The 50,429-nt window shown below is 63.5% G+C and carries 50 protein-coding genes and 1 pseudogene (1 of these 51 only partly in view); 23 read left to right on the top strand and 28 right to left on the bottom strand.

What is annotated here, in order from left to right:
- Positions 1 to 853: 853 nt before the first annotated feature.
- The 3 genes from rpsT to mutM all read right to left on the bottom strand — a co-directional run bounded on the left by rpsT (position 854) and on the right by mutM (position 3,047).
- Positions 854 to 1,132, bottom strand: coding sequence for a 30S ribosomal protein S20 (gene rpsT / locus ACVTFQ_RS19815; RefSeq protein WP_111563244.1), 279 nt, complete (start codon positions 1,130 to 1,132; stop codon positions 854 to 856).
- Positions 1,133 to 1,323: 191 nt separating this feature from the next.
- Positions 1,324 to 2,097, bottom strand: coding sequence for an enoyl-CoA hydratase (locus ACVTFQ_RS19810; protein WP_112437180.1), 774 nt, complete (start codon positions 2,095 to 2,097; stop codon positions 1,324 to 1,326).
- A gap of 44 nt (positions 2,098 to 2,141) precedes the next feature.
- On the bottom strand, positions 2,142 to 3,047 hold the full coding sequence (mutM, locus tag ACVTFQ_RS19805; RefSeq protein WP_111563242.1) for a bifunctional DNA-formamidopyrimidine glycosylase/DNA-(apurinic or apyrimidinic site) lyase: 906 nt from the start codon (positions 3,045 to 3,047) through the stop codon (positions 2,142 to 2,144).
- A gap of 149 nt (positions 3,048 to 3,196) precedes the next feature.
- Here mutM and ubiE point away from each other — a divergent pair, with 149 nt between their 5' ends.
- Positions 3,197 to 3,973, top strand: coding sequence for a bifunctional demethylmenaquinone methyltransferase/2-methoxy-6-polyprenyl-1,4-benzoquinol methylase UbiE (gene ubiE, locus ACVTFQ_RS19800; RefSeq protein WP_111563241.1), 777 nt, complete (start codon positions 3,197 to 3,199; stop codon positions 3,971 to 3,973).
- A 6-nt stretch (positions 3,974 to 3,979) separates the two neighbouring features.
- Positions 3,980 to 5,554 (top strand): 2-polyprenylphenol 6-hydroxylase, encoded by a 1,575-nt coding sequence (ubiB, locus tag ACVTFQ_RS19795; RefSeq protein WP_470423967.1) that lies wholly within the window; start codon positions 3,980 to 3,982, stop codon positions 5,552 to 5,554.
- 65 nt (positions 5,555 to 5,619) lie between these two features.
- Here ubiB and ACVTFQ_RS19790 read toward each other — a convergent pair whose 3' ends face one another.
- Positions 5,620 to 6,918, bottom strand: a complete 1,299-nt coding sequence (locus ACVTFQ_RS19790; RefSeq protein ID WP_111563239.1) for an MFS transporter — start codon at positions 6,916 to 6,918, stop codon at positions 5,620 to 5,622.
- A 95-nt stretch (positions 6,919 to 7,013) separates the two neighbouring features.
- On the opposite strand from ACVTFQ_RS19790, the gene ACVTFQ_RS19785 reads away from it, so the two are divergent.
- Positions 7,014 to 7,886 (top strand): LysR family transcriptional regulator, encoded by an 873-nt coding sequence (locus ACVTFQ_RS19785; protein WP_111563238.1) that lies wholly within the window; start codon positions 7,014 to 7,016, stop codon positions 7,884 to 7,886.
- A gap of 12 nt (positions 7,887 to 7,898) precedes the next feature.
- On the opposite strand, the gene ACVTFQ_RS19780 is transcribed toward ACVTFQ_RS19785, so the two are convergent.
- Complete coding sequence (locus ACVTFQ_RS19780; RefSeq protein ID WP_112436375.1) at positions 7,899 to 8,804, bottom strand: LysR family transcriptional regulator; 906 nt, start codon at positions 8,802 to 8,804, stop codon at positions 7,899 to 7,901.
- 124 nt (positions 8,805 to 8,928) lie between these two features.
- Here ACVTFQ_RS19780 and ACVTFQ_RS19775 point away from each other — a divergent pair, with 124 nt between their 5' ends.
- Together ACVTFQ_RS19775 and ACVTFQ_RS19770 are read left to right on the top strand one after the other, a co-directional pair.
- Complete coding sequence (locus ACVTFQ_RS19775; protein ID WP_111563236.1) at positions 8,929 to 9,693, top strand: SDR family oxidoreductase; 765 nt, start codon at positions 8,929 to 8,931, stop codon at positions 9,691 to 9,693.
- Positions 9,694 to 9,821: 128 nt separating this feature from the next.
- Positions 9,822 to 10,571 carry an SDR family oxidoreductase gene (locus ACVTFQ_RS19770; protein WP_111563235.1) on the top strand — a complete coding sequence of 250 codons (750 nt, stop codon included), beginning with the start codon at positions 9,822 to 9,824 and terminating at the stop codon, positions 10,569 to 10,571.
- A 62-nt stretch (positions 10,572 to 10,633) separates the two neighbouring features.
- Here the strand turns inward: ACVTFQ_RS19770 and ACVTFQ_RS19765 are convergent, their stop codons facing one another.
- Entirely contained in the window at positions 10,634 to 11,488 is an 855-nt protein-coding gene (locus ACVTFQ_RS19765) for an NmrA family NAD(P)-binding protein (protein ID WP_111563234.1), read from the bottom strand.
- A gap of 112 nt (positions 11,489 to 11,600) precedes the next feature.
- Between ACVTFQ_RS19765 and ACVTFQ_RS19760 the strand changes: the two genes are divergently transcribed.
- The gene (locus ACVTFQ_RS19760) at positions 11,601 to 12,500 is read left to right on the top strand and encodes a LysR family transcriptional regulator (protein ID WP_111563233.1); all 900 of its coding nucleotides are present in this window, start codon (positions 11,601 to 11,603) and stop codon (positions 12,498 to 12,500) included.
- Positions 12,501 to 12,537: 37 nt separating this feature from the next.
- Here ACVTFQ_RS19760 and ACVTFQ_RS19755 read toward each other — a convergent pair whose 3' ends face one another.
- Together ACVTFQ_RS19755 and ACVTFQ_RS19750 are read right to left on the bottom strand one after the other, a co-directional pair.
- Complete coding sequence (locus ACVTFQ_RS19755) at positions 12,538 to 13,905, bottom strand: PepSY-associated TM helix domain-containing protein (RefSeq protein WP_112436376.1); 1,368 nt, start codon at positions 13,903 to 13,905, stop codon at positions 12,538 to 12,540.
- Between the two features lie 58 nt (positions 13,906 to 13,963).
- Positions 13,964 to 14,392, bottom strand: a complete 429-nt coding sequence (locus tag ACVTFQ_RS19750; RefSeq protein ID WP_313760000.1) for a DUF2946 family protein — start codon at positions 14,390 to 14,392, stop codon at positions 13,964 to 13,966.
- A 306-nt stretch (positions 14,393 to 14,698) separates the two neighbouring features.
- On the opposite strand from ACVTFQ_RS19750, the gene ACVTFQ_RS19745 reads away from it, so the two are divergent.
- Together ACVTFQ_RS19745 and coaBC are read left to right on the top strand one after the other, a co-directional pair.
- On the top strand, positions 14,699 to 15,622 hold the full coding sequence (locus ACVTFQ_RS19745; protein WP_111563230.1) for a DMT family transporter: 924 nt from the start codon (positions 14,699 to 14,701) through the stop codon (positions 15,620 to 15,622).
- A gap of 87 nt (positions 15,623 to 15,709) precedes the next feature.
- Complete coding sequence (gene coaBC / locus ACVTFQ_RS19740) at positions 15,710 to 16,921, top strand: bifunctional phosphopantothenoylcysteine decarboxylase/phosphopantothenate--cysteine ligase CoaBC (RefSeq protein ID WP_111563229.1); 1,212 nt, start codon at positions 15,710 to 15,712, stop codon at positions 16,919 to 16,921.
- Here coaBC and ACVTFQ_RS19735 read toward each other — a convergent pair.
- Positions 16,908 to 17,717 (bottom strand): class II glutamine amidotransferase, encoded by an 810-nt coding sequence (locus ACVTFQ_RS19735; RefSeq protein WP_111563228.1) that lies wholly within the window; start codon positions 17,715 to 17,717, stop codon positions 16,908 to 16,910. The genes coaBC and ACVTFQ_RS19735 overlap by 14 nt on opposite strands.
- A gap of 848 nt (positions 17,718 to 18,565) precedes the next feature.
- On the opposite strand from ACVTFQ_RS19735, the gene ACVTFQ_RS19730 reads away from it, so the two are divergent.
- The 5 genes from ACVTFQ_RS19730 to otsA all read left to right on the top strand — a co-directional run bounded on the left by ACVTFQ_RS19730 (position 18,566) and on the right by otsA (position 24,470).
- Positions 18,566 to 19,243 (top strand): FadR/GntR family transcriptional regulator, encoded by a 678-nt coding sequence (locus ACVTFQ_RS19730; protein ID WP_111563227.1) that lies wholly within the window; start codon positions 18,566 to 18,568, stop codon positions 19,241 to 19,243.
- The gene (locus ACVTFQ_RS19725) at positions 19,240 to 20,535 is read left to right on the top strand and encodes a CynX/NimT family MFS transporter (protein WP_111563226.1); all 1,296 of its coding nucleotides are present in this window, start codon (positions 19,240 to 19,242) and stop codon (positions 20,533 to 20,535) included. The genes ACVTFQ_RS19730 and ACVTFQ_RS19725 overlap by 4 nt, the downstream gene beginning before the upstream one ends.
- A gap of 82 nt (positions 20,536 to 20,617) precedes the next feature.
- Complete coding sequence (locus tag ACVTFQ_RS19720; RefSeq protein ID WP_111563225.1) at positions 20,618 to 22,147, top strand: S10 family peptidase; 1,530 nt, start codon at positions 20,618 to 20,620, stop codon at positions 22,145 to 22,147.
- A 90-nt stretch (positions 22,148 to 22,237) separates the two neighbouring features.
- A complete protein-coding gene (otsB, locus tag ACVTFQ_RS19715) occupies positions 22,238 to 23,035 on the top strand; it encodes a trehalose-phosphatase (RefSeq protein ID WP_111563224.1) in 798 nt (265 codons plus the stop codon).
- A gap of 58 nt (positions 23,036 to 23,093) precedes the next feature.
- Complete coding sequence (gene otsA / locus ACVTFQ_RS19710; RefSeq protein WP_111563223.1) at positions 23,094 to 24,470, top strand: alpha,alpha-trehalose-phosphate synthase (UDP-forming); 1,377 nt, start codon at positions 23,094 to 23,096, stop codon at positions 24,468 to 24,470.
- Between the two features lie 26 nt (positions 24,471 to 24,496).
- On the opposite strand, the gene ACVTFQ_RS19705 is transcribed toward otsA, so the two are convergent.
- The gene (locus ACVTFQ_RS19705; protein WP_111563222.1) at positions 24,497 to 25,396 is read right to left on the bottom strand and encodes a choline sulfate utilization transcriptional regulator; all 900 of its coding nucleotides are present in this window, start codon (positions 25,394 to 25,396) and stop codon (positions 24,497 to 24,499) included.
- Between the two features lie 99 nt (positions 25,397 to 25,495).
- On the opposite strand from ACVTFQ_RS19705, the gene ACVTFQ_RS19700 reads away from it, so the two are divergent.
- From ACVTFQ_RS19700 to ACVTFQ_RS19690, 3 genes are read left to right on the top strand one after another with little or no spacing between them, the layout of a single operon-like run.
- Positions 25,496 to 26,446: a choline ABC transporter substrate-binding protein gene (locus tag ACVTFQ_RS19700; RefSeq protein WP_111563221.1), complete on the top strand. Its 951-nt coding sequence runs from the start codon at positions 25,496 to 25,498 to the stop codon at positions 26,444 to 26,446.
- A 25-nt stretch (positions 26,447 to 26,471) separates the two neighbouring features.
- On the top strand, positions 26,472 to 27,986 hold the full coding sequence (gene betC / locus ACVTFQ_RS19695; protein WP_111563220.1) for a choline-sulfatase: 1,515 nt from the start codon (positions 26,472 to 26,474) through the stop codon (positions 27,984 to 27,986).
- A gap of 57 nt (positions 27,987 to 28,043) precedes the next feature.
- Positions 28,044 to 28,253, top strand: a complete 210-nt coding sequence (locus tag ACVTFQ_RS19690; protein ID WP_018898137.1) for a TOBE domain-containing protein — start codon at positions 28,044 to 28,046, stop codon at positions 28,251 to 28,253.
- 27 nt (positions 28,254 to 28,280) lie between these two features.
- Here the strand turns inward: ACVTFQ_RS19690 and ACVTFQ_RS19685 are convergent, their stop codons facing one another.
- The 6 genes from ACVTFQ_RS19685 to ACVTFQ_RS19660 all read right to left on the bottom strand — a co-directional run bounded on the left by ACVTFQ_RS19685 (position 28,281) and on the right by ACVTFQ_RS19660 (position 33,995).
- Positions 28,281 to 28,568, bottom strand: a complete 288-nt coding sequence (locus ACVTFQ_RS19685) for a putative quinol monooxygenase (protein WP_047506953.1) — start codon at positions 28,566 to 28,568, stop codon at positions 28,281 to 28,283.
- 344 nt (positions 28,569 to 28,912) lie between these two features.
- Positions 28,913 to 29,437 carry a tRNA (N6-threonylcarbamoyladenosine(37)-N6)-methyltransferase TrmO gene (gene tsaA / locus ACVTFQ_RS19680; RefSeq protein ID WP_111563218.1) on the bottom strand — a complete coding sequence of 175 codons (525 nt, stop codon included), beginning with the start codon at positions 29,435 to 29,437 and terminating at the stop codon, positions 28,913 to 28,915.
- Complete coding sequence (locus ACVTFQ_RS19675; RefSeq protein WP_112436378.1) at positions 29,437 to 30,222, bottom strand: ABC transporter ATP-binding protein; 786 nt, start codon at positions 30,220 to 30,222, stop codon at positions 29,437 to 29,439. The genes tsaA and ACVTFQ_RS19675 overlap by 1 nt, the downstream gene beginning before the upstream one ends.
- Positions 30,223 to 30,232: 10 nt before the next feature.
- Positions 30,233 to 31,264: a FecCD family ABC transporter permease gene (locus ACVTFQ_RS19670; RefSeq protein WP_111563216.1), complete on the bottom strand. Its 1,032-nt coding sequence runs from the start codon at positions 31,262 to 31,264 to the stop codon at positions 30,233 to 30,235.
- Entirely contained in the window at positions 31,261 to 32,298 is a 1,038-nt protein-coding gene (locus ACVTFQ_RS19665; RefSeq protein WP_111563215.1) for an iron ABC transporter substrate-binding protein, read from the bottom strand. The genes ACVTFQ_RS19670 and ACVTFQ_RS19665 overlap by 4 nt, the downstream gene beginning before the upstream one ends.
- A 113-nt stretch (positions 32,299 to 32,411) precedes the next feature.
- A complete protein-coding gene (locus tag ACVTFQ_RS19660) occupies positions 32,412 to 33,995 on the bottom strand; it encodes a peptide chain release factor 3 (RefSeq protein WP_111563214.1) in 1,584 nt (527 codons plus the stop codon).
- Between the two features lie 90 nt (positions 33,996 to 34,085).
- Here ACVTFQ_RS19660 and dut point away from each other — a divergent pair, with 90 nt between their 5' ends.
- Both dut and ACVTFQ_RS19650 read left to right on the top strand, forming a co-directional pair.
- Complete coding sequence (dut, locus tag ACVTFQ_RS19655; protein WP_112436379.1) at positions 34,086 to 34,556, top strand: dUTP diphosphatase; 471 nt, start codon at positions 34,086 to 34,088, stop codon at positions 34,554 to 34,556.
- Entirely contained in the window at positions 34,556 to 35,455 is a 900-nt protein-coding gene (locus ACVTFQ_RS19650; RefSeq protein WP_111563212.1) for a GNAT family N-acetyltransferase, read from the top strand. Before dut ends, ACVTFQ_RS19650 begins: the two co-directional genes overlap by 1 nt.
- Before the next feature lie 4 nt (positions 35,456 to 35,459).
- Here ACVTFQ_RS19650 and ACVTFQ_RS19645 read toward each other — a convergent pair whose 3' ends face one another.
- Positions 35,460 to 35,918 carry an Lrp/AsnC family transcriptional regulator gene (locus ACVTFQ_RS19645; protein ID WP_111563211.1) on the bottom strand — a complete coding sequence of 153 codons (459 nt, stop codon included), beginning with the start codon at positions 35,916 to 35,918 and terminating at the stop codon, positions 35,460 to 35,462.
- Positions 35,919 to 36,020: 102 nt separating this feature from the next.
- Between ACVTFQ_RS19645 and ACVTFQ_RS19640 the strand changes: the two genes are divergently transcribed.
- Positions 36,021 to 36,926 (top strand): DMT family transporter, encoded by a 906-nt coding sequence (locus ACVTFQ_RS19640; protein WP_111563210.1) that lies wholly within the window; start codon positions 36,021 to 36,023, stop codon positions 36,924 to 36,926.
- A gap of 9 nt (positions 36,927 to 36,935) precedes the next feature.
- Here ACVTFQ_RS19640 and ACVTFQ_RS19635 read toward each other — a convergent pair whose 3' ends face one another.
- Positions 36,936 to 37,451 (bottom strand): Dps family protein, encoded by a 516-nt coding sequence (locus ACVTFQ_RS19635; protein ID WP_047506926.1) that lies wholly within the window; start codon positions 37,449 to 37,451, stop codon positions 36,936 to 36,938.
- 279 nt (positions 37,452 to 37,730) lie between these two features.
- On the opposite strand from ACVTFQ_RS19635, the gene ACVTFQ_RS19630 reads away from it, so the two are divergent.
- From ACVTFQ_RS19630 to ACVTFQ_RS19620, 3 genes are all read left to right on the top strand, one after another.
- Positions 37,731 to 38,348 (top strand): LysE family translocator, encoded by a 618-nt coding sequence (locus ACVTFQ_RS19630; RefSeq protein WP_047506924.1) that lies wholly within the window; start codon positions 37,731 to 37,733, stop codon positions 38,346 to 38,348.
- A 133-nt stretch (positions 38,349 to 38,481) separates the two neighbouring features.
- On the top strand, positions 38,482 to 39,444 hold the full coding sequence (gene cysK / locus ACVTFQ_RS19625; RefSeq protein WP_111563209.1) for a cysteine synthase A: 963 nt from the start codon (positions 38,482 to 38,484) through the stop codon (positions 39,442 to 39,444).
- A 93-nt stretch (positions 39,445 to 39,537) separates the two neighbouring features.
- A complete protein-coding gene (locus tag ACVTFQ_RS19620) occupies positions 39,538 to 39,837 on the top strand; it encodes a putative quinol monooxygenase (protein WP_111563208.1) in 300 nt (99 codons plus the stop codon).
- Between the two features lie 76 nt (positions 39,838 to 39,913).
- Here the strand turns inward: ACVTFQ_RS19620 and ACVTFQ_RS19615 are convergent.
- From ACVTFQ_RS19615 to ACVTFQ_RS19570, 10 genes and pseudogenes are all read right to left on the bottom strand, one after another.
- Positions 39,914 to 41,445: pseudogene (locus ACVTFQ_RS19615) on the bottom strand (YifB family Mg chelatase-like AAA ATPase).
- Between the two features lie 626 nt (positions 41,446 to 42,071).
- Positions 42,072 to 43,019, bottom strand: coding sequence for a glutathione synthase (gshB, locus tag ACVTFQ_RS19610; protein ID WP_111563206.1), 948 nt, complete (start codon positions 43,017 to 43,019; stop codon positions 42,072 to 42,074).
- 133 nt (positions 43,020 to 43,152) lie between these two features.
- A complete protein-coding gene (locus ACVTFQ_RS19605) occupies positions 43,153 to 43,641 on the bottom strand; it encodes a cupin domain-containing protein (RefSeq protein ID WP_111563205.1) in 489 nt (162 codons plus the stop codon).
- Between the two features lie 148 nt (positions 43,642 to 43,789).
- Positions 43,790 to 44,893: a sn-glycerol-3-phosphate import ATP-binding protein UgpC gene (locus ACVTFQ_RS19600; RefSeq protein WP_111563204.1), complete on the bottom strand. Its 1,104-nt coding sequence runs from the start codon at positions 44,891 to 44,893 to the stop codon at positions 43,790 to 43,792.
- A 2-nt stretch (positions 44,894 to 44,895) separates the two neighbouring features.
- Positions 44,896 to 45,744 carry a sn-glycerol-3-phosphate ABC transporter permease UgpE gene (gene ugpE / locus ACVTFQ_RS19595; RefSeq protein WP_111563203.1) on the bottom strand — a complete coding sequence of 283 codons (849 nt, stop codon included), beginning with the start codon at positions 45,742 to 45,744 and terminating at the stop codon, positions 44,896 to 44,898.
- Positions 45,745 to 45,758: 14 nt separating this feature from the next.
- Positions 45,759 to 46,643 (bottom strand): sn-glycerol-3-phosphate ABC transporter permease UgpA, encoded by an 885-nt coding sequence (ugpA, locus tag ACVTFQ_RS19590; protein WP_047506911.1) that lies wholly within the window; start codon positions 46,641 to 46,643, stop codon positions 45,759 to 45,761.
- A gap of 66 nt (positions 46,644 to 46,709) precedes the next feature.
- Positions 46,710 to 48,038, bottom strand: a complete 1,329-nt coding sequence (gene ugpB / locus ACVTFQ_RS19585; protein ID WP_111563202.1) for a sn-glycerol-3-phosphate ABC transporter substrate-binding protein UgpB — start codon at positions 48,036 to 48,038, stop codon at positions 46,710 to 46,712.
- Between the two features lie 123 nt (positions 48,039 to 48,161).
- On the bottom strand, positions 48,162 to 48,545 hold the full coding sequence (locus ACVTFQ_RS19580) for a YraN family protein (RefSeq protein ID WP_111563201.1): 384 nt from the start codon (positions 48,543 to 48,545) through the stop codon (positions 48,162 to 48,164).
- Positions 48,535 to 49,395, bottom strand: a complete 861-nt coding sequence (gene rsmI, locus ACVTFQ_RS19575) for a 16S rRNA (cytidine(1402)-2'-O)-methyltransferase (RefSeq protein WP_051110797.1) — start codon at positions 49,393 to 49,395, stop codon at positions 48,535 to 48,537. Before rsmI ends, ACVTFQ_RS19580 begins: the two co-directional genes overlap by 11 nt.
- A 56-nt stretch (positions 49,396 to 49,451) precedes the next feature.
- Entirely contained in the window at positions 49,452 to 49,625 is a 174-nt protein-coding gene (locus ACVTFQ_RS19570; protein WP_162718243.1) for a hypothetical protein, read from the bottom strand.
- 99 nt (positions 49,626 to 49,724) lie between these two features.
- Here ACVTFQ_RS19570 and dnaN point away from each other — a divergent pair, with 99 nt between their 5' ends.
- A protein-coding gene (dnaN, locus tag ACVTFQ_RS19565; RefSeq protein ID WP_026283155.1) for a DNA polymerase III subunit beta crosses the window boundary here: on the top strand, positions 49,725 to 50,429 show its 5' portion. The gene runs 414 nt beyond the window's last position; 705 of the gene's 1,119 nt are visible here — the first part of the coding sequence; the start codon lies at positions 49,725 to 49,727; the stop codon falls past the right edge of the window.

Genomic DNA, 50,429 nt, shown 5'->3' with positions numbered 1-50,429 from the left:
CTTGCCGCCTTATAGTTCCATCGGCCGACCTAATCCTGATCGCCCGATCATTTCCCCGCTTATGACCAGACAGCATCACCCTCATGCTCTGCTGTCGGCCGGTTCACTCAAACGCGTGCCTCTTAACGAGAGGCGACTGTTGGAGGTGAAGCCAACCGCTTCATGCGGTCTTATTGCTTCTTGTCTCCTAGGTGCCCGCTCCTCGTCCAACGAACACCAGCCTGCCTGCGTATGCTTTTTCCATTTCCCGAGATCGCACGCGCTGCGTGCAGCCCTCAAAAATGGCGCACAGATGATCCCGTTCCGCGGCAGCCACAGCCGCAGTCCAATCTGCATCAGTGCGTGAAAATCCGGAGGTCGAAACTTCCGCAACAAAAGACACTAAAGCATCGTCCTGCCGACGTGGCAGTTTCAGACCAAGCCTTAAAACAGGTGATGTCCGAGCCCCTTGTTGGGAGGCATTTAGGCAGGATCGGGGGTGGAGATCAACGGGCATATTTCCGCAAAATTAAGCGTAGCCGGTTGACTCCTGCGGCAGATTTAGGGCGCTGCATTAGCGCAAAAAAAGAATCGCTTTTGAATCAAGGAGATTCCGGAAACCGGCAATTTTGACACGCATAAAAAGAAAAAAAGAAAAAAGCTTCTTGACTCGTTTTAGACGCCGCAAGGGAAGGTCTGAGTCTCTTCGTTCAGGAACAACCTGACACAAGCCTTTGTAATTACTCATTTTTTTGTGTCATTTGCCGGACACGAAATCGTCGCCAAATTAACCATAGTCGAGGCAGTTGGCGGAATCGAAAAAGCCCGACAAAGTTGCCGGGCTAATCATATAGCTGTCTTTATTAACGGAAGCTTAAGCGGTCGCGCCGACCGACAGAGCCTTCACACGAGCTGCGAGGCGCGAGACCTTGCGGGATGCCGTGTTGGCGTGCAGGACGCCCTTGCTTGCTGCGCGGGCCAGTTCCGGCTGCGCGGCCTGGAAAGCTTCCTTGGCCTTGGCAGCATCGCCAGCTGCGAGTGCTTCTTCGACCTGACGAACGAACGTGCGAACGCGCGAGCGACGAGCCTTGTTGACGTCGGTACGGCGGGCGATCTTGCGGGTCGCTTTTTTCGCCGAAGTTGTATTGGCCATGGATGCCTCTCTCAAGAATTCGAACAAATTCCGCTACCGCCGCGGGCCTTGCAGCCACTTCCTACACAGCAATGCGGGAGTATTATCGGAAAACCGGACTGGCTTCCCGAACCTTGGGCGGGCATATAACCCTAAAGCCGACCGGCGTCAACGCGCATTTTCAAGGAACCGTCGCCTTTTCTCTTCAGGGCTCAGCGGTTCTTGAAGGCGGGTTTACGCTTTTCGATGAAGGCTGTCATCCCTTCCTTCTGATCTTCCGTCGCGAAGAGACTGTGGAACAGGCGGCGCTCGAAGCGCAGGCCTTCCTCCAGCGTGGTCTCCAGAGCACGGTTGACCGCCTCCTTAGCCATCAGCACCGAGGGGCGCGACAGCGAGGCGATCTTGGCCGCGGCCTCCAGCGCTTCATCGAGCAGACGATCGGGCGCAACTACACGCGATACGAGTCCTGCCCGTTCTGCTTCCGCCGCATCCATCATGCGGCCTGTGAGCACCATATCCATCGCCTTGGCCTTGCCGACGGCGAGCGTCAGGCGCTGGGATCCGCCCATGCCGGGAATGACGCCAAGGGTGATCTCGGGCTGGCCGAACCTGGCGGTCTCGGACGCAATGATGAAGTCGCAGATCATGGCGAGCTCGCAGCCGCCGCCGAGCGCGAAGCCGCTGACGGCGGCGATGACGGGTTTGCGCACCTTTGCGACATCGTCCCAGCCGCCGAGGAAATTGCGGGCGTAGACATCGGCGAAGTCGAGCGGCTGCATTTCCTTGATATCGGCGCCGGCGGCAAAGGCGCGCTCGGAGCCGGTCAGGACGATGGCGCCGATGGCGTCGTCGTCCTCGAATGCCGCGTAAGCCTGCAGCAATTCCTTCAGCACCGTCGAGTTCAAGGCGTTCAGCGCCTGCGGGCGGTTCAGCGTGATGAGACCCACGGCACCGCGGGTTTCGACGATCAGCGTTTCATAAGACATGCGTTCCTCCCGGTCGGGCCAATGCCCAGGCTTCTGGCAGACAGTTATTTCTGGCAAGTGGGGCAATAGAAGGTCGATCGCCCGGCCTGAACGATGCGGGCGATGGTACCGCCGCAATCGGGCGTCCGGCAAGGCTGCCCTTCGCGATCATAGACGGAGAAGGAGTGCTGGAAATAGCCGAGCGAGCCATCCGTCTGGATATGATCGCGCAGCGACGAGCCGCCCGCCTTGATGGCGTCGGCGATGACGTCGCGGATCGAGGAGACCAGCAGGTCGAGCTGCTTTGTAGGCTTGCCGGTCGGTGTCACCAAGGTAGCGGCGGGCCGCGTCGGCTTCAGGTGCGAGCGCCATAGCGCCTCGCACACATATATATTGCCGAGGCCGGCAATGTTCTTTTGATCGAGCAGTGCGCTCTTCAGCGGCTGCGCCTTGCCCTTGAAGCGCTCGGCCAGATAGGCGGCGCTCAGCGCATTGCCCGTCGGCTCCGGGCCGAGCCCATAGAGAAAGGGATTAATGTCGAGCGCCGTTCGATCGGCCATGTCCATGAAACCGAAGCGGCGCGGGTCATTATAGATGACGCGGCTAACGCCGGACGGCCCTTCGAGATGGAAGATCACGTGATCGTGCTTTTCATCCTTGGAGCGCGGGTGATGGAATTCGCCCGGTGTTTCGGAGATGGGGGCATCGGTGATCGGACCGGCCTCGATGCGGAAGGAGCCGGACATGCCGAGATGGGCGATGATGGTGGCACCGCTATCGAGATCGATCAGCAGATACTTGGCGCGGCGGCCGAGCGAGACGATGGTGCGGCCGGATGCCTTTTCGCCGAAAGCCTCGGGAAACGGGAAGCGCAGGTCCCCTCGCCTAAGCTCCAATTTGACGATGCGCGCGCCCTCCATGGTGGGCGCGAGGCCGCGTTTGACGGTTTCGACTTCTGGCAATTCCGGCATCTTAACCCATCTATATCGAACATGTTTCAACCGCCCGCGATGTGCGCTATAGCGCCATGGTGTCGCGGACCGGACCGTTGCCCACAGATAGCGTCGCCTGCCTGATTTCGCTATGGTCGCCGCGTTGATTTAAGAGATTGGAGTATTCGATGTCAGACAGCCGCACCTCCGCCGACGGCGGCATGGAAACATCATACGGCTTCCGCGAAGTTTCAGGCGGCGAAAAGCAGGGCCTCGTCAACGAAGTCTTCCATAAGGTCGCCAAGCGCTACGACATCATGAACGACGTCATGTCCGTTGGCATGCACCGCGTCTGGAAGGACGCGATGATCGCGGCGCTGAACCCGCGCAAGGAGCCGGGCTACAAGACGCTCGACGTGGCCGGCGGCACGGGCGACATCGCATTCCGCATCATCGAAGCCTCGAACCGGATGGCGCACTCCACAGTGCTCGACATCAACGGCTCGATGCTGGCAGTCGGCGCCGAGCGCGCGGCAAAGAAGAAGCTCTCCGACAACCTGACCTTCGTCGAGGCGAACGCCGAGGAGCTGCCCTTCGAGGCCAACAGCTTCGACGCCTATACGATCGCCTTCGGCATCCGCAACGTGCCGCGCATCGACGTGGCGCTCAGCGAAGCCCACCGCGTGCTGAAGCGTGGCGGCCGGCTCTTGGTGCTCGAGTTCTCCGAAGTCGACATGCCGCTGCTCGACCGCGTCTATGAGAGCTGGTCGTTCAACGCCATTCCGAAGTTCGGCAAGGCGATCACCGGCGATGCCGAGCCCTACCAGTATCTGGTCGAATCCATCCGCAAGTTCCCCAACCAGGAGAACTTCGCGGCGATGATCCGCAATGCCGGCTTCTCGCGTGTCAGCTACACCAATTATACCGGCGGTATCGCCGCCCTTCACTCCGGCTGGAAGCTTTAAGCCGGAATGAGCACTGTTTCGGCATATTTCCAGCTCTGGCGGGTTGGTTGGATTCTCGTGCGCGAGGGCGTCGTCTCGGCGTTGCCTTCGGACGAACTTCCGCCATCGGTCGCGGCTGCCAAATCCTTCGTCGGTATGTTTGCGCGCAAGCGCGCCAAGACCCAGAAGCGCAGCGACCGGCTCTCCAAGGCCGTCGAGCGGCTGGGGCCTTCCTATGTGAAGATCGGCCAGTTCCTGGCGACGCGTCCCGATGTCGTCGGCGTCGAGTTCGCCGACGACCTGTCGCAGCTGCAGGACCGGATGGCTTTCTTCCCCGAGGCCGCCGCCAAGGCCAATATCGAGGGATCACTCGGCCGGCCGGTGGATGAGCTTTACGTCAGCTTCGGCGAGCCGATCGCGGCAGCCTCAATCGCGCAGGTGCATCCGGCCGAGGTGATGACGCCTCAGGGACGCAAGAAGGTTGCCGTCAAGGTGGTGCGCCCCGGCGTGCGCCAGCGCTTCACCCACGATCTCGAGGCGATGTATCTCGTCGCCCACTTACAGGAGCGCTTCATGCCCTCCAGCCGGCGCCTGAAGCCGGTGGAGGTGACGAAGACGCTGGAACAGACGACCAAGGTCGAGATGGACCTGAGGCTCGAGGCAGCGGCCCTTTCGGAGATCGCCGAGAATACGCAGAACGATCCGGGCTTCCGTGTTCCGACCGTCGATTGGGAACGCACCGGACGCGACGTCATCACCATGGAGTGGATCGACGGCGTCAAGATGTCCGACGTCGAGGGCCTGAAGGCCGCCGGCCACGATCTCAATGCGCTGGCCGATACGCTGATCCAGTCCTTCCTGCGCCACACGCTGCGCGACGGCTTCTTCCACGCCGACATGCATCCGGGCAATCTCTTCGTCGACCCCAAGGGCATGATCGTCGCCGTCGACATGGGCATTGTCGGGCGTCTCGGAAAGAAGGAACGCCGCTTCCTCGCCGAAATCCTCTACGGCTTCATCACCCGCGACTATATCCGCGTCGCCGAGGTGCATTTCGAGGCGGGCTACGTGCCCGGCGACCACAATGTCGAGAGCTTCGCGCAGGCGATCCGGGCGATCGGCGAACCGATCCACGGGCAGCCGGCCGAGACGATCTCGATGGGCAAGCTGCTGACGCTGCTGTTCGAAGTGACCGAGCTGTTCGACATGGCCGCACGGCCGGAACTGGTGATGCTGCAGAAGACCATGGTCGTGGTCGAGGGCGTGGCGCGCATCCTCAACCCGCGCTTCAACATGTGGAAGGCATCCGAACCCGTCGTCGGCGAATGGATCCGCAACAATCTCGGACCGAAGCGGATCGCGACCGATATCAAGGACGGGCTGAAGGCCGCCGTGAAGCTCGCCGAGGCGGCACCCGAGATCGCCGCCAAGACCGAGAAGTTCCACCACGAGCTGCTCAGGATGAGCGAGAACGGCCTGCGCTTCGACGCCGAGACGGCAGAGGCGATCGGCAAGTCGGAAGCCCGCCACAGCCGCTCCGGGCGCTTCGCGCTCTGGCTGATCGCGCTGACGCTTGTTTATATCGCCTGGGTGGTTAGCTGAGCGCTCCAAAGAGCCTGCTCCACTCATAAAAAAGCCCGCCTTGCTGCGGGCTTTTTCTATTTTTGCTATCGACGCGACAGCCGTGCCGCAGCAAGTGCGGCGGCCATGCCGATCGCAAGCAGCGTCAGCGTGAAGATGACGACCGCATTCCAGCCATCGGCGCCCCAGAAATAGCCGCCGAGCGAGCCGGCGACGCTGGAGCCGATATAATAGGACAGGAGATAGAGCGACGAGGCGTGGCCCTTGGTGCCTCGGGCAAGCCGTCCGACCAGCGCGCTTGCGACCGAGTGGGCGACGAAGAAGCCGGAGGTCAGGAGCACGATGCCCAGGATGATCAGCGGCAGCGAGGCGGAGAGCGTCAGCGCCACGCCGATCGCCGAGAGCGCTATGCCTGAAGGCAGCACGACGAAGTGGCCGAAGCGGTCTCCGAGCAGGCCGGCGATCCAGGAGGCGGCGATGCCGAAGATGTAGACCGTGAAGATCAGGCCGAGCTCGGTCTGGTTCAGATTGTAGGGCGCCTCGACGAGGCGGAAGCCGATGTAGTTATAGACCGTGACGAATGTGCCCATGGCGAGGAAGCCGATGGCAAACAGGAAGGGCAGCGCCGGGCTTCTGATATGGCCGGCCCAGGCGCCGAGGTGGAAGCGGGCGTTGAAGCCCTTGCGCGGCGTGAAATTGCGCGAGGCGGGCAGGAGCAGGAAGAAGCCGATGGCCGCCGCAAGGCCGATGGCGCCTAGCGTGCCGAGCGCGATGCGCCAGGAGAAGAACTCGGCCAGCGTGCCGGTGACGACGCGGCCGGCCATGCCGCCGAAGGCGTTGCCGGCGATATAGAGGCCCATGGATGCGCCGAGGCCGCGCGGATCGATCTCTTCCGAGAGATAGGCCATGGCGACGGCGGGGACGCCGCCGAGGAGCAGGCCTTCAAGGGCGCGGATGACCAGCAGCGCATGCCAGCTCGGAACCAGCGCGCAGGCGATGGTGCAGAGGGCGGCACCGAGCAGCGATGCGAACATCAGGCTGCGGCGGCGGAAGCTTTCGGAGACGGCGGCGGCGCAGAAGATGGCGAAGGCGAGCAGACCCGTCGATAGCGACAGAGAGAGCGAGCTTGCCGCCGGGCTGATGCCGAAGTCGCTGGCGAAGATCGGCATCAGTGGCTGGACGCAATAGAGCAGCGAGAAGGTGGCGAAGCCCGAGAGGAACAGCGCGATGCTGGCGCGCCTATAGGCCGGGGTGCCGCGCAGCAGGAACTGCTTTTCCTGCGGCTCGCTTCCCTGCTGTTGGGAGGCGGCATTCTCGATGACGGTGAGATGAGGACGGGAGGGAATTTCCGAGGGAACGGACTGCTTGTCTGCGGCGCGTGGCATTGAGGACCAACCTTTCACGCCCTTTGATCTAGCCAACCGACCATCATTTGTCCAATATATGAAACTGGCTTTCTTGATAGGTTTTGGAGATACCGATGGAGCTGCGCCATATCCGCTATTTCCTTGCGGTGGCCGAGGAGCAGAATTTCACCCGCGCCGCCGCCAAGCTCGGCATCGGCCAGCCGCCGCTCAGCCAGCAGATCCGCGATCTCGAAAACGAGATCGGGGCGGCGCTGTTTCACCGCGTGCCGCATGGCGCGGAGCTGACGGAGGCGGGATCGGCCTTTCTGCCGGAGGCGCGCGCCGCGATTGCGTCCGCCGAAAAGGCGAAGCTGGCCGCACAGCGGGCGACGCGCGGCGAGACGGGGCGGCTGGCGCTTGGTTTCACGGCGTCGTCGGCCTTCAACACCGCCGTCAGCGGCACGATCCGCCGGTTTCGCGGGCAATGGCCTGATGTGAGCCTGTCGCTCACCGAGATGAACAGCAACTGGCTGATGGAAAAGCTAATGCGGCAGGAGATCGACGCCGCCTTCATCCGCCCCGGCCTCGAAGACCCGAGAGACGTGCATCTGAAGCGGCTGGCGGACGAGCCGATGCTGATCGCGCTCCCAGCGCACCATCCGCTGGCGAAGCTGAAGACCGTGCCGCTTTCAGCCCTTTCGGGCGAGCCCTTCATTCTCTTTCCGCGCACCGTCGGTCTCAGCCTCTACGACGATATCGTGCGCGGCTGCCGGGATGCCGGTTTCGAACTTGTCGTGACGCAGGAGGCGCCGCAGATCCCTTCCGTCATCAATCTGGTCGCCGCCGATCTCGGCGTGTCGATCGTGCCGGGTTCGCTCGCGCACCTCAAACTCGACGGGGTCGCCTATCGGCCGATCGAGGGACCGCCGCTGGTGGCGCGGCTTGGGCTGGCGATGCTGAAGGCGCGGCGGTCGCGCGTCGTCGGCAATCTGATGAGCCTGATCTGATCAACCTTCTGATCAGCCTGATGGATCCCAGTAAGGCGGATCGCCGAAGGTCTTGCGCAGATGATCGGCGACGGCGCGCAGCTTGGCCGAGGGATTGCGGCCTTCGGGATGCGCCATGTAGATGAACTCGGCTTCCGGCTTGTAACCGACGTCAATTTCCGCGAGCCGCCCCTCGCTTACCGCCGGGCCGGCGATGAAGGCGGGGAGCAGCGCGATGCCGAGACCGGCCACCGCCGCATCGCGGATCATGTCGCCATTGTTCATGCCGAGCACCTGGCTGGCGCGGACGACGATGGCGCCATCGGGTGTCTGGAAGCGCCAGTCGGAGACGCCGCGATTGGTGTAGAAAATGCCCTTGTGGCCATCGAGATCATTGAGCGTCTTCGGCGTGCCGTGGCGCTTGAGATAATCGGGGGACGCGACCAGCAGACGACGGCTGCGGCTGAGTTTCCAGACCACAAGGCGGGAATCGACGATCGGCCCGTTTCGGACGATGGCGTCATAGCCTTCCGATGAAACATCGACGCGGCGATCATCGATATCGAGCACCAGCTGGATCTCCGGGTGCTTGGCCAAAAACGGATAGAGCGCCGGGCCGAGATGCATGCGGCCGAAGGTGACGGGCGCGGCGATCCTGAGCGGCCCGGAGAGCGTGCCGCGCCGCTCGGCCATCTCGGCCGTGGCATCCTCGATCTCGCGGACGATGCGGGCGGCGCGTTCGAGGAAGGCGGTGCCGTCCTCCGTCAGCGTCAGCTTGCGGGTGGTGCGGTGGAGCAGCATGCCGCCCAGCGAGCGCTCCAGTTCGGCCAGCCTTTCGCTGACCACCGATTTCGACAGGCGAAGGCGCCGCGCCGCCTCGCTGACCGAGCCGGATTCCACCACCGACACGAATGCCGTTATTCCCTCAATCCTGATCATCGTTCGGCATTTCCGAATTCGAGTTCCGCTATTTGGAGACTAATCCGAACAAAAGGAAAATGCCATCTTCCACTCATCGAACGGGGCGGCAAACGCCACCCCAACCCAAAAAGGAGATGGAAGAATGAACCGCTTGAATGGAAAAGTCGCCATCATCACTGGCGCCAGCGCCGGCATCGGCCGCGCAACGGCCAAGCTCTTTGCCGCCGAAGGCGCCAAGCTCGTGGTCGGTGCTCGCCGCCAGGCCGAGCTCGACAGCCTGGTCGAGGAGATCAAGGCCGCTGGCGGAGACGCAGTTGCCGTTGCTGGTGACGTGCGCTCGGAAGATTATCACAAGGCGCTGGTCGCCGCCGCTGTCGAACGCTACGGCAAGCTCGACATCGCCTTCAACAATGCCGGTATCCTCGGCGAGGCCGGGCCGAGCACAGGCGTTTCGGAAGCCGGATTCACCGAGGCGGTAACGATCAACCTGACGGCCTCCTTCCTTGCCGCCAAGCACCAGATCGGCCAGATGGAACAGAACGGCGGCGGCTCGGTGATCTTCACTTCCACCTTCGTCGGCTACAGCTTCGCCTTCCCCGGTGTCGCAGCCTATGCCGCCAGCAAGGCCGGCCTGATCGGCCTGACGCAGGCGCTGGCCGCCGAATACGGCCCGAAGAATGTGCGCGTGAACTCGGTGCTCCCAGGTGCCGTCGACACCGACATGTATCGCGAAATGAACGACACGCCGGACAAGCAGGGCTTCGTCACCAACCTGCATGCGCTGAAGCGCGTGGCAACGCCTGACGAACTGGCCCGCTCGGTGCTCTACCTCGCCTCCGACGATTCCAGCTTCGTGACCGGCACTGCCTCGCTGGTCGATGGCGGCGCCTCGATCACTCGTACCTGATACGCATACTCGCTCGGTCACCTTCGCCTTTCGGAGGGGGTGATCGCGACCCAACAGCAAGGCATTCTGCCGACCGCCCCCAACAACACATCATGGGCACGCAGCCCACCCCACAAGGATATCAATCCATGTCACGCCTTCAGAACAAGACTGCCCTTATCACCGGCGGCACCAGCGGTATCGGCCTTGAAACCGCCCGCCAGTTCATCGCCGAGGGCGCCCGCGTCGCCATCACCGGCAGCAGCGCCAACAGCGTCGCAGCCGCCCGCGCCGAACTCGGCGACAAGGCAATCGTCATCCAGGCCGATGCCGGCAATGTCGCCGGGCAGCAGGTCGTCGCCGAAGCCATCAAGAACGCTTTCGGCCATCTCGACATCCTCTTCGTCAATGCCGGCGTGGCCGAGTTCGGCCCTGTCGAGCAATGGAGCGAGGCCGCCTTCGACAAGTCGATCGCGATCAACGTCAAGGGTCCGTTCTTCCTCATCCAAGCGCTGCTGCCAATCTTCTCCAAGCAGGCCGCGATCGTGCTCAACACCTCGATCAACGCGCATATCGGCATGCCGAACTCCAGCGTCTATTCGCTGACCAAGGGCGCGCTGCTGACGCTTGCCAAGACGCTGTCGGGCGAACTGATCAGCCGCGGCATCCGCGTCAACGCCGTCAGCCCCGGCCCGATCGCCACGCCGCTCTACAGCAAGCTCGGCGCATCGGAGGCGGATTCCAAGGCGATGGCCGATCATATCCAGTCGCAGATCCCGGTCGGGCGCTTCGGCGACGCGGCAGAGGTCGCCAAGACCGTGATCTTCCTCGCCTCCGACGAGGCCGCCTATATCGTCGGCAGCGAACTCGTCATCGATGGCGGGATGAGCAATCTCTGAGATCGAGTGTCTGATTGATATGGAAAGGCCGCGGATGTTTCGTCCGCGGCCTTTCGTTTGTGTCAGGCGGCTTCGACCAGCCGGCGGATGGCTGTCTCCAGCGTTGTCGACCCTCTCTCGGGCTGGCCTTCGAAGCGGATCCAGCCCTCGTTGAAACCATCGATCATGCGGATGCGCGGGATCGGGTTGCGCATCCCCTGCCCTTTGAACAGCTCTTCCCAGCCGTCGCGCGCGACGATTTCCGCGCTGACCGGCTTGCCGAGAACCTTGGAGAAGGCGGCGGCGATATCGGCGGGTGTTACCTTCTCCGGCCCCTGCAGCTCAACGATGCGCTTGCCGGCCCAGTTCTCCCGCAACAATGACGCGGCCCTTTCGCCGACATCGGCGACCGAGACCATCGGATAGGCCTGGTCGAGCGGCTGGAGAAAGCTTGCGATGACGCCGGCCTCGCGCGCGGCCGCCACATCCCAGGCGGCGTTCTCCATGAACCAGGCGGCGCGGAGGAAGGCGATCGGCAGCGGCAATGTTGAGAGTTCCTGCTCGACGAGGCCCAGCTGGCTGAGCAGATTCGGCTCCTCGGCCTGCGCGCCGATCGTGGAGAGGCAGACGACCCTCTCTGGCCGCGCCCGCAGCAGCGCCGTCTTCAATGCGTCAATGACGGCGCGGACTTCGGGGAAGCCTGATGTCGGGTCGAAGGTCGGCGGGATCAGCAGGAAGACGCCCTCGGCGCCGGCGAAGGCGGCGGTCAGCGCTTCGGCGTCGGTCATTTCGGCGAGCGCCAGTTCGGCGCCCTTCTCGTGCCAGGCCTTGCCTTTTTCGGCGTTGCGCAGGATGGCACGGACCGGCAAACCGGCCTGCAGCAGCTGCGTGGCGACGATGCCGCCGACCTGTCCGGTTACTCCTGTAATGGCGAACATTGGAAACTCCTTTGGTTCAGTTTTCCGTTCGCCCGCAAAATGATCCTTTCCGATCTTTGATTGAAGTGCGCATATATCATTGTATTGGTGACTGAAAATCACGGATGTATCGATGTTCGACGGACGATTGCTGAACGGGGTGAGCGTACTGGCGGCGGTGATCGAAAGCGGCAGCTTCGCGCGGGCGGCGGACGCGATGGGCTTGTCTCCGTCGGGCGTCAGCCGCGCCATCGCCCGGCTGGAAGGCCGCATCGGTCTGCGCCTGCTCGACCGCACCACCCGCACCATGCGCCTGACTGACGACGGCGCCCGCTTTTACGAGCAGGTGGCGCCGTTGCTGAGCGGTATCGAGGAGGCGGCGATGACAGCCTCGGGCGTGGCGCAGTCGGTGCGCGGGCGGCTCAGGGTCAATGTCGATCCGTATTTCTCGCGACTGGTTCTGGGACCCAGGCTTGGCGCGTTTCTCGATCTCTATCCCGAGCTGCAGATCGAGATCATCACCCGCAACGAGATCGGCGATCTGGTGGCCGACGGCATGGACGTGGCGGTGCGCTTCGGCGATCCCGCGCAGACCACGCTGATCTCGAGGCTGTTGATGCGCACGCGGGTGATCACCATCGCGGCACCTTCCTATCTCGCCAAACACGGGCGGCCGATGGCGCCCGGCGATCTTGCCGACCACACCTGCATCCAGTTCCGGGATTCACTCACAGGGCGTCCCTTCGAATGGGAATTGCGGCGTGGTGCCGAGGTCGTGCCGATCGAGACGCGCGGACGCATTCTCGTCAACGACGCCGGCACGACGCTTGCCACTTGCCTTGCCGGGATCGGCATCGCGCAGGTGTTTTCGCTTGGGATGCAGGACTATCTGGAAAGCGGTCAGCTGATCGACCTGTTTCCTGACTGGCCCGACGAGACCTTCCCGCTTTACGCCTTTTATCCTTCCCGCCAGCATGTGCCGGCGAAGGTCAGGGCGTTCATCGATTTCTGCGTCGGGATCGTTCAGGAATAGGGAGTGAGGAGGCATCGACGATGCCTCCTCACGGCTTTCAGATCGATCGCCGGCGGCGGGTTCTGACGTAAATCCAGTCGAGCGCCAGCATGACGACGAGCGACAGGCCGACCAGCGGGAAGATGATGCCGCCGATGGCGAGGATGGCGATCAGACCGCGAAACACCCGCTTGTCCGATGGCATGGGCGGGACGCCGAGCGAGCCTGCCGGGCGGCGCTTCCACCACATGACGCCGGCGGATACCGCGAGCACCGCGATGCCGATGCAGGCGGCGAGCAGGACGAGCTGGTTCGCCAGCCCGAACTCTTGCCCCATATGGACGTTGATGCTCCACTCCAGCGCCTTGCCGAGCGGGCCGTAATCGGCATAGCTCATGTCGATCAGCGGTTTTCCCGTGAACTGATCGAGATGCACGACGCGCTGCTCGGCAAGATCATCCGGATAGACGGAGCCGGTGTAGACGCCCATCGCATCCGTGGGGATGTTGACGGCGTAGCCGCGATGCAGGCCGAGGCGGTCGAAGGTGGCGACGGCTTCATCCAGGCTGATCGGCATCGCGCCGTGCTGGTGGGCCGGGGATTGCGGGACCTGCGCCTGCTCGAGCGACCATGTGGTCTTGGCGATATGATCGAGATGTTCGTCCGACATCGGCACGGCGACACGCACACCGGCCGGATAGCCGAAGTTGTTTCCGTTCGCCCACTCGTTGACCTTGGCGCCCCAGACGCCGGACCAGGGCATGCCCGTGACGGCGAGAAAGACGATGAAGCCACCAACGAAAAGGCCGAGGACAGCATGGGTATCACGCCAGAAGACACGCTTGCGCGGCGTGCCGCGAATGCTGAGCACGCCTCCCGTCTGCTTTCGCGGCCACCAGAGATAGATGCCGGTGCCGACAAGCAGGATCGTCCAGCCAGCCGCGATCTCGATCAGCGAGCGGGTGACGGAGCCGAAATATTTGAGACTGTGGAGATAGCGGACCGTCCACATGATCGTGCCGCGATCGGGCAACGCGCCGAGCACCTTGCCGCTATAGGGGTCGACATAGACGGCGATATTGCCCTCGGCCGCGGTGTTGATGGTGATTTCCGCCGACGCGCCGGGGTCGACGGGATCGGTGAACTTGATTGCGGTGCCGGGATGGGCGGCAAGGGCGGCATCCACCATCACGGATGGCGGTCGCGTTGCCTGCTGGCTGATTGCGACGCGCTTCAGATCGGCATGAACGACATTGTCGATCTCGTCCCTGAAGAGATAGAGCGCGCCGGTGACGGCGAGCGAAAGCATGAAGGGCAGGACGAGAAGACCCGCGTAGAAATGCCAGCGCCAGACGGCGCGATAAAGATCGGACGGGGAACGCACGGCAGCGCTCGCACCTTCCCGACCGATGGTGAAATCGGACATGATATGTCTCCTGATGATGAAGAAGGAAGCCGGCACTGAGAGCGCCGGCAATCGGACGTCAGGAGGTTTTTGGTGGCGCGCGCGGTTGGCCTATCAGGCCACGCAGGCTGGGCGTGATGGCGTTGCCGGCGATGAAGACAATCGCGGCTGTGCCGACGGCATCGACGTGGAGGATCGCAGTGTCCGCACCGAGGATGGCCGGCATTGCGTGGGCGGCGAGACGACAGAGTGTGCAGCAGGGGCAATCGGCGGCCTTGCCATGCGATCGATCATGCGATGTGCCGTCGTTGGTGTTTTCGGCATGATCGACGTGGTCGATGACGCTTTCGCCGGCCATGGAACAGATCGACTGCAGGGGATCCATGGCGGCGCTCGCCATCGATCCCTGCGCCTGGCCTGAGAGCAGGCCCTGGATCAGCAGCAGGAGGGCGACGAGCAGCGTGATGGCGCTTGCCGATACCCTGTCCCCCAAAACTGTCCTGATCATCCCCATATCCGCTGCATGCCACAGCGCGCGGACAATGTCACGCGGCCGGCCGGCGACGCCAAGGCTGCATTCTTTCTATCTATTCATCAGCTTAGGCGATCGGTGCCGGGGGATGCGACCTTTGGCCACCTCGCTATCGGAGCGCTCTCGAACGATTTGCAATCCCGAGCTGTCCCCTTCCCGCCTGCGCCATGTCGTAGGTGGACACTTGCGCGCGTGCGATATCAGGCATAGTGGCATTTCCAGCTCTTCGCCTATCCCGATTCCTTCCCATTTCCTGCGGCTCTATCCGTTCCGGAGACCTCCATGCTGTTCGGCATTCTCTGCGGCATCGCCACCTGCGCCTTGTGGGGGCTGACCTTTGTCGTGCCGCGCGCCATCGCGCCGTTCACGACGCTCGACCTCACCGTGGCGCGGTATGGCCTGTTCGCGCTGACAAGCGTGGTGCTGATGGTTCACCCCCGCTTCCGGCCGCGCGGCATCAAGCTCAAGCCGATGATCACCGCGCTGCTGCTCGGCGGTATCGGCTATGTCGGCTATTTCATCAGCGTCGCCTATGCCGTCCGGTTCGCAGGCGCTGCCATTCCGCCGCTGGTGATCGGGACGATGCCCGTGATCCTGGCGATGATCGCCAACTTCCGGGACCGTTCCGTTTCCTGGCGTCTGCTTGCGCTGCCGCTGATGCTGATCGCGGCCGGGATCGCCTGGGTCAATGTCGCCGTCTTCGCATCGACGCCAACGGGCGACCGGGTGATGATCGCCTATGGCATCGCGTCCGCGGCGATCGGACTTGTTCTCTGGGTCGTCTACGGGTTGGCCAGTACCGCCACGATGCAATCACCCGATGCGCCCGACATCCTGCAATGGACGGGTCTGCAGGGCATCGGCGCCGGGCTCGGCAGCCTTGTGCTGATCCCGCTGACATCGCTGAACACGCCGATCGTCTACACCGATATCGACCTCATGCGCTTCCTGCTGTGGTCCCTGATCATGGGGCTTGCCGGCGCGTGGCTCGCCACGCTTTTATGGATGATCGCCTCGAAGAGGCTGCCGCTGGCCTTGGCCGCACAGTTGATCGTTGCCGAAACGGTGTTCGGACTGATCTTCGGCTTCGTCTTCGAACAGCGGCTTCCGACGCTTGCCGAGGCCGGTGGCTCGTTGCTGCAGCTTGCGGGCGTCGGCATGGCGATCGCGATCTTCAGCCATGTCAGACAACAGCAGCACGCGTGAGCGGCGGCACGAACTGCTCGCGTCGATTGCTTATTATCCGCCAAAGGCTTAGGGTTCTTCCAGTCAATTCCAGGTTGGATAGAAGGCATGGTTCTCAGCGGCAAACGCATCCTCCTCATCATCTCCGGCGGCATCGCGGCCTATAAGAGCCTCGACCTGATCCGCCGCCTTCGCGAGCGCGGCGCCTCGGTCCGGCCGGTGATGACAGCGGGCGCGCAGCAGTTCGTCACGCCGCTTGCTGTCGGGGCACTCGCCGCCGACCACGTGTTCACCGATCTGTTTTCACGGCAGGACGAGCAGGATGTCGGCCATATCAGGCTGGCGCGCGATTGCGACCTCGTGCTGGTGGCGCCTGTGACCGCCGACCTGATGGCGAAGATGGCGAACGGGCTGGCCGACGATATCGCCTCGACGGTGCTGCTTGCCACCGACCGACCGGTGCTTCTGGCGCCGGCGATGAACCCGCATATGTGGAGCAATGCCGCGACCAAGCGGAACGTCGCGACGCTCAACAACGACGGCGTCCATTTCATCGGGCCGATGGCCGGCGAGATGGCGGAAAGCCGCGAGGCGGGCGTGGGCCGCATGGCCGAACCGCTCGACATCGTCGCCGCGGTGGAGCGATTGCTCGACACCAGCCCTAAGCCGCTTGCCGGGCGCAAGGCGATCGTGACATCGGGGCCGACGCATGAGCCGATCGATCCGGTGCGCTATATCGCCAATCGCTCATCCGGCCGGCAGGGCCACGCGATCGCTTCGGCGCTGGCCCGGCTTGGCGCGGATGTGACGCTGGTCGCGGGCCCGGTGACGATCGCCGACCCCACCGGTGTGAAGACCATTCATGTCGAGCGCGCCGAGGATATGCGCGACGCGGTGCTGACCGCGCTGCCCGCCGATATCGCGGTAATGGTTGCGGCGGTGGCCGACTGGCGCGTGGCATCCGCGTCCGACCAGAAGATCAAGAAGCATCCCGGCGAGTCCATTCCGACGCTGGCGCTGACCGAAAACCCGGACATTCTGAAGACGATCGGGCATCACACGCTGCGGCCGAAGCTCGTGGTCGGCTTTGCCGCCGAGACGCAGGATGTCGACAGCAATGCGAAGGCGAAGCTGGAGCGCAAGGGCGCCGACATGATCGTCGCCAACGACGTCTCGCCGGCAACCGGCATCATGGGTGGCGTGCGCAACCGCGTGAAGATCGTCACGCGCGATGGCATCGATCAATGGCCCGACATGGCTAAGGAGGATGTCGCGATGAAGCTTGCGGAGACGATCGCCGAAAGGCTCAGGCGGGGATAGCGACGGGAGCGGATTTGGCCGGTGCTGCGACCGGCTGGAACGGCGTGACGTCGAGGCCTTTATCGGTCAGCGTGACGGCGCTGCCATCCGGAATTTCCGCCCAGGCGTCGACATCGTCGTTGAGCGGTTCGGAGACAAGGCAATAGCCTTTGCCAACAGGAGAGGCATAGAGCGTCGGCGCCTTGCGATCGGTCGCGTAGCGGATGGCATAGAGCGCATTGCCGTCGGAAAAGGCCGCCGTGTAGCGCACGAGCGCCGAGCCGAGGATATTTTCCGACAGTCCCTCGACGAAGCGGATCATTTCCGACATGGCGGCGATCGGCGTCTGGCGCAGGCCGAACTGGAGCGCGAGCAAAAACATCAGCTCGGAATCGGTGGTGCCGCCGCGTGCGTTGAAAAGGTCATCGTCGAGCATCGCCTCCATCGACCGGCGCAGGCGCTCGAAGCCCGCTATCTGGCCGTTGTGCATGAAGGACCAGTTGGCGAAAACGAAGGGATGGCAGTTGTCGCGCCGCGTGCCGCCGCCGGTCGCGGCGCGGACATGGGCAAGAAACAGCGGTGAGCGGATCTGCCGCGCAATGCTTTTCAGGTTGCAGTCCGACCAGGCAGGAAGCGTATCACGATAGCGACCGGGCTCGGGGTGATCGCCGTACCAGGCGATGCCGAAACCATCGCCATTGGTCGCCGTCTTGGCGCGGGTGGCGCAGTGGGATTGTTCGATCAGGGAGTGCGCAGGAGAAGAGACAAGCTCCTCCAGATAGAGGGGTTCTCCGCGATAGGCTGCCCAGCGACACATGCTATTCACTCCGCAACCCGCCCTGATCGTGGCAGGACAATGCTGAAACGCATCGACGATTGTCGAATCCGATGGTTAATAAGAACTAAACAAGCATGTGGCTTGCAAGCCGAACATGACGTTTTTCTGACATTGACGGCGATCAACTTCGGCAATGCAGCATTTTGTTTTGTGAACGGGGTTGTGGGCGCTCCGCGCGAACCGGACGCGGACCACCAGCACTGCGTGCGGTGTCTTGATGAAAATGAGGGAATGGCTTATATTCAAGGAGTGGGAGGCAGGTTGGCGCCTGCCTCCCACTTGTTTAGGTTATGAAGCTAACCCGGACCTCGAGCGACCAGCTGGTCCGGGTTTTTCTTACCCTAAACGTGACGCTAAGTGGAAACCACATAGCTCACCTCCTTGTGAGAGGGCGAGGCCGATCGCCGCGGTCGAGGTTGCCCATCTTCCCCGATCCCGCCGGCTGGCGCGGCGGACGCTGCTTTGCCACTCACGCCGCAAGCAATATCATCCCTTGGTTGCAATCTCTATTACCACCAAATTAGGCCTTGCATCCCGCTGAAATGCTCTTACCTTTCTTCTATCGGAAACAGAACGAAAGGAAGGTGATCCAATGTCTAATGAGATTTCGGACCTCGTAACGGGCTTGGAAGTGGTGATGAAGGCGAGGCAGCCCTCGCTCTGAAACCCGCCTTCCTGGGATCGCCATAGCGGTCCGGCCGGTTTTACAGGCCAAAACTCATGGAAAGGGTCGCTAGCGCGGCCCTTTTTCCGTTTCAGGTCGCTAATTGACCAAAGGCAATTCCATCGCTATTCATAAAGTCATCGGATGACTTTATGAGGCGCCTATGCAGCCGCTTTCCAAAACCAATCTCGCGGAAACCGCGACAGAGGCGATCCGCGCCGAGATCCTTGCCAAACGCTGGGCCGTCGGTGACAAGTTGCCCAACGAGGCCGCGCTCTCCGCTATGCTCTCCGTCAGCCGGGGCACGGTGCGCGAGGCCGTGCGCGTGCTCGTCTCGCAAGGCCTGCTTGAGACGCGGCAGGGGTCCGGCACCTATGTGCTTTCGACCACCGATACCGCATTGCCGCTGACCATGGCGCGGCGCGCCGGGCTCCGCGATCTTTTCGAGGCGCGATGCGCGCTCGACGTCGAGGCCGCGAGATTGGCGGCGCTGCGCCATACGCCGCAGACGATCACGACGTTGCGCAAGCTGCTGGAAAGCCGCGGCAATTTCGACGACGGCGACAAGATTGCCTTCATCGAGCGCGATCTTGCCTTCCACAAGGCGGTGATCGCCGCTTCGCAAAACCGCGCGATGATCGAGATTTACGACTTCTTCTCCGCCTCGATCGCCGAGACCATCGAGGCGACTTTGGGCGAGGATATTCCCGAGCCCGACATGCAGGCCCACGCCGCCATCATCGACGCGATCGCCACCGGCGACGCCGAAAAAGCGGATGCGGCGGTGCGCGCCTTCATGGCTCCCGTAATTACAGCTCTCGACCGGATGATCCTTTCATGACGACCCCCTCGCAAGACGCCGCCCATCTCTACGACCACGCCGAGGAGCAGCTGATCGATGCGGAAGCAGACAGCGTGCCGCAACCGCAGCCGCCGATCGGAACGAGCGCGACAGGACGGTTCGTGCTCGGTGCTAGCCTCGTGCTGATCGCGTTCAACCTGCGGCCGCTGTTTTCCAGCGCCTCGACGCTGCTGCCCGAAATCCGCAGCGAGCTTGGACTGTCGGCGCTCGGCACCAGCCTGCTCACGACACTGCCGGTCGTCTGCCTCGGCGCCTTTTCGCCGCTGGCGCCGAAGCTCGCGCAACGCATCGGCGCCGAGCGGACGCTGCTTGGCGTGCTGTTGCTACTGGCGCTCGGAACGGCGCTGCGCGGCCTCTCCTCCATCCCGCTGCTGTTTATCGGTTCGGCGCTCGCCGGCGCCTGCATTGCCGTCGGCAATGTTCTGCTGCCCGGTCTGGTGAAGCGCGATTTCGCTGATCGCGCGGCGCTGATGACGGGTTTCTACACCATGGCGCTCTGCGCGGGTGCGGCCGGCGCGGCGGGGTTCACGCTGCCGCTTGAGCGTGCCTTCGGCGGTTCGATGGCGGCGGCACTGGCGATCTGGGCGCTGCCTGCCCTCGTGGTCGGCCTGATCTGGCTGCCGCAGGTGCTGTCGACGAAAGCGCAGGTGAAGCGCAGCGGCTTCTCCGTCGAGGGGCTGTGGCGGGACAGGCTTGCTTGGCAGGTCACGCTGTTCATGGGGCTGCAGTCCGCGCTCGCCTACTGCGTCTTCGGCTGGCTGGTGCCGATCCTGCGCGAGCGCGGCATGGATGGCGTCACGGCCGGCGCGATCGTTTCCGTCTCGGTCATGGTGCAGGCGGCCTCGTGCCTGGTCGCGCCGCAGATCGCGGTGCGCGGCAAGGATCAGCGGGTGATCAACGCGGCGCTTTGCGGCATTGCCGTGGTCGCTTTGCTGGGGCTGCTCTTCGCGCCGCTTTCGACGGTCTGGCTCTGGGCGGTACTTCAGGGCATCGGCCAGGGCGGGCTGATCGCGGCGGCGATGACGACGATCGTGCTGCGCTCGCGCGATCCGCATGTGGCGGCGCATCTTTCCGGCATGGCGCAATGCGTCGGCTATCTGCTCGCCGCCATCGGGCCGCTCGTCGTCGGCCTCATTCGCGGCTGGACGGGGAGCTTTGCCTGGTGCGCGGTGCTGTTCGTGGCGCTCGGAGCGGGGGCCGCCTTCAACGGCTGGAACGCCGGGCGGGCGCTGCATGTGAATGCGCGGACGGTCGAGAAAACCGCCGATTGAGGCCTTCACCATCTGTTGATGCCATTTGCGGCGGCGCCGATGCTAGGCTCCGTGCAAAGATGGCATTCGCGGAGGAACAGTCGTGCGCTTTCGATCCATTGTCCTGGCCACCATCCTGGCCACCGGGCTCACCACTGCACTCGGCCCATCCCTGACCTATGCGCAAGACGCCGCGCGGCCATCAGCCGGATCGCGCGAGGGCGTGCTGACGCTGCTGCCGGCGGATTCCGTCACCGAGCATGAGATCACTCTCGATGGCCGCAAGTTCGCTTATACCGCGACGGCCGGAACGCTCGACATGTTCGGCCAGGATGGCGCGCAGACGGCGGCGATCTTCTACACCGCTTACGTCAAGAAGGACGGCGGGCCCAACCGGCCGCTGACCTTCGCTTTCAACGGTGGCCCGGGCGCTGCCTCGGCCTTCCTGCATCTGGGTCTCGTCGGGCCACGCATGGTCGACTTCGGACCGAAGGGCGATGACGGCGCGGGAGCCAGGCTGGTCGACAACCCCAACAGCTGGCTCGACTTCACCGACCTCGTGCTGATCGACCCTGTTGGTACCGGTTGGAGCCGGACGGTGAAGCCCGATGATGCCTCGAAATACTACAATGTGAATGCCGACGCCGAGAGCGTCGCCAAGGCGATCGCGCTTTATGTCACGCACAACAACCGGGTGTCCTCGCCGAAATATCTGCTCGGCGAGAGCTACGGCGGCTTCCGGGCGGCGAAGGTGGCGAGCGCGCTCAAGGATACGCAGGGCATCATCATCTCGGGTGCGGTGATGCTGTCGCCGCTCCTTGAGGGACAGCTGATGTTCGGCGCCGACGAATTCGCGCTCGGCGCGGCGCTGGAGTTGCCGTCGCTGGCGGCAGCTCAGATGGATCGGAAAAAGGCCTTCGACGAGACGAAACAGCGCGAGGCGGAGCGGTTCGCGCTCGGTGACTATCTGACGACGCTTGCGGGAGCAGCGCCCACGGGCGATGCGGCAAAGGCGTTTTATTCCAAGCTCTCTGCCATGACGGGTATCCCTGAGGATGTGGTCGAGAAGAGCCGTGGTTTCCTCGGCAACGCCTTCGCCAAGGAGATCGGCAAGAGCGACGGACTGGTTGCTAGTCCCTATGACGCGGCCTTTACCACGCCCGATGCGTTTCCCGAGACCGCTGACGCAAGGGGTGACGACGCCATCCTTGACGGCTTCACCCGCGCTTATGGCGGCGCTTTTTCCGACTACGCCCGCAACGAGCTCGGCTTCAAGACGGAGATGACCTACTCGCTGCTCGACAGCGACATAAACCGTCAGTGGGAATGGGGACGCCGGGGTGGCGGGTCGCGCCTTCAGGCAAGTGTGACCGGCGATATCAGGCAGTTTCTCGCAGCCGTCCCAAGCTTCCGGCTTTTGATCGCGCATGGCTATAGCGACCTCGTGACGCCCTATGGCGTCAGCCGCTATGTCGTCGACCATCTACCAGCTTCGCTTGCCGCCAACCGGGTGGGGCTGAAGGTCTATCAGGGCGGGCACATGTTCTACACACGCAGCGATCAGGGCGCTTTGTTTACGCGCGACGCGAAGGCGTTTTATGCGGCCAATGCCCCTGTGACGCCGGGAGATTGAGGGATCGCGAACGTCCGCGCGAGACGCCGCCAAGGGGTCGCGATGACTTTTTAGGGTTGCCATCGGGCTTTGCTGCCACATTTAGACCACATGTCCTATCCAGCGCAGCCATCCCGAACCCTGAAGCCGCAGCAGGTTTCCGGAACCTCGTTTCTGTTCAATCTGCTCCGTTCCTCGGCCGCCGATTGGGCGCTGTTTCTCGATATAGACGGCACCTTGATCGATCTCGCCGACACGCCCGATGGCATTGTCGTGCCCCCTGCCCTGCCGCAGCAACTCGATCAGCTGTCGCGCAAGCTCGGTGGCGCCATGGCGCTGGTGACGGGACGGGCGCTGCCCTATGCCGACAAGCTCTTTACCCCCTACCAGTTTCCGATCGCCGGCCTGCATGGAGCGGAGCTTCGCCGCGCGGACGGACGGATCGAGCAGGCCGAGCCGACCGCGCATTTCGAGAAACTCAAGGCTGATCTGCGCAAGGAAGCTTCAGGCTTCGATGGCGTGCTGATCGAAGACAAGGGGGCCGCGGTCGCCGCCCACTATCGGCTTGCGCCGCAGCGGCAGGCCGAGCTCGAGCCGCTGATGGAGACGTTTCTCGGCAAGGCCGGCGAGAACTGGACGCTGCAGCGCGGCAAGATGGTGCTCGAAATTCGCCCCGCCAGCGCCGACAAGGGGCATGCGGTGGAGACCTTTCTCTCCGAGGCGCCGTTCGCGGGCCGCCGACCGATCGCCATTGGCGACGACATCACCGATGAAGCGATGTTCCATGTCGCCAACCGGTTGGACGGGCATTCGATCCGCGTCGGCGCGCCTCTCTCCGGCACAGCCGCACAGCTGACGCTGCCGACTGCGGTTGCCCTGAGGGAACTCATCGCGCATCTCGCCGTTTGATGATCGCGACCTATCGATTGCCATTTTTGCGTACTGCCGTTTTTGAAAGGAATATTGCGTGAGCCGTCTTGTCATCGTTTCCAACCGTGTGCCCGTTCCCGAAAAGGGCGGAGCGGCAGCGGCTGCCGGCGGGCTTGCCGTGGCCTTGCAGGCCGCGCTCCAGCAGCGCGGCGGCATCTGGATGGGCTGGTCGGGCAAGTCGAGCGGCGAGACCGAGCCAGGTCCGTTGCAGATCAGCGAGGATGGCCGGATCACCTATGCGTTGACGGATCTGACCGAAAAGGATGTCGAGGAATATTACTTCGGCTTCGCCAACCGCGTGCTCTGGCCGATCTGCCATTATAGACTGGATCTCGCGGAATACGGCCGCAAGGAGATGACCGGCTATTTCCGCGTCAACCGCTTCTTCGCCCACCGGCTGGCGCCTATGCTTGAGCCAGACGACACGATCTGGATCCACGACTACCATCTGATCCCGCTTGCCGCCGAGCTCCGGCAGATGGGCGTGAAGAACCGCATCGGCTTCTTCCACCACATCCCCTGGCCGCCGGCCGACGTGCTCTTCACCATGCCTGTGCATGAGGAGATCATGCGCGGGCTTGCCGCCTACGATCTCGTCGGCTTCCAGACCGACCACGACCTTGAGAATTTCGCCGGCTGCCTGCGTCGCGAGGAGATGGGCGACGCGCTGGGCGATGGCCGCTTCAACTCCGGCGACAAGATCTTCAAGGGCGGTGCCTATGGCATCGGGATCGAGACCGAGGCCTTCGCGAAATTCGCCCGCAAGGCGGTGACCCACGCCATGGTGCACAAGGCGAAGGAGAGCATCATCGGCCGCGACCTGATCATCGGCGTCGACCGGCTCGATTACTCCAAGGGCCTGACGCAGCGCATCGACGCCTTCGAGCGCTTCGTGCTCAACAACCCCGCCCACCAGCGCAACGTGACCTATCTGCAGGTGACGCCGAAATCGCGCTCGGAGGTTCCCGAATATGAGCAGATGCAGCGCACCGTGGCCGAACAGGCAGGCCGGGTGAACGGCGCGCTCGGCACCGTGGACTGGGTGCCGATCCGCTATATCAACCGTTCGCTCAGCCGGCCCATCCTTGCCGGGCTCTATCGGCTTGCGAGAGTGGGCCTCGTGACGCCACTGCGCGACGGGATGAACCTCGTGGCGAAGGAATATGTCGCGGCGCAGGATCCCGAGGATCCTGGCGTACTGGTTCTATCACGCTTTGCGGGTGCCGCCCGCGAACTGAAGGGCGCTCTTCTGGTCAACCCCTATGACATCGAGGGGACCGCCAACGCGATCGCGCGGGCGCTGAACATGTCGCTCGAGGAGCGCAAGGAACGCTGGCAGCGGATGATGGATTATCTCACGGTCCATGACGTTTCGCGCTGGTGCGACGACTTCCTGCAGGATTTGGCCGCCTGACCTTCTGCCGCTTAAAAATAGGGATGTCAGAGACCGGCTTCGGCCAGCATCCAGGCGCCGAGTTCGTCGCTCCCGGGCGTGCGGCCTTTCGGCTGCAGCAGAAAATAGCCGCGATCCGGCGCTTCCAGCGTCGGGCCGGCCAGAGAGAGAATGCCGGTCGACAGCAGCGTGTCGACCAGCCCCATCCAGCCGAGCGCCAGCCCCTGTTCGCCCAGCGCTGCCTGCACCACCAGCGAATAGGTGTTGAAGCTGAGATCGCCCTGCCCAGCAAAGGCCTCGCGCCCGATGCCGAGTTCGGCGAAATAGCTGCGCCAATCGAACCAGGGCGATGGCGCCGCCGTGTCGAGGTGAATCAGCCTGTTGCGGGCGAGATCGGCGGGTGTTTCGAAGGGGCCGTTGCGCTCGATGAAGCCGGGGCTGCAAACGGGCGCCACCTTTTCCGGCAGCAGAAGCTTCGCGTCGCGGCCGAATTCGGCGCGGGTGCCGAAGACGACGGAGACGTCGCCTTCTCCCGACCGATGCCGCTCCATGCGCTGCGTGGCGATGATCTGGATATCCGTATCCGGATGGACCAGCCGAAACGCGTGCATGCGCGGGATCAGCCAGAGCGCGGAAAAGGCGTAGTCCGTATGCAGGCGGATCGAGGGTCGCTCCTTTTCGCTGCGAAGCCTGCGCGTCAGCTGATCGATCTCATCGACGCTTCTTGCGACCAGATCGAAAAGCCGCTGCCCCTCCGGCGTCAGCTCGACGCCGCGATGCTGGCGCTTGAGCAACGTGACGCCGATCTGCTCTTCCAGCCGGCGGATCTGGTAACTGACGGCTGGCTGGGTGAGGCCGAGCGCGCCGGCTGCGGCCGACAGGCTGCCGACGCCGCCGATCTCCGCGAAAATGCGCATCCATCCCAGATCGACCGGCCGCTCTGCCATAAAAAATCCTGTTGGGAACCATCGAAAAAAGCTGCCTTCACAGGGACGATGCTAGTGTTGTTCAATAAAACTATCAAATGACAAAAAAGGGGAAATGAGATGACAGCAGTTTCCATGATCCGCCGTCTTGCCGCCGGCGTTGTGCTTTCCGCTCTGGCCGTCGGGTCGGCCGCTGCCGCCGACGACGCGTCGTGCAAGACGATCCGCATGTCCGATCCCGGCTGGACCGATATCACCGCCACCAATGGCGTCACTTCCGTGATCCTGACGGCACTCGGCTACGAGCCCGACGTCAAGACGCTCTCGGTTCCGATCGGCTACCAGTCGATGAAGAACGGAGAGATCGACGTCTTCCTGGGCAACTGGATGCCGGCGCAGAAATCCTTCATCGACGACCTTAACGCCGCAAAGGCTGTCGAGGTGATGAACAAGAACCTCGAGGGCGCGAAGTTCACGCTCGCCGTGCCGACCTATGTGGCCGACAAGGGGATCAAGGATTTTGCCGACCTGCAGAAGCATGGCGACGAGTTCGGCAAGCAGATCTACGGCATCGAGCCGGGCGCGCCTGCCAACGGCAATATCCAGAAGATGATCGACGCCAACGACTTCGGCCTCAAGGACTGGAAGCTGGTCGAATCCGGCGAGCAGGCGATGCTGGCGCAGGTCGAGCGTGCCTCCAAGGACAAGGGCGCTGTCGTGTTCCTCGCCTGGGCGCCGCATCCAATGAACGAGAAATTCCAGATCACCTATCTCTCCGGCGGCGACGCCTATTTCGGCGCGAACTTCGGCGGCGCCGAGATTTATACGCTGGCCCGCACCGGCTGGTCGGCGAAATGCCCGAACGCGGCCACGTTCATGAAGAACCTGAAGTTCGACCTCAGCATGGAAAACGTGCTGATGGGCTCGATTCTCGGCGGCGAGGACCCGAAGGCTGCGGCGACCGCATGGCTGAAGGCCAATCCGACCGCTATCGACCCATGGCTGTCAGGCGTCACGACGCTTGACGGCAAGCCCGCTGCGGACGCAGTCAAGACCTCCCTCGGCCTCTGATACTTTCCAAGGACCCATACCCAGCATGTCGCGCCCGAATTTTCTCATCCTGATGGTCGACCAGTATAACGGGACGCTGTTTCCCGACGGGCCGGCCGAGTTTCTTCACGCGCCGCATCTGAAAGCGCTGGCGAAGCGCTCCGTGCGCTTTGCCAACACCTATACGGCAAGCCCGCTCTGCGCTCCGGCGCGGGCTTCCTTCATGTCCGGGCAGTTGCCGAGCCGCACCCGCGTCTACGACAACGCCGCCGAATTCGCCTCCGATATTCCGACCTTCGCGCATCATCTGCGCGCGGCCGGCTATCACACCGCACTTTCGGGCAAGATGCATTTCGTCGGTCCCGACCAGCTGCACGGCTTCGAGGAGCGGCTGACCACCGATATCTATCCGGCCGATTTCGGCTGGACGCCCGACTACACCAAGCCCGGCGAGCGCATCGACTGGTGGTACCACAATCTCGGCTCGGTCACCGGCGCGGGCGTCGCCGAAATCACCAACCAGATGGAATATGACGACGAGGTCGCCTACAACGCGACCCGCAAGCTCTACGACCTCTCGCGCCGGCAGGACGATCGCCCCTGGTGCCTGACGGTCAGCTTCACGCATCCGCACGACCCCTATGTGGCGCGCCGCAAGTTCTGGGATCTCTACGAGGATTGCCCTCATCTCGACCCTGAAGTCGGCACCATCCCCTTCGAGGAGCAGGACCAGCATTCGCAGCGGCTCTTGAAGGCCTGCGATTACGACGCCTTCGAGATCACCCGCGAGCAGGTGCGCAACGCACGGCGCGGCTATTTCGCCAACATCTCCTATATCGACGAGAAGGTCGGCGAATTGCTCGACGTTCTTGAGCGCGGGCGGATGGCCGAAGATACCGTCATCCTCTTCGTCTCCGACCACGGCGACATGCTGGGCGAGCGCGGGCTGTGGTTCAAGATGTGCTTCTTCGACGGTTCCGCGCGCGTACCGCTGGCAATCGCAGCGCCCGGCTGGGAGCCGAAGCTCATCAGCCAGCCGGTCTCGACGCTCGACGTGACGCCGACGCTGGCGGCGCTCGCCGGCATCGACATCACCAAGCTTAAGCCATGGACCGACGGCGAGGATCTGACGCCGCTCGCCACAGGAACCGGCGGACGCGGGCCGGTACCGATGGAGTATGCAGCCGAGGGCTCGATCGCGCCGCTGGTCGGCCTTCGCGACGGCAAGTTCAAGCTGACGCTTTGTGACGCTGACGCGCCGATACTCTTCGATCTCGACGCCGACCCCAAGGAATTGAAGAATCTCGCCAGCGATCCCGCCTATGCGGACACCCTGGCGCATCTGACCGCGCAGGCGGAAAAGCGCTGGAACCTTGCGAGCTTCGATGCCGCCGTGCGCGAGAGCCAGGCACGGCGCTGGGTGGTCTACGAGGCGCTGCGCAACGGCGCCTACTATCCCTGGGACTACCAGCCGCTGCAGCGCGCCTCGGAGCGCTACATGCGCAATCACATGGACTTGAACGTACTGGAGGAAAACCAGCGCTATCCGCGCGGCGAGTAAGATTGCCGTTTCGGTGGCGAATCGCTAAGTTCCGCCACCGAAACAAGGAGAACTCTCATGAAAATCAGCGCACGCAACCGCCTCAAGGGCAAGGTCGTCGAAATCACGCTTGGCGCCACGACGGCGCATGTGCGTATCGATATCGGCGGCGGCTCTATCGTCACGTCGTCGATCACCAACGAGGCGGTCAAGGAACTCGGGCTGACCGTCGGCTCCGACGCCTATGCCGTGGTCAAGGCTTCCGACGTGATGGTCGCCGTCGACTGAGGTCAACGGCGACATTGTCTCGATACCTCAGGCGTAGACCTTGAGGTTATGCAACTTGAGCGGCTCGGCCAGGATGTCCTTGTGGAGTTCCACGAGGGCTTTCAGGTAGGGCTGCTCGAAATGCGCGGTCAGGGCTGCCTGGTCGCGCCAGCTTTCGCGAATGAAGAATGTGCCGGGCGCATCCGTGTCCTCATGGACGACAAACTGGATGCAGCCTTCCTCGCGACGGGTCGGCTCGACGATGGCGAGCGTCGCTTCACGCAGCTTATCCTCGCTGCCGGGCTTTGCACGGAAGGCGGCAATAACTTCGATCATATTGATTGCTCCTAATCGATAAAACAACGGCTACCCATGCTGGAAGGCTGGGCGGGCCGTAGGACGATAGCTACCGTTCGGATGGCATCGGGACAATGACGGATGGGCGGCAAAGCGTTCACGATGGCGATAGGTCGCAGGGGTGGTGGTAGGACTCGGCTTCTCCGCAGGCGATGGCTGGCGGTGTGCCGTGTGGCCCCCTCATCGCCTCGCTGTCGCTCCGGCACTTCTCCCCGCTGGGGAGAAGAGACTCGTGGTGGGCGGCTTGCCGTCATCCCCTTCTCCCCCGCGGGGAGAAGGTGCCCGAAGGGCGGATGAGGGGGCCGCGGGCGCGACGTCAGCGATCACGCCTTCTGGCAATAATGCGCCGTACCCTCATCGCCCGTCTGAAAATCGCCGGGCTGCGGCGGGGCGATCGGTTTGAAGAGGGTGCGATCCGGTTTCAGGTCGAGCAGCGGCGTGCCGTCGAGGCAATCCATGCCACGCACCAGAAGTGTCGATCCCTCCACCGCCTCCAGCTTGACGATGGAGGTGCCGATCGGGTTGGGGCGGACGGGGGAGCGGAGCGAGAAGGTGCCGTGCACCTTGCCTGAATTGGCCGGGCTCTGGAGCACGAGATCGCGGCGGGAGCGATCCAGCCAGTAGAGGATTTCCAGCCGCTCGAAGGCCTCGACGCCTTGCAGCGCCTGCGTCCAGGGCTCCAATATCTCGATCCGGCAGATCGGCCCGTCATGCCGCCCCTGGCGCGGGGTTTCCATACGGGACGTCCAGGGTGTGCGGATGCGACCGATGAAGACCAGGCCGGCATCGGTCGCAGCCGGCGCATCGACCGCCACTTCGTTTTTCCGGATTTCGTTTTCGCGCACCATCAATCTTCTCCTACATCCAGGCGAGGCGAACAGACGGGCGCATTGCCACCCGGCAGAACGCCCATGACCACATCGACATCATAAAGCTGCTTGATCCGCTGCGGCGTCAACACCGTTTGCGGCGGCCCGAGCCCGGCGAGCTTGCCCTCGTGCAGCAGGGCTACCCGATCGGCGACCATGAAGACATGGTCGGGATTGTGGGTGGAAAGCACGATCGACATGCCCTCCCGCGCCAGACGGCGGATATGCGCGAGCACGCGCATCTGGTTGCCGTAATCAAGGCTCGCTGTCGGCTCGTCCATCACGAGAATGCCCGGCTGCTGCGCCAGCGCGCGGGCGATCAGCACCATCTGCCGCTCACCGCCCGATATCTCCGTATAGGGGCGATCGGCCAGATGCGTCATGCCGAGCCGGGCAAGTGCCTCGTCTGCAATGGCGCGGTCCGTGGCGCCGGGGGCGGCGAAGGGTGAGAGGTGCGCGGCGCGGCCCATCAGGACCACGTCGCGCACGGTGAAAGGAAAGAGTGCTGCATGCGCCTGCGGGACATGGCCGATACGCTTGGCGCGATCGGCCCGACTGAGCGAGGTGAGCGGCACGCCGTCGAGGACGATCTCGCCCACCTGCACCGGCAGCAGGCCGAGCATGGTCTTGAACAGCGTCGTCTTGCCGGCGCCGTTCGGCCCGAGCAGCGCCAGAACCTCGCCCCGTGCAAGCGTCAGCGTGACGCCCTGACCGACCGTGCGGGCGCCATAGCCGAAAGCGAGATCGCGCAGTTCGAGCGTCATGACTTGTCCCTCATGACCAGCCCCTTTTACCTGACGCGAGCAGGAACAGGAAGAACGGAGCGCCCACCACGGCCGTCAGGATGCCGAGCGGGATCTCGATCATCGCGATGCTGCGGGCCAGCGTATCGACGACAAGCAGATAGGCGCCGCCGAGCAGGATCGAGGCGGGCAGCAGCCGACGGAAATCGGGTCCAACAAGCAGCCGCGCGACATGCGGAATTACAAGGCCGATCCAGCCGATGATGCCGGCGATCGAGACGGAAGCGGCGGTGATGAGCGTTGCTCCCGTTATCAGCGCCAGCCTTGTTAGCCGGGTATCGATGCCGAGCGTACGCGCCTCCTCGTCGCCCAGCGTCATGACGTTCATGCGCCAGCGCAACAGGACGAGCGGGACGAGGCCGAGTATGATTGCCGGCAGGATGGAGCCGACATCGGCACGGGTGACGGCCGTCAGGCTGCCGAGCAGCCAGTAGGTGATGGCGGGCAGCTGGTCATAGGGATCGGCGAGGATCTTGATGAGCGATATGCCGGCGCCGACCAGAGCGCCGATCGCCACGCCCGCCAGGACCAGCGTCAGCACCGGATCACGCCCGCGCACCGCTGCACCCACGGCATAAACCGCGCCGACCGCAAGAAGGCCGCCGCAGAAGCTCATGAGCTGGATGATCGCGACCGGCATTTCCATGAAGATCGCCAGCACCGCGCCGAGGCTGGCGCCGACGGAGACACCCAGAATATCCGGCGAGACCAGCGGATTGCGAAACAGGCCCTGATAGGTGGCGCCGGCCGCCGACAGTGCCGCACCGATCAGCAGTGCGGCGGCGACCCTCGGCAGGCGCACGTTCCAGATCACCGTTTGCTGGATCGGATCGATATCGGATGGCGTGCCGGTGATGCCGGCTGCCAGCGCCCGCAGAATGGTCGAGGGCGGCACGGCATATTTGCCGATCGCCATCGAGAGCACTGCCAGCAGCAGCACGAGCGCAGCCCCGAAAACGATCAGTTTCCAGCTTCCGCCGGCGGTTTGCCTATCCTTGCTCATTTCGACGACGGTAGCGCGCCTTTCAGCAGCGTGTCGAGATCAGCATCGCCGACATCCACCTGATAGAACAGCTTGAAGAATGCCCGCACGTCGGCTTTCAGATCGCCATCGAAGCCTTCCGGATAGAGCAGCGTCTCCAGCCAGCGGATGCCGATCAGGCGGTTGATGCCGGGCGGAGAATCGAACCAGCCGAAGGGAAGCGCGGGCGCGGTGAACACCTTGCCGCTCTTCACCGCCTCTACGCTTGCCCAGGATGGATCGCCTTTGACGGCCTGGGCGAACTTGGGCGAGGCGGCGAGGATGATATCGGGGTTCCAGCCGAGCACCTGTTCCAGCGAGACATTGGTGAGCCCGCCCTTGCCGGCGGCGGCTGCAACATTGTCGGCGCCGGCAGCCTGAAGCATCTCCATGTTGATGGAGCCTGACAGACCGGTCTCAAGGCCTTCAGGACCGCGCCCGTAATAAACTCTTGGGCGCTTGTCCGAGGGAAGCTTTGCCAGGCCGTCATGAAGGGTCTTCAGCGTCGTCTCGGCGTAGGTGGCCAGTTCCTGCGCGCGCGGCGCGACGCCGAGCAGGTCGCCGACCTCGCGCAAGGTCTGCGGCGTCTTCTCGAAGCTGCCGTCGATCAGGACATAGGGAATGCCGGTCTGCTGCTGCACCTTGTCGGCCAGCGAAACATAAGTCGGGTTGACCGTGCCGACATCGATAATGAGATCGGGCTTGGCGGCGATCACCGCCTCCATGTTGGCGGTGCCGCCCTGCCCCGTCAGCCGGCCGTAGGTGGGGAGGTTCTGCACCGATGGCGCCAGGAACTGCTTTTCCTGGGCGCTCGGCTCGCGCACCCAGCCCGTGAGCTTGTCCGGCGCCAGCACATAGACCAGCACCGAGGCCGGCGGCCCCGCCGTCAACACGCGAGTGACGTGATCGGGGATTTCCACCGTGCGGCCGCCCGCATCGGTGAACGGGCGGGCGAAGGCTTCGGCGCTGAAGACCATGAAGAGGGCGACGAGGACGGTGCTGGCGAGTTTAAGCATGGTGGCTTCCCGATGAAATCGGAGCCACTATGTCATGACGCTATATCCGATGGAATATGGCGAAGCGCTGCAAGCAGCGCCCCTTTCCCATCATAACGAAAGCGTGACCATAATCACGCCGCCTTGGCGACGTGATATTCCTTGATCGCGACCATCTTGATCGCGGGGAAGCGTTCGGATTCGTAGCGCAGCGAGAAGCTGTCCTGCGCCAGGAAGACCGGGTCGCCGTCGAGGTCGCGCGCGATATCGCCGCGCTTGACGTTGAGGAACTTCTCAAGCTCGGCCGGCTGGTCCGAGGAAATCCATCGGCAGACGGAGAAGCGCGACATTTCGAACGAGACCGGCAGCGTGTATTCGGCCGACAGGCGCTCCTTCAAGACGTCGAGCTGCAGGGCGCCGACGACGCCAACGATAGCCGGCGAACCATCTTCCGGCGAGAAAAGCTGCACGACGCCCTCTTCGGCCATCTGCTGCAGGGCTTCCTTGAGCTTCTTCGCCTTCATCGCGTCTTCCAGGCGCACGCGGCGCAGGATTTCCGGCGAGAAGTTCGGCACGCCCTGGAACACCAGTGCCTCGCCTTCCGTCAGCGTATCGCCGATTCTGAGAGTCCCGTGGTTCGGGATGCCGACGACGTCGCCGGCAAAGGCGGTGTCAGCCAACTGGCGCTGCGAGGCGAAGAAGAACTGCGGCGCCGTGAGGCCGAGCTGCTTGCCCGTGCGGGCAAGACGCGCCTTCATGCCGCGCTCCAGCTTGCCGGAGCAGATGCGGGCGAAGGCGATGCGGTCGCGGTGGTTGGGGTCCATGTTGGCCTGGATCTTGAAGACGAAGGCCGTCATCTTGTCTTCGGCGGCATGCACGGTTCTGATATCGGCGACCTGGTCGCGCGGCGGCGGCGCGAAATCGCCGAGCGCGTTGATGAGATCGCGAACACCGAAATTGCGAAGCGCCGAGCCGAAGAAGACAGGCGTCAGGTGGCCTTCGAGGAAGGCCTTGCGGTCAAAGGGGCGGCAGGCTTCGATAGCCAGTTCCGTCTCATCGACGAAGGCCGAGCGCTCATTTTCCGGCAGACGGTCGGCGACGGCCTGCGGGCCGTTGACCGGCGTTCCCTCGACTTCGGTATCGGAGCCGCGAACAGTGTTGTTCGCGAGGTTGTAAGATCCGCAGAAGGTCTTGGAGCGGCCGATCGGCCAAGTGACCGGGGCGGTATCGAGCGCCAGCTTCTCTTCGACCTCATCCAGGATCTCGAAGGGATCGCGGCTCTCGCGGTCCATCTTGTTGATGAAGGTGATGATCGGGATGTCGCGCATGCGGCAGACTTCGAAGAGCTTCAGCGTTCTGGGCTCGATACCCTTGGCGGCGTCGATGACCATGACGGCCGCATCCACCGCCGTCAGCGTGCGATAGGTGTCGTCGGCGAAGTCTTCGTGGCCTGGCGTGTCGAGAATGTTGAAGACATTGCCTTCGTACTCGAAGGTCATCACCGAGGTGACGACCGAGATGCCGCGCTCGCGCTCGATCTTCATCCAGTCCGACCGGGTCTGGATGCGATCCTTCTTCGCCTTGACTTCACCGGCGAGCTGAATGGCGCCGCCGAACAGCAGCAGCTTTTCGGTCAGCGTCGTCTTGCCCGCGTCCGGGTGGGCGATAATAGCGAATGTGCGGCGGCGGGAAACCGCCTCGGCGAGACTTTCGGCCATGCTATGAATCCTGTGGAGTTGCGGCGTATCTAGCGATTTAGCCGCCGCTTTGCAATTGACCTTGGCCTTGCGGGGGCAAAGTAATGGCGCATGACCATTCACACAGACACCCGCCCGACCCTCAATCTCCTGCGTCTGCCCCATGGCGAGGGCATCGAGCTGCCCGCCTATGAAACCAAGGGGGCCGCCGGCATGGACCTGCGCGCCGCCGTCGACGACGGTGCGCCGATGGTGCTTGCGCCGGGCAAGCGAGCGCTGGTGCCGACCGGGCTGATCTTCGAGATCCCCGAGGGCTTCGAAGGCCAGATCCGCCCGCGCTCCGGGCTTGCGTTCAAGAACGGCATCACCTGCCTCAACACGCCAGGCACGATCGACAGCGATTATCGCGGCGAAGTGAAAGTCTTGCTGATCAATCTCGGCGAGGAGCCGTTCGAGATCACCCGCAGCATGCGCATCGCCCAGATGGTGATCGCGCCGGTGACGCAGGCGCGCGTCGCCGAAATCACCGAGGCGAGCACCACGGCGCGCGGCGCCGGCGGCTTCGGCTCCACGGGCGTGTGATGGACAAGGCGACCGATAGCTCCGGCCTCACCTTCCGGCAGGACTATTTCGCCGACGACAAGGCTTGGTCGGCGCTGGTGTCGCTTCTCTCTGATACGTTCGGCATCGATCTCGACCCGCTGAAGCGTCTCGGCGGCGCCGATCCCACCAGCATGCCCTTCGGCTGGTTCGACGAAACCGGCCTTCTGGCCGCCAATCTCTCGGCCTTCGCCATGCCTATCGTCATCAACGGCCGCAAAATCAACGCCGCCGGCCTGCAATCGGGCGCCGTGCGGCCGCCATGGCGTGGGCGCGGGCTTTATCGCGACGTGACCAAAAAGGCGCTCGACTGGTGCGCGGCCCAGGGCTTCGAGGCGATCGTGCTCTATACGGACAAGCCTGATCTCTACACGCCCTATGGTTTTCGCTCGCTGCCGATGCATCTCTATGCCGGCACGGCGCCGGAGCCCGCGATGGGCGCCATGCGCGCGCGGACGCTCGACCCGTGGAAACCCGAGGATCTCGCGCTGCTGCAGCGGGCGCTGAAATCCCGCACGCCGGTATCGGATGCTCTGGCGGTCTGCGAGAGCGCGGCGATGTTCCTGATCAACACGCAGTTCGATCCGGATGTGCGGCTGAGCTGGCTGGAAGACCGGCAGGCGGTGATCGCCTGGAAGGTGGGGGATGACAACACATTCGTGCTGTCGGATATCATCGCCGAAACGATCCCGCCGCTTGAGGCCATTCTCGGTGGGCTCGGCATTGCGCCGCTGGCTGTCGAGGTTCTGTTTTCGCCGGACAAACTCGGCTGGCAGGGCGAGGCTCGGGCGATCGACGGCGGCACTGCGTTCATGATCCGCAGCGATCTCGACATCAGTCTCGACCGGCCGGCGATGCTTTCGCCGATGGCGGATTTCTAGGCTTTCAGCTCAGCGGCGGCAGGCGGCGCTTTACCGGCGAGGCCTTTACCATCGACGTGCTGGTCTCGGCCTTCTCCGCGACCTTGTCCAAAATCGTATCCAGCTGTGCCATGGAGCGGACGACGAGGCGGGCGACGAAGCAATCATCGCCGGTGACCTTGTCGCATTCGACGAACTCCGGCGTCTCCCGGATGATCCGCTCCACCACATGCAGCTGCCCCGGCAGCGGCCGGACGCGGACGATCGCCTGCAGCGGATAGCCGAGGGCCGTGGGATCGATATCGACGGTGAAGGCGGAAATGACGCCGCGCTCCTCCAGTCGGCGCAGACGCTCGCCGGTGCTGGGCGAAGACAGACCGGCTGCCTGCGCAAGCTCCTTAAGCGACATGCGCGCATCGGCGGCCAGCGCCTCAAGAATGCGGCGGTCGATGTCGTCGAGGTCATTGTTAGGTAGAACGCTCATTTCGCCTCACGATGAAAGGTGAAAGCCGCCATTCGGAGCCTCAAGATTATTTAAATGAAGTTGCGGCCGCAATATCCTTGCTCTCAACAATGGGAGACTGGAATGCAACAGGATATCCGCAGCGGCAGCATGCAGATGACGGCGGCGATGCTGATTTCGGGGACGATCGGCTGGTTTGTCGTCATGTCCGGCCAACCCGTCAGCGGCGTCGTCTTCTGGCGCTGCCTGTTCGGCGCGATCAGCCTTCTTGTCGTCTGCGCGGCGATGGGATTGCTGAAGCCCGGCGTGATCGGGCTGCGTGCCTTTGCGATTGCCGTCTTTGGCGGCGTCGCGATCGTGCTCAACTGGCTGCTGCTCTTCGGCGCCTATGGGCATACCTCGATCTCGGTCGCGACCACCGTCTACAACACGCAGCCCTTCATGCTGCTCGGGCTCGGCGCCCTGTTTCTCGGCGAAAGGATCACGGCGGCGAAGCTGTTCTGGCTGGCGCTGGCATTCACAGGCATGATCGGGATCGTCGAGGGCAAGCCGCAGGTGGCGGGCTCGGGCGGCGATTATGCCACCGGCATCGCCATGGCGCTGGGCGCGGCCTTCTTCTATGCGCTGGCGGCTCTGGCCGCGAAATGGCTGAAGGGCACGCCGCCGCATCTGATCGCGCTGATCCAGGTCGCCACCGGTGTCGTGATGCTGGCCCCGATCACCGACTTTTCCGCCCTGCCCGGTGATATCAAGACATGGTCGCTGCTGGTGACGCTGGGCGTGGTGCATACGGGGCTGATGTATGTGCTGCTCTACGGCGCGATCCAGAAGCTACCGATCCACCTGACCGGTGCGCTATCCTTTCTCTACCCGATCGCGGCGATCGTGGTCGACCGGGTCGCCTTCGGTCATGCGCTGCAGCCGCTGCAGATCGCCGGCGCCGCCATCATTCTTCTGGCGGCGGCGGGCATGAACCTTGGCTGGACGCCCGCGCGGCTGAAGGGTGCGCTGCGGGGCGTCCGGGCTTAACGATGCTGATTACTTCGCCTGGCGGGTGATCTCGAAGAGGAACCAGTGGCGGCGCTCCGCCTCGTCGATCCAGTTTTCGAGAAGGCTCGTGGTCGCGACGTCGTTGTGTTCGGAGCAGACGTCGTGGGTCTCGCGCATCAGCGAGATCAGCTGGCGGTTATCGTCACGCAGTTCGGCCAGCATGTCCTCCGGCGTCACGTAGTCGGCGTCGTTGTCGGCCAGGCGCTGCAGACGGCCGATATGGCCGATGGAGCGCAACGTCGTGCCGCCGATCTTGCGGGCGCGCTCGGCCATCTCGTCGGTGATCGCGAAGATCTGCTCGGCATGCTCGTCGAGCAGCAGGTGATAATCGCGGAAATGCGGGCCGGACATGTGCCAGTGGAAATTCTTGGTCTTCAGATAGAGCGCGAAAGTATCGGCCAAGAGCGCCGTCAGCGCGCCGGAGATATCCTGGATGGCGTTGCTCTTCAGATCGGTCGGGGTTGCCAGCGCCGCGGTCTTGCGCTTTTCGACGGGTGTCGACATGAAATTTTCTCCTTCGCCAGATCGGCGTGATACGGGTGCCGGAACGGGTTGCGTCCCCCATGTGGCCGACAATTCCGGCTCCGGCTGAGGCCAGACATCCGCCACCAACCGAGAACTAGAACCGCGACCCGAGGCGTCAATAGCAGACGCCCGTGACAGATGGCGCGTGCCGCAGATCTGCTCACCGGGCCGCCCGCCGATCCCCTCTGGAGCAGCAACCGGCGACCTGTTGAAACGGTCCTGCAAGAGGCGTAGAACACAGCCGATTGGGAGGCTCACATGTCGTTCACCGCACTCTTCGCCTATGCCGCGGCGCTGTTCATCGCCGCCGCCATTCCCGGCCCCGGCATTACAGCCATCGTTGCCCGCGCGCTGGGCTCGAACTTCCGCGAGACCTTCTTCATGGGGCTCGGGCTGGTGCTCGGCGACATGACTTATCTGACCGCCGTGATCCTCGGCCTCGCCTTCGTGGCGCAGACCTTCACCGAGGTGTTCATCGTCATCAAGATCCTCGGCGCGCTGTACCTCGGCTATATCGCCTACAAGCTCTGGACCGCCGGCCTGCTGCCGCAGGACATCGCCGCGAAGAAATCCAGCAATATCGGCATGAGCTTTCTGTCGGGGCTGCTGGTCACGCTCGGCAACCCGAAGACGATGCTCTTCTACGTGGCGCTCGTGCCGACGCTGATCAGCATCGACAGCGTCGGGATGCGCGAATACGGCCTGCTGCTATTGACCACCTTCGTGGTGCTCCTGGTGGTGCTGATCCCTTATATGCTGCTGGCATCGCGGGCGCGCACGTTGCTCAAACAGCCGCGCGCGCTGCAGGCGCTGAACAGGGTGGCGGCGAGCATTCTGGCGGGCACCGCCGCCTTCATCGCCACCCGCGCGGCCTGAAAAAATCATCCGTTAAACCGTGGTTCGCAAAGGGTTTTTTCTCTGAACCACAGGGTTGGCGGGTGAAGCTACTCTGGCCGACCACCGGCTTAGACCCTATTCTCAGTCTATATTTCATCAAGGGAGCCTTATCATGTCGAAGAAACCGGGCCGCGGCCGCATCTACTCCTCGATCACGGAAACGATCGGCGATACCCCGATCGTTCGACTGGACAAGCTCGCCAAGGAAAAGGGCGTGAAGGCCAACCTTCTGGCCAAGCTCGAATTCTTCAACCCGATCGCCTCGGTGAAGGACCGCATCGGCGTGGCGATGATCGAATCCTTGGAAGCGCAGGGCAAGATTTCGCCCGGCAAGACGACGCTGGTCGAGCCGACCTCGGGCAACACCGGCATCGCGCTCGCCTTCGCCGCCGCCGCCAAGGGCTACAAGCTGATCCTCACCATGCCCGAGACCATGTCGGTCGAACGCCGCAAGATGCTGGCGCTGCTCGGCGCCGAGCTGGTGCTGACCGAGGGTCCGAAGGGCATGAAGGGCGCGATCGCCAAGGCCGAGGAACTGGCCGCGACGCTGCCCGACGCGATCATTCCGCAGCAGTTCGAAAACCCCGCCAACCCCGAGATCCACCGCAAGACGACGGCCGAGGAAATCTGGAACGACACGGATGGCACGGTCGATATCCTGGTGTCGGGCATCGGCACCGGCGGCACGATTACCGGCGCCGGCCAGGTGCTGAAGTCGAAGAAGCCGGAGATCAAGGTGATCGCCGTCGAGCCGGAAGAGTCGCCGGTTCTTTCCGGTGGCCAGCCGGGACCGCACAAGATCCAGGGCATCGGCGCCGGCTTCGCCCCCGCCATCCTCGACACCCACATCTATGACGAGGTCGTCACCATCAACAGCGCCACGGCACTCGAAACCGCCCGCCACGTCGCCCGCCTCGAAGGCGTGCCGGTCGGCATCTCCTCGGGTGCGGCACTGGCGGCTGCGATCAAGATCGGCTCCCGCGAGGAAAACGCCGGCAAGACCATCGTGGTGATCATCCCGTCGTTTGCCGAACGCTATCTTTCGACGGCGCTGTTCGAAGGCCTCGGCGGCTGAGGAGCAGCTTAGTTCCTCATTAAGGAGGGCGCTTCGGCGCCCTTCATGCGTTTACAATCCCGCACCAACCTACAACCCGAAGCAATCCACCCCATGCTGTTGATCGTCGGAACCATCCGCCTCCCCCATGAGAACCTCGCGCTCGCACGCCCCGTGATGCAGCGCATGGTGGAGATGAGCCGCGCCGAAGACGGCTGCCTGGATTATTCCTACGCCGAGGACGTGCTCGAGCCCGGCCTCATCCACGTTACCGAACGCTGGCGCGACCAAGCCTCGCTCGATCGCCACTTTCAAACCACGCACCTGAGCGACTGGCGCGCCGCATGGCCAGCACTCGGCATTCATGACCGCAAGCTCCGGAGCTACGAGGTCGGCGCGCCGCGCGAGACCTGAGGCGCCTGACTGCTCCCGCCCGTCAAGCTAGCGACGACGCTCCCACTGCGTCTCCGCTTTCGCTCGGCCCTCCCCTTCACGCAACCGCCGTCAGCCGCTCGCCCGCCATGCGGTAGGAGATCGCCTCGGCCAAATGGATGCGGCCGACCATTTCCTGGCCGTCGAGGTCGGCCAGCGTGCGGGCGACCTTGAGGACGCGGTGGTAGCCACGGGCGGAGAACTTCATCTTTTCGGCAGCGTCGCGCAAAAGCTGCAGGCCGGATGCATCGGGCGCCGCGTAGGTCTCGATCATCGCGGTGGAGCAGCGGGCGTTGGTGCCGGTCTCGCCGAGGCCAGCGGCGCGGAAGCGGTCCCGCTGCAGATCACGGGCGCGGGCGACGCGGCGGGCGACGTCGGCGCTCTTTTCGGCGGGCGCCGGGCGGATCAGGTCGAAGGCGGAGACGGCGGGGACGTCGATCCTGATATCGATGCGATCCATCAGGGGGCCGGAGATGCGAGCCTGATAATCGGCCATGCAGCGCGGGCCACGGGCGCAGCTATGGCCGGGCTCACCCGCCATGCCGCAGCGGCAGGGGTTCATGGCCGCCACCAGCTGGATGGTGGCGGGATAGCTGACACGGTGATTGGCGCGGGCGATGATGCACTCGCCGGTTTCCAACGGCTGGCGCAGCGCATCCAGCGCCTGCGGCGAGAACTCGGGAAACTCGTCGAGAAAGAGCACGCCGTGATGGGCAAGCGACGCTTCTCCAGGACGCGCTCGGAAACCGCCACCGACAAGGGCCGCCATGGTGGCGGAGTGATGCGGTGTGCGAAACGGTCGGCGATCGGAGAGCTTTCCGCCCGAGAGCTGGCCGGCGATCGAATGGATCATCGAGACTTCAAGCAGCTCGGCGGCCGAGAGCGGCGGCAGGATCGATGGTAGGCGGGCGGCGAGCATCGACTTGCCGGACCCTGGAGGACCGACCATCAACAGATTGTGCCCGCCGGCGGCGGCCACCTCCAGCGCACGCTTGGCGCTCTCCTGACCCTTGATGTCTGCGAGATCGGGAAGATTGGCGGCGGTGGCGCGGATCGACGGTTCGGGACGCGAGAGCACCTGGGTGCCGCGAAAATGATTGGCGAGCGCAATCAGGCTACGCGGCGCCAGAATATCGAGCTCGGCGCCGGCCCAAGCGGCCTCGGGGCCGCTTTCGGCCGGGCAGATCAGGCCCTTGCCGATGGCATTGGCACCGATTGCGGCCGGCAGGGCGCCGGTGACGGCAGCGATCGTGCCGTCGAGATTGAGTTCGCCGATCACGACATAGCCTGAAAGCGCATCACCAGGAATGGCGCCGAGGGCCGCCATCAGGCCGAGCGCGATCGGAAGATCGAAATGGCTACCCTCCTTGGGAAGGTCGGCGGGGCGAGGTTGACGGTGATGCGCTTGGCGGGGAGCGCCAGGCCGGAGGCGTGGAGTGCGGCATGCACTCGCTCTCGGCTTTCGGCCACCGCCTTGTCGGGCAGGCCGACGATCTGGGTGATCAGCTTGCCGGGCGCGACCATGACCTGGACCTCTACCGGAACGCCTTCTATGCCCTGGAATGCAACCGTGCTGACGCGCGCCACCATGCCGAGATCCCCTGCAGTGCAACCCCTTGCACCCGAAACCGCGACCCATCATGGTCGCGGATTGCAATCTGGCATAGAAATTGGAATGAAACAAGAACAATAAATGAACAATTGCGCGCCATTGATGTGGGGCGGTTGTGTCGGGTTGTATGGGTGGAACAAAGGTGGGGAGGAAGAGGATCGCGACGGCAGTTTCGGCGCTTGGGGCGACGGGGCCAACGCAGTGCGAGTGATCCATGCACGTCGAACTCGTTGCGGCGTGCTTAGATGCTCGGGACAGGCCCGAGCATGATGGTGGAGGGTTGGGCGGACGTCGCCTCCCCAACACTGAAATGGCGCTAAGCGACTGAAGAGGAGGCAAGGCTTTCCTCAGTCGCGGCGTCATCCTCGGGCTCGTCCCGAGGATCTAAGCACGTCTCCACTGATGCAAGGGTGCAGATGGGTCTCGCTTGCAGCAACCATGGTGCAAGCTATCCACTCACGTCAAGCAAGTTGGTCGCTCAGCAGATCCTCGGGACGAGCCCGAGGATGACGGTAGAGCGTGGGGCGGCCGCGCTTACAGCAGGCGCCATTGCTGGCGGCGGATGAAGGGGGACGCCAGACATTGGCGCCCGCCCTCGCCCACGTTACGCGCGCTTGCGCTCGATCGCATCCCACAAGAGGCTGGCGATATCGGCGCCGCCGAATTTCTTGACTTCGCGGATGCCTGTTGGCGACGTGACGTTGATCTCGGTCATGTAGTCGCCGATGACGTCGATGCCGACGAGGAGGAAGCCGCGTTCGCGCAGGGCGGGGCCGATGCGGGCGCAGATTTCCTTTTCGCGCGCGGTGAGCTCGGTCGCCTCGGCGCGGCCGCCGACGTGCATGTTGGAGCGGCTGTCGTGCTCGGCCGGAACGCGGTTGATGGCGCCGACAGGTTCGCCGTCGACGAGGATGATGCGCTTGTCGCCCTTGCGCACGTCAGGCAGGTACTGCTGGGCGATATAGGGTTCGCGGAAGAGCTGGCCGAACATTTCGAGCAGCGAGGAGAGGTTGCGGTCGTCCTTGGTCGAATGGAAGACGCCGGCGCCGCCATTGCCGTAGAGCGGCTTCAGGATGATGTCGCCCATCTCGTCGCGGAAGCGGCGGATTTCGGCGGGATCCTTGGTGATCAGCGTCCGCGGCATCAGATCGGAGAATTCGGTGACGAAGATCTTCTCCGGCGAGTTGCGCACCCAGGCCGGGTCGTTGACGACGAGCGTCTTCGGGTGGATGCGCTCCAAGAGATGCGTCGAGGTGATGTAAGACATGTCGAAGGGCGGGTCCTGGCGGAGCAGGATCACATCCATGGTCGACAGGTCGACACGCTCAGGCGCGCCGAGATCGAAATGGTCGCCCTTGATGTCGCGCAGCGTCATCGGCTCGACAGAGGCGTAGAGCTTGCCATCGAGGAAGCTCAGGCGGTCGGGCGTATAGTGGAAGAGCTCGTAGCCGCGGGTCTGCGCCTCGAGGCTCATGGCGAAGGTGGAGTCGCCCGCGATGTTGATGGAGGCGACATGGTCCATCTGGACCGCTACGTTCTTGATCTTGGCCATTTCTGTCCCTTAGCGATTGCCGGACAGATGTAGGCCGCAGAGGGCGCGAACGCAACGGTCAATGGACGGCTTTTGTGCGGTGCGCCGGCGCAATTGGCCGGCGTTCCCCTCAGGCTTCAATTCAAGCCGTGTTTCAGGCCGCGATGCCCTGCTGGCCGCTGCCGCGCAGCAGGTTGCGCAGGCGATAGGCGAGCGCCACCGGCTTGGGGAAGGGCTTGCGCAGGAAGGCGACCTTGCGGACGTAATTGTCGACGCGCCAGCTGGCCCAGGTGCCGCCGGCGAAGAAGGCGACGTCGCCGGCGCGAAGCACGCGCTCGGTGCCATCGTCGGCGGTGATGTGCACCTCGCCCTCGAGGATCATCACCGTTTCGTCCCATCCGAAGAACCAGCGGAACTCGCCGGCCGTGCAGTCCCAGATCGCCGTCAGCGCCGCGTCGTCGTGCCCGCGCGAGTGTTCGCCGGTGCGGGCCTGCGGATCGCCGGCGACAATCCAGTCAGGATTAATCGGCGTCGACTTCATGGCGATGAGATCGCTCGAATGCGCGACGAACGACTTGCCGCGCGGAAATGCCACGATGTCGGGCATGGAGCGGGCGGCCAAGGCCATCGCGCTCGCGAACATAAGATGCAGTGATGCCACCAGAACCCCCTGAGTACACTATCCCCTAGAGTGGGAATATCAGGGAGTCCTGACGGAGCCGTTCAGACATTCGTTAAAGTTGTAACGAGTGCCGCGATATTGCAACGCCCGCCTAACGCGGGCGCTATCTTCAAGCGGGCTGGGCAGCCATGGCGGGCGCGGATGCGCCATCAGTGTCGGCGGCGACGATGCGCTTGCCTGTGTCGGCCGCGAAGAAGTGCAGCTTTTCGGGCGCGATGGTCAGGCGCAGTTCGGCGGAAATGTCGATATCGGGCGCCAGCACCGCGGTGATCGGCTGATCGCCGAGCAGGCCGTGGACCAGCCGCTGGGCGCCGAGTTCCTCGACATACTCGACGGTAACAGGCATGGCGTGCTGGTCGGGACCGGCAAGGCACAAGTCCTCGGCGCGGATGCCGACGGTGACGGCGCCCGAGGTCGGAGCGCAGCCGGAAAGGTCGATCAGGCTCGGCCCGAGCGCCAGCTTGTCGCCGTGCAGCTCGCCCTTCAGGAGGTTCATGGCCGGAGAGCCGATGAAGGAGGCGACGAAGGTGGAGGCCGGGCGGTGGTAGACATCGAGCGGCGAACCGACCTGCTCGATCTTGCCGCCGTTCAAGACGACGAGGCGGTCGGCGAGCGTCATCGCTTCCAGCTGGTCGTGGGTGACGTAGATGGAGGTGGTACCGAGGCGGCGCTGCAGGCGCTTGATCTCGCCGCGCATGGAAACGCGCAGCTTGGCATCGAGGTTCGACAGCGGCTCGTCGAAGAGGAAGACGGCCGGCTTGCGCACGATGGCGCGGCCCATGGCGACGCGCTGGCGCTGGCCGCCGGAGAGCGCCTTCGGCTTGCGCTCAAGATACTGGTTGATCTCCAGCATGCGGGCGGCCTCGGCCACGCGCGCATCGATCTCGGCCTTCGGCGTCTTGCGGTTCTTCAGGCCGTATTCCAGGTTCTGGCGCACGCTCATATGCGGGTAGAGCGCGTAGTTCTGGAAGACCATGGCGATATCGCGATCGGCGGGCTCGACATTGTTGACGACGCGCGCGCCGATCTTCACCTCGCCTTCGGAGATGGTCTCAAGCCCTGCGATCATGCGCAGCAGGGTGGACTTGCCGCAGCCGGAGGGGCCGACGAGCACGATGAACTCGCCATCGGCAATCTTGAGTTCGATGCCGGAAACGGCGCGTACGCCGCCGTGGTAGATCTTGCCGACATTATCGACGTCGATGGAGGCCATTGTTACTTCTCCGTCTCAACCAGGCCTTTGACGAAAAGGCGCTGCATGAAAATGATGACCAGAACCGGCGGCAGGGCCGCGAGGATGACGCCCGCCATCACAAGGTTCCATTGGGTATCGCCATCCAGCACCGCGGCCAGGCGCTTGATGCCCATGACGACGGTGTAGTAGCCGGGTTCGGTGGTGATCAGCATCGGCCAGAGATACTGGTTCCAGCCGTAGATGAACATGATGATGAAAAGTGCCGCGATATTGGTGCGCGACAGCGGCAGCAGGATATCCCAGAAGAACTTCATCGGGCCGGCGCCATCGACACGCGCCGCTTCCATCATCTCTTCGGGAACCGTCAGGAAGAACTGCCGGAACAGGAAGGTGGCGGTGGCCGACGCGATGACGGGAATGACGAGGCCGGAATAGGAGTTCAGCATGCCGAGATCGGCGACGACCTTGTAGGTCGGCAGGATGCGCACCTCGATGGGGAGCATCAGCGTCATGAAGATGATCCAGAAGGCGACCGTGCGGAAGGGAAAGCGGAAATAGACGATGGCGAAGGCCGAGATGATCGAAATCGCGATCTTGCCGATCGCGACCAGGATAGCCATCGCCAGGCTGTTGCCGAGCATCAGGAGGAACGGCGGTGCGCCGGCGTTGGATGCGCCGGTGCCGAGCAGCACGCCGTAGTTCTCGAGCATCTGGTGGCCCGGCGTCATCGGCACGACGCCGGTCAAGAAGTCCGAGGGACCGCGCGTCGAGGCGATGAAGGCGAGGTATACGGGGAACACCACCATGCCGATCCCGAGGATCAGCACGAGGTGGGTGAGGAAATTGAGGAAGGGACGGTTCTCGACCATGGCTGGCTCTCGCTTCAATACTGCACTTTGCGCTCGATCCAGCGGAACTGGACGACGGTCAGGACGACCACGATCAGCATCAGCACGACCGACTGCGCGGCCGACGGGCCGAGATTGAGACCGACGAAACCATCGGCATAGACCTTGTAGACAAGGATGTTGGTCGATTGCGACGGACCGCCCGAGGTAGCCGCGTCGATGATCGGGAAGGTGTCGAACATCGCATAGGTGATGTTGATGACCGCCAGGAAGAAGGTGGTCGGCGACAGCAGCGGGAAGACCACCGTCCAGAAGCGCTTGATGGGACCGGCGCCATCGATCGCGGCGGCTTCGGTCAGCGAATGCGGCACGGATTGGAGGCCGGCGACGAAGAACAGGAAATTGTAGGAGATCTGCTTCCAGGCGGCGGCGATGATGATCAGGATCATCGCGTTGTTCGGGTTCAGGCGATGGTTCCAGCTGTAGCCGAAATGTTCCAGCACATAGGGAATGATGCCGACGCTGGGGTTGAACATGAACCACCAGAGCAGGCCGGATGCGGCCGGCGCAACGGCATAGGGCCAGACCAGAAGCGTCGTATAGAAGCGCTGCGAGCGGATCACGCGGTTGACGCAGATCGCGAAGAGCAGCGACAGCCCCATCGACAGCACGGTGACACCGATCGAAAAGACGAAGGTGACGGTCAGCGAATTCAGATAATCCGGATCATGCAGCAAGCGCGTGTAGTTCGCCAAACCGACGAAGGTGTCCTTCAGACCGAAGGGATCCTGGCGCAGGAAGGACTGCCATACGGCCTGAACCGCCGGCCACACGAAGAAGACGATCGTGATGAGCAGCTGCGGCGCGATCAGGAGATAAGGCAGGAGACGGCTTTGGAAGACAGTGCGTTTGGTTTGCATGCATGACCCCTCAAGGAAAATGCCCTCCCCGGACGGGCCGGAGAGGGCTGACGGAGGGAGCGACCCTTAGTTGGAATTCGCGGCTTCGAATTCGCGCAGCTTGGCATTGCCCTGCTTTGCGGCTTCGTCGAGCGCTTCCTGACCGGTCTTCTTGCCGTTGAGAACGGCTTCGAACTGCTGGTCGATGACGTCGCGGATCTGCGTCAGGTTGCCGAAGCGAACGCCCTTGGAGTTTTCGGACGGCGTGCCGCGCATGATCTGCTTGATGGCGATGTCAGAACCGGCGTTCTTTTCGTAGTAGCCCTGCTTCTGACCAAGCTCGTAAGCAGCGTTGGTGATCGGCAGGTAGCCAGTGAACTGGTGCCAATCGGCCTGGACTTCAGGCTGCGACAGGTAGGTGAAGAACTTGGCGGCGCCCTTGTAGACAGCCTTGTCCTTCTGACCGTTCAGAACCCACAGCGTTGCGCCGCCGATGATCGAGTTCTTCGGATCCTGCGTGACCGTGTCGTCGTAAGGCATCGGTGCGAAGCCGACCTTGAAGTCCTTGGCGTTGTTGATGACGCCGGCGCGCGAAGCGGACGAGTTCATGTAGGCAGCGCACTGCTGCGAGTAGAAGAGCGGAGCAGCGTCGGCACCGGCGCTCGGGCCGCCGTACTTGTAGACGCCTTCATCCTGCCAGGTCTTCAGGTGATCCCAGAACTTGGCCTGGTTCGGACCATTGAAGGTGAACTCGGCGTTCATGCCGCCGAAGCCGTTCTGCTGGGTGCCGTAAGGCAGGTTCTGGATGGCGGAGTAGTTTTCCAGGCCAACCCAGGTCGCGCCGTAGGACATGGTGAAGCCGCACTTGGCAGCGCCGGAAGAGACGATCTTCTTGCCCATTTCGGCAAGCTCGGCCCAGGTCTTCGGAGCGACTTCAGGATCGAGGCCGGCCTTCTGGAAGACGTCCTTGTTGTAGTAGAGGATCGGGGTCGACGAGTTGAACGGCATCGACAGGATGTTGCCCTCAGCGTCGGAATAGTAGCCGACGACAGGCGCCAGGAACTTCGACGGATCCCAAGGCTCACCCTCGTCCTTCATCAGCTGGTAGACCGGGTAGACGGCGCCCTTGGCGGCCATCATGGTGCCGGTGCCGACTTCGAAAACCTGAACGATGGCGGGCTGCTGGCCGGCGCGGAAAGCGGCGATAGCGGCCGTCAGCGTCTCGGGATAGGTGCCCTTATAGACAGGAACGATCTTGTATTCGCTCTGGCTATCGTTGAACTTCTGGGCAACTTCCTCGAGCTTCTTGCCAAGCTCGCCACCCATGGCGTGCCACCAGGTCACTTCGGTTGCAGCGAAGGACGCGGAAGCGGACAAAGCAACCGCAGCAGCGGCCAATGAAATCGACTTAAACATGAAAAACCCTCTCCACCATTGTTGGCGTGAGGACGCAATAGAGGCCTATTGTGACACCTCCTTAACGCTTTCATGACAGGCCGATTACAAATTCCGAAAATGTTAACCGACTAACGAAAGCAATCAGAACGCATCGCGCAAATGGACGGGCCATCGCCCGGGCAAGATGGCGACGATGTCGTAGCGTTGAGACAGGCGGGCCTGGTCGCGCTGGCGGGAGAGCCAGAGATCGCTAGCGCCACGGATGCGGGTTTGCGCGAGAAGCGACACGGAATCGACGGCCGCGCCCTCGTCGCGACGCGCCTTCACCTCGACGAAGACAGCCAGATCGCCCTTGCGGGCAATGATGTCGATCTCGCCCAGCCGCGTGCGGTAGCGCAGCGCGACGATGCGGTAGCCCTTGAGAATGAGATAGAAAGCGGCGATGTATTCGGAGACATGGCCCCGACGCAGTGCCTCGCGGCGAAGACCCTTTTGATGCGGGTCAGAAGCGTCGTTACCTGACATCGCCCGCCTTTCGGTCGAGCAGGCGCTGGTAGAGCTCCTTGCGGGGGAGACCGGTGATGCGGGCGGCCTCGGCGGCGGCCTTGGCGGTCGGCAGGGTCTGCGAGAGGTCGGCCAGGATGGCGTCGATGTCCGTTTCCTCGATGGCGCGCTCCGGCGCCGGGCCGATGACGAGGACGATCTCGCCTTTGACATTGTCGACATCGGCATAGTGAGCGGCAAGCTCGGCGAGCGTGCCTCGGCGGAACTCCTCGTAGCTCTTGGTGAGCTCGCGGCAGACGGAGGCCGGGCGATCGCCGCCGAGAACGTCGGCGGCGGCAATGAGCGTGGCGCCGATGCGGTGCGGGGATTCGAAGAACATCAGTGTCGCCGGCGTGGCGGCGAATTCAGACAGCCGGTCGCGGCGGGCCTTGTCCTTGGTCGGCAGGAAACCGGCGAAGAGGAAGGCATCGTTCGGAAGGCCGGAGCCGACAAGGGCTGCCAGCGGCGCCGAGGCGCCCGGGATCGGGATCACCCGATAGCCGGCTTCTATCGCCGATTGCGCCAGACGGTAACCGGGGTCGGAGACCAGCGGCGTGCCGGCATCGGAGACCAGCGCCACGGACTTGCCGGCTTCAAGCGCTGCAAGCAGGCGGGGCCCGGCTTCATCGGCATTGTGTTCGTGGTAGGCGTAGGGGCGGTTCTGGATGCCGTAGCGATCGAGCAGCACGCGGGTGACGCGGGTGTCCTCGCAGGCGAGCACATCGGCGCCGGCCAGCGTTTCCAGCGCGCGCAGCGTTATGTCGCCGAGATTGCCGATCGGCGTCGCGACGAGATAGAGGCCGGGCTCCTGCGGGCGGGCGGGAACGGCCATGTTGTGCAGGCGGAAGCTGCGCTGCCTGCCGCCCTCTGTCGTCGTCTCGTCATTGCTCAAGATATGTCTGCCCTTTCTGGCTTCCGGCCTTTATGGGCGACACCTTTCTCTTCGGCAAGGGGCAGGACTTCGCCGGTAACGGTGATTTCTGTGAGCATCCGCAGCGAAAATGGCAATTGCTGAGGCAGCGACCTTTGCGCCTCTTGCATTCGTCCGCAAAATTCTGCCATTTTGCGCGTCCAATCCTCCGATCCCAGCTTTTGGGAAAGGCATTATTCAGGCGTGTTCAAGCGCGCCCGGGCAGTAACGGTCGAAAGCGGTAGCATCCCATGCGTATTACTATTGAGCGGTCCAACCTTTTGAAGTCGCTGAACCACGTTCACCGCGTGGTTGAACGCCGCAACACGATCCCGATCCTGTCGAACATCCTGCTGCGCGCCGATGGCCAGAACCTCGACATGAAGGCGACCGACCTCGACCTGGAAGTGACGGAAGCGACGCCCGCCAACGTCGAGCAGCCCGGCGCCACCACGGTTCCCGCCCATCTTCTCTACGACATCGTGCGCAAGCTTTCCGACGGCTCGGAAGTGCTGCTCGCCACCAGCCAGGATGGCGGCTCGATGACGGTTCAGTCCGGCCGTTCGAAGTTCTCGCTGCAGTGCCTGCCGGAATCCGACTTCCCCGACCTCACAGCCGGCACCTTCACGCACACCTTCAAGCTGAAGGCGACGGATCTGAAGATGTTGATCGATCGCACCCAGTTCGCGATCTCGACGGAAGAGACCCGCTACTATCTGAACGGCATCTTCTTCCATACGATCGAAAGCGAAGGCGACCTGAAGCTGCGCGCCGTCGCCACCGACGGCCACCGTCTGGCGCGCGCCGACGTCAACGCTCCCTCGGGTTCCGAGGGGATGCCCGGCATCATCATTCCGCGCAAGACGGTCGGCGAGTTGCAGAAGCTGGTCGACAATCCGGAAGCGATGGTCACGGTAGAAGTTTCCGACGCCAAGATCCGCCTTTCCATCGGCTCG

Source organism: Rhizobium sp. O111 (assembly GCF_055616315.1).
The sequence above is the reverse complement of the archived record's forward strand: the minus strand, read 5'-3'. Positions and strand labels throughout refer to the sequence as shown.

Bases quoted from the DNA above. Each gene is read 5' to 3' on its own strand.
- rpsT (WP_111563244.1), bottom strand. From the start codon at position 1,132: ATGGCCAATACAACTTCGGCGAAAAAAGCGACCCGCAAGATCGCCCGC.
- ACVTFQ_RS19810 (WP_112437180.1), bottom strand. From the start codon at position 2,097: ATGTCTTATGAAACGCTGATCGTCGAAACCCGCGGTGCCGTGGGTCTC.
- mutM (WP_111563242.1), bottom strand. From the start codon at position 3,047: ATGCCGGAATTGCCAGAAGTCGAAACCGTCAAACGCGGCCTCGCGCCC.
- ubiE (WP_111563241.1), top strand. From the start codon at position 3,197: ATGTCAGACAGCCGCACCTCCGCCGACGGCGGCATGGAAACATCATAC.
- ubiB (WP_470423967.1), top strand. From the start codon at position 3,980: ATGAGCACTGTTTCGGCATATTTCCAGCTCTGGCGGGTTGGTTGGATT.
- ACVTFQ_RS19790 (WP_111563239.1), bottom strand. From the start codon at position 6,918: ATGCCACGCGCCGCAGACAAGCAGTCCGTTCCCTCGGAAATTCCCTCC.
- ACVTFQ_RS19785 (WP_111563238.1), top strand. From the start codon at position 7,014: ATGGAGCTGCGCCATATCCGCTATTTCCTTGCGGTGGCCGAGGAGCAG.
- ACVTFQ_RS19780 (WP_112436375.1), bottom strand. From the start codon at position 8,804: ATGATCAGGATTGAGGGAATAACGGCATTCGTGTCGGTGGTGGAATCC.
- ACVTFQ_RS19775 (WP_111563236.1), top strand. From the start codon at position 8,929: ATGAACCGCTTGAATGGAAAAGTCGCCATCATCACTGGCGCCAGCGCC.
- ACVTFQ_RS19770 (WP_111563235.1), top strand. From the start codon at position 9,822: ATGTCACGCCTTCAGAACAAGACTGCCCTTATCACCGGCGGCACCAGC.
- ACVTFQ_RS19765 (WP_111563234.1), bottom strand. From the start codon at position 11,488: ATGTTCGCCATTACAGGAGTAACCGGACAGGTCGGCGGCATCGTCGCC.
- ACVTFQ_RS19760 (WP_111563233.1), top strand. From the start codon at position 11,601: ATGTTCGACGGACGATTGCTGAACGGGGTGAGCGTACTGGCGGCGGTG.
- ACVTFQ_RS19755 (WP_112436376.1), bottom strand. From the start codon at position 13,905: ATGTCCGATTTCACCATCGGTCGGGAAGGTGCGAGCGCTGCCGTGCGT.
- ACVTFQ_RS19750 (WP_313760000.1), bottom strand. From the start codon at position 14,392: ATGATCAGGACAGTTTTGGGGGACAGGGTATCGGCAAGCGCCATCACG.
- ACVTFQ_RS19745 (WP_111563230.1), top strand. From the start codon at position 14,699: ATGCTGTTCGGCATTCTCTGCGGCATCGCCACCTGCGCCTTGTGGGGG.
- coaBC (WP_111563229.1), top strand. From the start codon at position 15,710: ATGGTTCTCAGCGGCAAACGCATCCTCCTCATCATCTCCGGCGGCATC.
- ACVTFQ_RS19735 (WP_111563228.1), bottom strand. From the start codon at position 17,717: ATGTGTCGCTGGGCAGCCTATCGCGGAGAACCCCTCTATCTGGAGGAG.
- ACVTFQ_RS19730 (WP_111563227.1), top strand. From the start codon at position 18,566: ATGCAGCCGCTTTCCAAAACCAATCTCGCGGAAACCGCGACAGAGGCG.
- ACVTFQ_RS19725 (WP_111563226.1), top strand. From the start codon at position 19,240: ATGACGACCCCCTCGCAAGACGCCGCCCATCTCTACGACCACGCCGAG.
- otsB (WP_111563224.1), top strand. From the start codon at position 22,238: ATGTCCTATCCAGCGCAGCCATCCCGAACCCTGAAGCCGCAGCAGGTT.
- ACVTFQ_RS19705 (WP_111563222.1), bottom strand. From the start codon at position 25,396: ATGGCAGAGCGGCCGGTCGATCTGGGATGGATGCGCATTTTCGCGGAG.
- ACVTFQ_RS19700 (WP_111563221.1), top strand. From the start codon at position 25,496: ATGACAGCAGTTTCCATGATCCGCCGTCTTGCCGCCGGCGTTGTGCTT.
- betC (WP_111563220.1), top strand. From the start codon at position 26,472: ATGTCGCGCCCGAATTTTCTCATCCTGATGGTCGACCAGTATAACGGG.
- ACVTFQ_RS19690 (WP_018898137.1), top strand. From the start codon at position 28,044: ATGAAAATCAGCGCACGCAACCGCCTCAAGGGCAAGGTCGTCGAAATC.
- ACVTFQ_RS19685 (WP_047506953.1), bottom strand. From the start codon at position 28,568: ATGATCGAAGTTATTGCCGCCTTCCGTGCAAAGCCCGGCAGCGAGGAT.
- tsaA (WP_111563218.1), bottom strand. From the start codon at position 29,437: ATGGTGCGCGAAAACGAAATCCGGAAAAACGAAGTGGCGGTCGATGCG.
- ACVTFQ_RS19675 (WP_112436378.1), bottom strand. From the start codon at position 30,222: ATGACGCTCGAACTGCGCGATCTCGCTTTCGGCTATGGCGCCCGCACG.
- ACVTFQ_RS19670 (WP_111563216.1), bottom strand. From the start codon at position 31,264: ATGAGCAAGGATAGGCAAACCGCCGGCGGAAGCTGGAAACTGATCGTT.
- ACVTFQ_RS19665 (WP_111563215.1), bottom strand. From the start codon at position 32,298: ATGCTTAAACTCGCCAGCACCGTCCTCGTCGCCCTCTTCATGGTCTTC.
- ACVTFQ_RS19660 (WP_111563214.1), bottom strand. From the start codon at position 33,995: ATGGCCGAAAGTCTCGCCGAGGCGGTTTCCCGCCGCCGCACATTCGCT.
- dut (WP_112436379.1), top strand. From the start codon at position 34,086: ATGACCATTCACACAGACACCCGCCCGACCCTCAATCTCCTGCGTCTG.
- ACVTFQ_RS19650 (WP_111563212.1), top strand. From the start codon at position 34,556: ATGGACAAGGCGACCGATAGCTCCGGCCTCACCTTCCGGCAGGACTAT.
- ACVTFQ_RS19645 (WP_111563211.1), bottom strand. From the start codon at position 35,918: ATGAGCGTTCTACCTAACAATGACCTCGACGACATCGACCGCCGCATT.
- ACVTFQ_RS19640 (WP_111563210.1), top strand. From the start codon at position 36,021: ATGCAACAGGATATCCGCAGCGGCAGCATGCAGATGACGGCGGCGATG.
- ACVTFQ_RS19635 (WP_047506926.1), bottom strand. From the start codon at position 37,451: ATGTCGACACCCGTCGAAAAGCGCAAGACCGCGGCGCTGGCAACCCCG.
- ACVTFQ_RS19630 (WP_047506924.1), top strand. From the start codon at position 37,731: ATGTCGTTCACCGCACTCTTCGCCTATGCCGCGGCGCTGTTCATCGCC.
- cysK (WP_111563209.1), top strand. From the start codon at position 38,482: ATGTCGAAGAAACCGGGCCGCGGCCGCATCTACTCCTCGATCACGGAA.
- ACVTFQ_RS19620 (WP_111563208.1), top strand. From the start codon at position 39,538: ATGCTGTTGATCGTCGGAACCATCCGCCTCCCCCATGAGAACCTCGCG.
- gshB (WP_111563206.1), bottom strand. From the start codon at position 43,019: ATGGCCAAGATCAAGAACGTAGCGGTCCAGATGGACCATGTCGCCTCC.
- ACVTFQ_RS19605 (WP_111563205.1), bottom strand. From the start codon at position 43,641: ATGTTCGCGAGCGCGATGGCCTTGGCCGCCCGCTCCATGCCCGACATC.
- ACVTFQ_RS19600 (WP_111563204.1), bottom strand. From the start codon at position 44,893: ATGGCCTCCATCGACGTCGATAATGTCGGCAAGATCTACCACGGCGGC.
- ugpE (WP_111563203.1), bottom strand. From the start codon at position 45,744: ATGGTCGAGAACCGTCCCTTCCTCAATTTCCTCACCCACCTCGTGCTG.
- ugpA (WP_047506911.1), bottom strand. From the start codon at position 46,643: ATGCAAACCAAACGCACTGTCTTCCAAAGCCGTCTCCTGCCTTATCTC.
- ugpB (WP_111563202.1), bottom strand. From the start codon at position 48,038: ATGTTTAAGTCGATTTCATTGGCCGCTGCTGCGGTTGCTTTGTCCGCT.
- ACVTFQ_RS19580 (WP_111563201.1), bottom strand. From the start codon at position 48,545: ATGTCAGGTAACGACGCTTCTGACCCGCATCAAAAGGGTCTTCGCCGC.
- rsmI (WP_051110797.1), bottom strand. From the start codon at position 49,395: ATGGCCGTTCCCGCCCGCCCGCAGGAGCCCGGCCTCTATCTCGTCGCG.
- ACVTFQ_RS19570 (WP_162718243.1), bottom strand. From the start codon at position 49,625: ATGGCAGAATTTTGCGGACGAATGCAAGAGGCGCAAAGGTCGCTGCCT.